Source organism: Ruegeria sp. BC1 (assembly GCF_056539305.1).
In genome coordinates this window covers 1-57,671 of the sequence record NZ_JBQFUT010000012.1, presented here as the reverse complement: position 1 = coordinate 57,671, position 57,671 = coordinate 1, and the positions used below count along the sequence as shown (strand labels likewise).

Sequence of the window (57,671 nt, the reverse complement as noted above, 5' to 3'; positions counted from 1 at the left end):
TCGCGGCCGCGCAGGATTTCGTATTTCAGGGCGGGTGCATCCATGACAACCGCATCGATGCGGTCAGTGTCCAGGCTGGTGACTACCTCGGTCAGGGTGTCATAAGTCCGCGCTGCAATGCCAGATCGTTGTAAGTATTCTGCCGACGTTGAATCCGCCAAAGTTGCAACCCGCACCTTAGCCAGATCGTCGGGCGAGCGAATTTCGGATCGGATCTGTTCCAGTGTGAATGCGCTGGCCAGAATGGCCGTGATGCTGGCAACCATGATTGTGCTGCCAACCGCCAACAAAGCGGAAAGTATCCGCGCCGTCGGCGTTTTGAACTCGTAATAGCGAATGGGACCGCGCGTCACGAACAGGAGGCCGATCACCAAAGCCTCCATCACCTTGCCGCCGCGCGATTTCATCGCGTAGAGCTTTGCGTTGATCTTGTGCTCAAGCAGGTAGAACACTCCGCCCACCAGTGCTGCTGCACCCAGCACGATGATGATTGCGGTCAGAATGCGCGGGCTCAGCAGGAACTGCCAAATAGAGCTGAGGTAGCTGGCTTTCTTGATCCCGATGGCCTTGTGCGTCTCGAAAAACGAATGAGAAAAGTCCACCCGTTCTTCACGCTCGGATGTAATCGAAAGACAAGACACGCCGACCGCTGATTGCCCTGCGGCGACACTATCGATCATGTCACCGAAGCTCATCAGCGTAACTTCATAGTCAAGCCTGAGTTCCCGAGCCACGCGATCCCACAAGAAAATGGCCAGACCATCCAGCTTATCCGCCTCTCCAATCACAAATGGAGGACAGAACGAGGCAGCTACGGGCACCGGTCCAGTACGCCCTTGTGCCCGCGACGTTTCGGGCGCAAGAAATCCGAGGATCGTCAGGATCGCGATTATGATGAGGATGGGGCTACGCTTCATATCCTTTGCATTTCAGAGATCAGAAACTTACCGATAGGAACACGGATGCGTCGGCGGCATCCAGATTGTCTTCAAACAGGCTGAGATAGCCAAAGGACGCTTCGGCAAACACTGCCTCGCCCATTCGCGCGCGCACTCCCAGGCGGGTCGTCCAGATCAGATCATCCTGATCCTGGCCCACTGAAGGTGCCACCAACCCCAGTTGGTCGTTGTCGATCCAATAGGTTGCCCCGAACGTGGCAAAGGGTGCGACCACACCATTCGACGTCAAGAATGGGCGGCTGACTTCGACCTCTGGTGTCAGAGTGCTGTATTGCGCGCTGTCCAGTTCGACAATGATGTCGCGCTGTATTCCAAGCAGTGTTCCGGACAGGTCAAAATCTTTGCCCTCATAGCGATAATAGTCAAAAGCAAGAGAGGGTCGGATCAGAAAATTTCCGGCTTCATATTCGCCAGTCGCCTGTAGATTGGCCCGCCAACGTGTCCGATCAAAATCACCGGTCAGCCCCAGAAGTGAGACATCCGAAGACAATTGCCCAACGGTTGCCAGTCCGTTCAGGGTCCAGTTCTCGGCCATCCGCCAGGCGAAATAGGGTCCAACAGCCCAGCCATTTGTATCCTGTTCGAACAAGCCGCCATAAGCGTTGGCATCCGTGTTGTCGAACTCCGCCTGTATGCCCAGAACAAGTGTCGGTGTCACAAGACGGTCGATACCCACCGCGAAATAATGATCGTTCACGTCCAAATCCCGAACGCCGCGCGTGTCGTCGACTTGCGTAAAGGTAAAGTCTGTCCAGACATTCCACGGTGTCGGCGGGGCAAAATCGCGCCCTTCGGTCAGCGGTGGGGTTACAAGTGGGTCACACAGAGCCGAGTCCAGTTTGCCATTGGGATCTGTCGTGCACGGTTTTTGTTCCGTGACTTCAGCAGAGCGGTCAAAGCGTGTGCTGCCTGCCGTTGGCAAGACACCGACAAATCCACCTCCTGGTACACTGCCGCCGGGATTACCGCCCCCTCCTCCGGGGTTGCCGCCTCCACCGCCGGGTCCACCTGGACCTCCGCCACCTCCCGGTCCGCCGGGATTTCCTCCGCCTCCACCGCCGCCCGGTGGCCGGCCCGGAAGCGACCAGTTTCTTCTTTGGTTTTGTGTATCGACAAGACAGTCCCGACCATTGGGCGCAGCACCACTTTCAAACAGCCGGTGTACGCCGCCAGATCCGTTGGAAACAAACGGCGAAAAGGACAGATGAGGGCCGCTGCGGTTTTGGCTCCAGGTGTCGACGGTTGTGTTTCCCTGCGCCGCTTCCAGCCGAAAATCGCCCCGTGCGGTTGTAGACAGCCAAACCGAGGATGTCTCACCACGCGTCCGTCCGATATAGATCAGATCGCCGGACGAGCCGCATTGTTGGGCAGCAACCTCGGATCCCAGCGCGCCGAAAATGAAAAGAGCGGCGGTTGATCCCAGAACAGGTGCCATAGTCGTGCTGGCAGCCGCTATTAGCTTGGATTTCATTCGTTTTCCTTGAAAGTCATAGTTGGTCTACTGCGAAGGTTTCGCAGCTGTTGGGGTCACCTGTCTGGTATCCGCGATGGAACCAGTTTTGCCGTTGAGCACTGGTGCCATGAGTAAAACTGTCAGGGACAACAACGCCACGCTGGGCGCGTTGCAGTGCGTCGTCACCGATTGCGGCGGCCGTGTTTAGGGCTTCTTCTATGTCGCCGGGTTCCAATACGCCAAAGCGCTTGTCAACGGCGCGGGCCCAGACGCCTGAGTAGCAGTCAGCCTGAAGCTCGACCCGAACCGACAAGGCATTTGCCTCGGCTTGGCTGGACCTGCTTTTTGCGCGGTTCACCTGTTCCAGAACGCCCAGGCTGTTCTGGACATGATGCGCGACCTCATGCGCGATGACATAGGCCTTGGCAAAATCACCACGCGCGCCCAGCCGTTGCTCCATCACCTGAAAGAACGACGTATCCAGATAGACACGCTGATCGACAGGGCAATAGAACGGGCCGGTTGCCGAAGCGGCGCTGCCGCAGGCCGATTGAGTTCTGCCTGCAAACAGGACCAGAACCGGCGGCGTGTATTGAATGCCCGAATTCGCGAAAATCTCGGACCAGATCGCTTCCGTGTCGGCAAGTATGACAGCCACAAACTCTTCGGTTTCGTCGTCAATTTGAACCGGGGCATTTGCTTGCGGAGGAGCAACCTGACCACCGCCGCCCAAAAACGGCGTGACATCGACACCAAAAAGCAGGCCGATTACGACGACCACAATCAACCCCGCGCCGCTCATACCGGCTCGAGATACCCCACGCGGCGTGTGGCGCCGGTCGTCGATGTTTTTGCTTGTACGTCGTCCTTTCCAGCGCATATGGCCTCCGGCCCATCCGGGCGTATCAAAGTTTAAATTTGTCGGTTCCCCGTCTTACGAGGTTCAAACGGGGAACCGATCCGGGCCTCCAAAAACTGGCACAGTGACTACGGTTTCTGTAGGACAATACCGGGCGTCACTTCTTCACCACTCACGATTCATCCAGTGCTTTGGAGTGCCCGAATTCCTCAACCGTCGATACCTGCGGTATCGCGCGCAGTCTCAGCTGGTGTGCATCTATTCGTGCTGACGCCAATCGTCGCTTGCTGGACCTGGCGTTTCGCAGCTTTTTCTGGTGTGCAGTCGGGGTCCACCACGTCGCAGCCGGCAATCGCAAGTATCGCGACAACCATCGCACCCCCCAGTAACTTACTCACTGTCTATTCTCCTTTTCTGTGTTGAATCAAAACCCAGCCAAACGCTCGGCCAGCCAGAAACCGGCAATGCATCCGATGGGATATCCGAGAAATTGGCGCGAGGGACCTGGCGCGAAGGACCAGCCCCAGACGATCTGCATTGTCTTTTTCAGCACCACGAACACGCCCAGCACGGCAAAGATGAACGCAAGCTGCCCCGCCTCGACCCCGAGGTTAAAGGCCAGCAAAGCCGCCGGGATGTCCTGTTCAGGCAGACCGATCTCGGCCAGCGCACCGGCAAAACCCAAGCCATGCAACAGGCCGAACCCAAACGAAATCACCCAGGGGAACCGACTCGCCAGTGTCTTTGGTTTGTCGTCAGACCGCAGAACCTCGGTTGCCAGAAAGACAATAGACAGCGCGATCACGGCCTCGACAGGAGGGCCGGGCACGTTCAGAACTCCAAAGGTGGCCAAACCCAGCGTGATCGAATGCGCGACAGTAAAGGCGGTCACGGCCCAGATCAGCTGGCGCAGGTTGCGGATCAGCACCAGCAGGGCAAAGACAAAAAGCAGGTGATCCCAGCCTTCGAGGATATGTTCGAACCCCAACACGCCGTATTGCCATAGCGTCTGAACCAACCCCTGCTGCGCGGGCAGCGTGACGGCAGGCGCATCCGGTGTCAGGCGGAATGTGGCCATGTTCTCGGTGTCCAGATACCCCACCCGCAGCAAGACGTCCGTTCGCTGCGCATCAAGCTTGTCGATCAGGATCGTGTTGCCGCGCAGGTCTTCGGTGCAGGTCATGCGCCAGACCTGTGTCCAGGCGCGACCGTCAAGGACAGGGGCATCGAAGGTGGGTGCGCTACAAACATCAGGAAGTGCAACGTCAATATCCATCGGTGCGCCCTGAACGTCCGGTTTGCGCCAAAACACATACCAATCGCTGTCGGTTTCCTGCGAAATCTCAAGATAACCGGGCTCCAACGCATGGGCGTGTACGAACGCCGGTGCCAGAAGCCCCGCCAACAGCGCAAGTAAGGGCAGAAAGTGCCTCATGATTCACTCTCTAAGATGCCTGCTACCCCAAGGTCCTGGATCGAATAAGTGGATCTCAGATTTTCTATGAAAACCTCTTTCGCGCGCTCGGCCTGCTTCTCGCGCCAATCCGCCAAAACGCGATCCCGGATCGCTCCAAAAGGCGGCAGAGTAGCGTCCCATCTGTTGTCTATCCTAACCATATGAAGCCCGAAGGACGACTGAACGGGTCCGCTCCATTCACCCAATGGCAAGGGTTGCAACTGGTCGAAGAAACCCGTTCCGAAGTTGCCATCAACTGAAGATCGGACGCTCAGATCAAACCCCGTCGGTAGCAGCGACGCCTGGCCCAACTGGCGGTGATCTTCCCCTGCAGCCAAACGCGCCCGCGTCTGGCCAACAAACGTGCCGCTGGGGTTTTGCCCCAGATAAACAAGGCTGACCGCAATCCGCGCAGTGGTCGTGAACGCCTCGGCATTGTCTGACAGATAGGTTTGCAACACCTCATCATCGGGACGGGCCGCGCCCGCTTCGGAGGTCAGAAGGAAGTTCATCTTCTGCACCAACCTGTTGCGGATGATCTCATCATTGCCATCCAGCCCAAGCGCCAAAGCCTCGCGCACAAGCACCTCGCGGTTCAGCCAGTCGGCTTTGAGTTTGTTCAGTTCTTCGTCGGTCGGAGCGCGCCGCCATGTATCCTCGAACTGGGCAGCCAGAAGATCGATTTGCCGTTGTTCGAGAACAATGACGCGCGCATCGGGCTCACCTGTCCATTCCGCGGGCTGCGCCAGCTTGAACCAGCCGAAGATTGCGATGCTGAGAATGGCAAAATGGACAAAGGGTTCCCGGATGACCCTCTGCAACACGTTCTGTTTGTTTGACACCGGATCACTTGGGCGCGGCGAATTGGTTGATTGCCAATGTTTGTTCACATCTATCTCCGATCCAATTTCATCGGCTCTTGGGGACCAGCAATTTCAGCGTGAAACTAACCGTGTCGGCAGCCACGATGGCGTCATCGTCGAAATTGTGTTCGTAGGAAAATGACCATTGCCATGGTAGCCCCCTGCTTCGGTTGAGTTTGGACACTTTCAACCCCAGCGGAACGCTGCTGAAGTCGCCAGCGTCCCAGTCGTAGACAAACACCATTTCCGACGTGCCGACCGACCAGCCGTTTCCAAGGGTGTAGTTGAACACCGGTTGCAGTGTGGACAGATTCACGTCTGGCCGATTGTCGTCACCGGCGACCGTGATGAGATTCTGGTTAAACGCCCCCCAAAGCCCCCAATTCTCTTGCTTTGCAAAACCAACAGCTGGACCCAGCGCCCATTTATCCGCGCTCAGCCCATCGCTGCCCGTGGGCAACAAGGCGACCGCGCCAACACCGAAACGCCCCCAACGCCGATCAAAAGTCATGAGGTCAAACAGGGTCGTGTCGCTCAGTCCGGCCTGCCCGGTGGGGCTGTCCGTCACGTAAGGCAGCGTAAGCCGCGCAATATGGTTTGTTTGTCCGAGAGTGAACGGGATCGCAGCACGAAACTGAAGCAGGCTGCTGTCTTCGGAAGAGTTGTGCAGGTCAAACGAATGAAAGCCTTGCAGCTGAAAAGACATGATCGACGCTGTCGGATCGTTGGCCGCCGATTGAAGCGACTCCGATTTTTCCTGTGCCAGGACAACACAAGGGACCAGAACTCCTGCAATAACCCATGACAGTGTCAGCTTCATGTTGAAAGTCCCGCAGGTCAGAACGCCAATGAAATCACGGCCGTCAGGACATTGCTTTCGAACCGCCGCTTTGCCGCAAACTCATGTGTGTATTTAAGCTTGAGGGAAGCATCGGCGCCCAACAGCGTTCCGCCCTCGTAAGTCACGAGAGGCCCAATCCCGCTGACCTGAGCCCGCAGGCTGCTGGCCCCCAGGGCGATCCGGGTAAGCTCAGCACCTGCGCCACTGTCATCCTCAAGCTGATGGTAGGTATAGCCAGCGAGGCCAACACCCCAGCCCGAGCGGAAGCGCTGCACCACCGCGCCTTCTAATTGAAACGCAGGGGCCGTCTGGTAGTCGGTCGCATCGTTTTCTTCGCTGAACAAAAGGCTGGCCGCTCCTGAAACCTCAAAACCACGTTCCGGAACGAACCACGTCGCGGCAAAGAAGGGCTGGAACGACCAGACATTCTTGCCTGCATTCAATACTTGAACTGTGCGCTCCTGCAGATTGATGGATGCCGTATTATACTCTCCAGTCGGGGCATAAACGGTCAGCCCCGTACTATAGTGCAGATTGCCCCGATGCCAACCCACCAGTCCGGTCAGGCTGATGTCACCAAAACTGGACAACGTATCGTCAATGCTGGCTCCTTGCAACGGAGGCCGTATTGCCGTGAACGTGAGTTCAGCAACAGGAAAAGGAACAGTGAGGTTTATGGCGGGTGTTCCGCCAAAGAGCTGCGCGTCGAACACCTGAGTAACACCCAGTCGCCAGAGATTAAGTTCGAGGTCTGCGTCAGCCGCAATCGGAAGACCCGCAAGCGAAACGCCGTCCACGCTGCCATCAAGATGGTCGAATGTAAGGCTTGTGTAAGTTCCCGGCTCGGGCACGAAACCGGCAAACGTATCTCTGGTTCCCAGAAAATAGGCGCCCAACCCTCCTTCAACCGCAATCGCTGGTTTTACCGGCAGAACTGTAAGGGTAGCAATGATGGCCGCGCCCATCATCGGACGCTTGTCACGCAAAAACATCTTCATTTGTCACCTCGTTTAAATCACTTCACGCGTTTGCCGCGCTTTTTTCGGGTTTTAGGATCAGGGCGTGTACCAAATGGGTGAGGTATAGGCCCGGTCCTGAATGGCCTCAGGCGCGCCTTCCGGCAGTTCGACACCAAAGAACTTGTGGTCATAGGTCGTCCAGCGCGGGGTTGGGATTTCCAGAACACGCGTGTAGTAAAAAGCACTTTGATCTGGGTCGAATTCCGGGTCTTCCCAATAGGCTCCAAGGATCGGTTGGCCTATATCGTTGGTGTAAGTGGCTTCATCGGAATCAACAGAATTCCCGACCGGAGCAGCGCATTGACCGTCGATGACCTTTCGATCACCGCATGCAATGTCAAAGACCTTTTCACTGGTCGTTCCATCCGCATTCAGCCAGCCCTTGATGATCTGAATCCGATCCAGATTGGCCCCGTCCGGATCACGCAACGCCCGCACCAAAAAGCGCGGCGCACGACCTTCACTCGTTCCCAGATCACCCCCCATAGGTACGCCATTGGCGTAACCGTGAGCCGCGAAATCTGACCGAGGGAGGTCAGAGGCATCAAAGTCGTACCCTGCGAAGACACGGACGCGCAGGCGCGTACCTGTTGTTGCATAGACCTCCTTGCGCATCATCGCGTCAAAAAGGGCTTCGCGCGTGTTTTCGCGCGCCCAGATGGCAGCCAAACCGGAGGCGCTGGTCTGCCACGCATATTGCGCAACACTTTCGTCACCTCCTATGCCCCCCACCACTTCTTCAAACCGGATCGGGTCTACTGTCGGTTCGAGGGCGACAACCTTACCGAACATGTTGTTTTCTTTAGAAGTTGAGAGTGAAGTATGTGTGTCGGTCGAGCCGATCATCCCAAACCGGAACGGGTTCACACCAAATTCAGTCTGGTAGGCCAAACCTCGCTTGAGCGCTTCGCGCGCATATTCGTTTGGGATCATCTCGGGCGTCTTGGGATTGGGACCAAGCTGGCCCTTGTCCCATGTCTCAAAATCCGCAAACGGGTCATCAGGTGACAGCATGGGATGGGCTTCACCATCCCCTTTCATTTGAGTCACTTCATATAGCGGCTCCCAACGGGCGCGGCGTGCCGCATATTCGGCATCAAGCGCCTCGTCGCTGTCAAGCTTGACAGTGTCAAACATCAGCCCGTTAGAAAGGTTTCCATTGTGTGGAATGGCCAGAAGGCGGTCGCCTGTATCGGCCTCGTATTGCGCCATCCAGTCCCATAGATCTTCTGGATCCACGCTGTCGTAGGCAGAATAGGGTAGTCGCATATCGGCATTCTCTTTTCCGCCGCGATAGATCACATTGCGATGCAGGTTCGAGCGATCAAAGGTCGAGGTCCATTCAAACCCGATAAATGCAGTGAAGGCACCGGGCTGGTTGTGGCTTTCGGCAGCCGCGGTAATCTCTTGCCAGACGCTGTCATAGACGCCGGGTACATCAGCGAGTGGGTCTTCCCCAGACGCCTTTGTCACAGAAAAAATCTCCCACGCGCCGGGTAAATCCCCCGCATCAATGGCAGCCTGAAGCGACTGCCCGTATTCTGTTTCGAGAAGCCGGGTGTCACGCGCCGCAAGCAATGGCGCCGTCCCAAGATTCTCGGCGTGATCGGCAACAACGAGAAAATCGAGCGGACGCGACAAACGGGCTGGAAGCCCGGTTGATGACGTGACCGTTTCGCCTTTGGCAAAGCGATAGGCCGCGTCCGGCCCTAATGTGTTGCCGATCAGACCGGCATCAGCGGAATAGGTCGTATGCACATGGGTGTCGCCAAAGAAAACCTGGTTGGGGAAATCCTGGCTTGGATAGGGCGAGTATTCGCCGGCAGGAGCAACCGGCGGCGTGTCCTGAGCGTGAAGCGCCCCTGCCAGAGCAAGCGTGGATACAGAAAGCGCAGCGAGCTTTTTCATCGCAACGTACTCCTCAATTTGCGGGCGTGTACCAAATGGGCGATGTGTAGGCGCGTTCTTGGATTGATGTTGGGACATCCTCCGGAATTTCTACTCCAAAGAATTTTGCGTCATACGTCGTCCAACGAGGTGTCGGAATTGCCAATACTCTGACATAGTAGAAAGCAGCCTGCGTCGGGTCGAACTCGGGATCTTGCCAGAAGCCACCAAGGATCGCCTGACCAATCTCATTGGTGTAGCTGGCATTCGCTACATCTACGGTGTTGCCGACCGGAGCCGAGCACTTCGCTGAAACAAGAGCACGTCCGCCGCAAGCAATATCGTAGATGCGCTCCGACGTTGTGCCATCGGCGTTGTTCCATCCCTTTACGATCTGCACACGGTCTAAGTTGGCACCATCCGGATCCCGCAAAGCACGAACAAGGAAACGCGGCGCACGGTCTTCACTCTTTCCCAAATCACCCCCCATAGGTACGCCATTGGCGTAGCCATGCGCCGCGAAGTCCGACCGAGGGAGATCGGATTCATCAAAATCGTAACCCGCGAAGACACGAACCCGGATACGTGTCCCTGTGGTCGCAAAGACCTCTTTTCGCATCATCGCGTTAAAGATGGCTTCGCGCGTATTCTCACGTGCCCAAACCGCAGCAAGCCCGCCAGCACTAGTGTTTCGCGTAAAGTTCTTTTGCGCGTCGTCCTCTGCAAGGCGCGCTGTTGCAGCCTCATCAAATCTGATCGGGTCGGCAGTTGGTTCCACCGCTGGAAATTTACCGAAGTAGTTATTCTCCTCGACAGTGCTAAGCGACGTGTGGCTGTCAGTCGACCCGATCACACCAAACTTAAATGGGTTCGCCCCCAACCTATCCCCTATTGAAAGACCACGCATCAAAGCGGTTCGGGCATACTCATTGGGCAGCATTTCGGGCGTTTTGGGCTCGACTCCAAAGCTACCACCGTCCCAGGTCTCGAAGTCGGCAAACTCATCATCGGGAGACAGGAACGGGTGTGCTTCACCATCGCCCTTCATTTGAGTGATCTCGTACAAAGGCTCCCAGCGCATGCGCCGCTCAGCGTAAGAGGCGTCAATCGGTTCACCACTTAGCAGACCGGTTTCCGAGAACATAAGCCCGTTCGACAGATTACCATTGTGCGGGATGGCCAGGAGTTGCCCTCCGGTCAGCTCCTCGTAAGAAGCCATCCAGTCCCAAAGGTCCTCAGGGTCCGGGGCCTCGTAAACTGAAACCGGAATAATCTGATCTGCTTTCTCCTTGTCATCCTTGAAGACCACGACGCGGTGCAGATTGTTGCCGGAGGGGTCAAGGGTATATTCAAAACCAATGAAGGCGGTGAATGCACCAGGAATATTGTGCCTGTCTGCGGCGTCTGTGACGCGTTGCCACATCGTAATCGACATGTCCTGGTTATCGGCTAGCTCGTTCACGCCGGTCTGCCGCATCGTAGCCCAGAAATTCTGAGCGTCCCGTCTAGCTTCAAACGTCCCGGGTTTGGCTATCTCATAGATCTGACGCCCCCATTCGGTCGCCAGCAGATCCTCGTTGGCTTCTTCAATCGCTACGGGTAGTCCCAAGTTTTCTGCATGATCAGCAACAACAAGAAAATCAAGGGGGCGGCTTAGTTTCGCATTCTGCCCGGTTGTGGAAACGACTGTCTCCCCTTTCGCAAAACGATAAGCCTCATCCGGGCCCAGCAAATTGCCGTTCAAACCCGAATCCGCTGAAAACGACGTGTGAAGATGTGTATCGCCAAAGAAAACCTGATTGGGGAAATCCTGACTCGGATAGGGCGAATAGTCGCCTGCAGGAGCAACAGCCGGCGTGTCCTGGGCGTGGATCGCCCCCGCGAATGCGAGCAGTGAAACGGAAATAGCGAGTTCCCTGATCATTAAAGTGCACTCCTCAATTTGTGGGCGTGTACCAAATGGGCGATGTGTAGGCGCGATCCTGTGTGGTCATCACAACGCTGTCCGCCATTTGAACATTGAACTTTACAGCGTCATAAGCCGTCCACCGTGGAGTGGGGATTTCGATGACCCGGGCATAATAGAATGCGGGTTCTGCCGGATCGAAATCCGGATCGGTCCAGACGGCACCAAGCTCGGGCGCACCGATGGTGTTTGTCCAGGACGGCACCGACAGGTCGACGGTATTGCCAACCGGCGGCAGTTTTCCGTTCTCATCCGGAGACCGGTCACCCCCCCACGCGACATCATAGACCTTTTCCATGGCCTCGCCGGACTCGGCATCGATCCAACCCTTGATGATCTGCACGCGGTCAAGATTTGCACCCGACGGATCACGCAGAGAATAGACGAGGAAGTCAGGCGCTTCGCCGTCTGCAGGCGTCGCAAGATCACCACCCATGGGGACCCCGCCATAGTAACCGACCTGAGCCAGATCACGACGGTTCATCGCGTCGGCTTCATAATCGCCACCAAAGAACCTTACGGATAGGCGCGATCCGGTCGTCGCGTAGGTTTCGCGCCGTTCCATGGCATCAAAGATCGCACCACGAGTATTTTCCGTAGCCCAGACAGCGGTCAAACCCGCGGCTGAATAGATGGACGAGTCATACGCAACATCACCGTTCGGATATGTCCTTCCGACATGCGCCGCCCGTTCACCGTTGGGTTCATAAGCAGTAAATTTGCCATAAAAGTTGTTTTCCTGCGCCGTGGTCAGGCCGGTATGCGTATCAGTAGCGCCGTCGGCACCAAACTTGTAGGGGTTGGACCCAAGTACAGCGCCCAGTTCCAGCCCACGCAACAAACCAGACCTTGCATATTCACCCGGCAGCATCTCGGGCGTTTTTCGAACTGTCGCGTCGAGATTGCCGTAATCCCAAGTCTCGAAGTTGGCAAACTCATCCTCGGGCGATAGCATGGGATGCGCTTCGCCATCCCCTTTGAATTGGGTCCATTCGTAAAGCCGTTCCCACTTTTGGCGTGCTTCGGCATATGCCGGATCGAGCGGCGCGCCATCGGCAAAATCATCAACGAGCGGGAACATCATGCCGCTTGAAAGGTTGCCGTTATGCGGAATTGCGGTAACGTCGCCACCCGTGACCGTTTCGTAGTTCTCGAGCCAAGCCCAGAGGTCACGCGGATTGCTCGACCCCATAGGTGGTGTTGTGGTGTAGGGCACGACCTGACCTGCGCGTTCGGGCCCATCTCGAAAAATGACGTTGCGGTGCAGATTGTTGCCCGAGACCAATGAGGTCCATTCAAAGGCGATGAAAGTGGTGAATACCCCGGGGTCGTTGAACTCTTCCGCCGCGGCGATGATATCATCCCAGACCCGCTTGTAGGCCGGATTGCCGGGCTGGTAGTTGAGTTCGGACGAAATTGTGCCTTGTGCAAACTGTTTTGTGAGTTCCTGAGCTGCCATACGGGCCGCTTGCCCACCTTCTGCAAAGGCTTCGTGAAATTGTCGCCCTTGTTCATCGGCCATGATGTTGGGCGCACCGGACAAAATGTCGGTAATGGCGCCCATCCCATCGGAATGATCTGTGATCATATAGAAATCCAGGGGACGGGAGAGTTTGACAGGTTGACCAGTGTTAGAAATCACCTGCTCACCACGAGCCAATCGATAGCTGTCGCGTGGCAAAAGTGTTGTTCCACCGCCTCCCGCATCAGCCGACAACGCGGTGTGGACATGCGTGTCGCCGAACAATGGCCGCGTCGGAAACGCGCGGTCGGCATAGGGGGAATAAGGGCGCCCCTTCAAAACACTATCGGACGCTTCGGGCGGAGCTTCTTGTGCAAAAACGCCCGTCGCAAAAAGTGTCGCAGCGAGAGAAGGAATGATTTTTTGCATCAGGTGTTCCTTACTGTGTGGGCAAATTGTTATGGATGATGGATCGGCGCGCTTTCGATTCCGGGCCTGTCAGAACGCCCCAATCAACTCGGTACGGTCCCCCGCAGCCTGCCAATCCGGAACCATGAGTGGTGGCAGATGTTCGCGGACCTAAGCCGGACTGGGGGCATTGAATGCCCCGGTGAAGCTGCCAATACATAGGAGGCCGCCTGAACCAGCCGAGAGAGAAAAACCGTTCCAATGAAGACATCAGTCACCCTAAAGAATCGCAAACCTATGTCTGAAATGTCAGATTCGCCCCTTGACTGTAGCCATTCGAATAAATCTATTTGTCCGAATTCGGACAGAAGGCGGAATTGAATGCACATATCAAGCGCAAATGCGAAAAAATATCTTTCACATCATGGCTGGGCTTCAACCCTATCGGGTGAATTGCTGGACGCGTTCCTGGGCATCACTCACCATGTAACGCTTGATGCCGGGCAGCCGCTTTATTCCATCGACGACCCTGCCAGTGACCTCTTTGGGTTGGCCTCGGGTGCGATTGCTATCGAGTCAGCAGGAACTGAAAACGTGATCGAAAAGAGCTTTCTGATGCACCCTGGGGTGTGGATTGGAGCAGCACGGCTGGCTGGAACAAAAAGACGTAAAATCGGCGCGTATACTACGCGCCCTTCGACCATTTTGGTTGTCAAAAGCAACGAGTTCGTGAGTTTTGCTGAGATTTACCCGGATATTTGGCGTCGACTGTTGTTGAACCAGATCCAAAACCAAGAGCGGGCGATTGGTTTTGCCCATGATCTCATGCGCCGCGGAAGCCATGAACGCCTTGTTGCCGTCCTGGCCAGAATGGCCGGGCTGTATGAACCCAACCCTCCTGTTCCAGCGATCGTCGATGCCACGCACCGAGAGATCGCTACCTTGACCAACCTATCGCGCGGTGTTGTTTCTTCTCGCCTTGCGGAACTGGAGCGCAAAAAACTGATAAGCCTCGGACGCGCCAGCATAACCATAACGGATCCCAAGGGACTGTTGGCATTGCTGTGAACTGTGTTCACGAGGTGTGAGCGATCCGCGTAAACGCGTGTAGAGGTTTAGCCGAGAATGGATGGTTCTTTTTGGCTGTGCGGCTCAAATATTGGGTTGCCGACAAGACAAGCTCAACGCCGCAACACAAAACACAAGCGCCAACGCGCCCCAAAGTGGCGCGTCTGTACCAAAACTGTAAAGTGCAGTGCCGAGAACCGGCCCGGCAGCAATTCCCATTCCGCGAAAAGCCGTATTGATGCCCGCCACTCGACCCTGATCCGTTGTACCGGCCGATAAGCTGAGCGCACCCATAGCGCCAGGAGCGACTGCCCCCAGAGAAGCACCAACGGCGATCATGCCAATCGCCAGAACCAACACATCATCCGCCAGAATCATGATCCCTATTCCGGCCAAAGCGCCAATACTGCCTGACCGCAGCAACCGACGCGCATCCCATCCCTTTCGTGTTGCCACAAACACTTGTGATATCGTCAACGACAGAGTTGCGCCTGCAAGAATAAAGCCTGTTGATTTCATTGCCTCGGTACTGTTTACTTGCAGGTCATCCATTAGTTTAAGCCCGATGATCGGAACCACCATGGTGTAGCCAGCAAAGCCTGCCATCGTGATCGCAAAGAATTTCCAGAACCGAGACAATCGAATGGGTTTTTTCGTCCTTGGCCGGATATGTAATTGCGAGGTCGGAAGAAATTTCAAAGACAGAAAAAACGCAAACAAGCCTGCTAGAAGAAGCGCAACAAAGCCGACTGCAATGCCCCGCTCGGCGGTCAACCAGAGCAGCATTGACCCTGAAAGTGCGCCCAAACTGACGGAAGCCCCCATAAGACCCATGCCTGAGACGCGCGTCTTGCTGTCTGTAGTATCGGCAATGAGCGCCTGCGTCGACGGAATGAGCGCCCCACCGAACACGCCCTTTACGGTGCGGGCAACTGCAAGCGTATAGACCGTTGCGCTGCTGGCCAGAACCAACATGTTTGAGAACACCAGCGCCATTATCAACGGGCTGAGCAAAACAAACGGAATAGCGGTCAAAACCAGGGAACGGCGGCCCACGCGCTCTGACAAAACGCCCCATAGGGGCGCTGTGGGTACAACAGCCAACGCGCCGAGACTTAGGATTATGCCGACTTGTAATTCGGTGATGCCATAGTCCCGGCTCACCGGACCAAGGCCACCGGAAAGCAGTGCGTTTGACGCAGCATAGACGTAGACACCAGATACAATTGCAAGGCGCTTAATCAGGATCAATACGTTACTTTCAGTTGCCAATATGAAATAATTAAGATGTTCTCGAGCATTAGGGCCGATTGAAGCAAGATCAAGTTCTTATGTTTGTTGAGAGGGTTCCGTTGCAATCCTTCGACCATTGACGATTTCGGAATTAGCGAGTGAATGTCTGTCGGTCGTATCAAGTCGAAAGCCAGCTCATGATTTCTTTCAAAGGTGCACAGGCACCGGAGTATGTGATCCTATTCGCAGTGTTCTTCTATGTTCGATACGGCGTTTCCTATCGCTATCTGGAAGAGATCATGGCGAAGCGAGCCAGCAAGATCTCTCCAATTTAGCCAACATCACATGTTCAGAAGCGCCCCAACGCCTCCAGGGCATGTAGGAAGAAGGCCTGATCGAATTGAACTACGGACGTATCAGAACTCTCGACCCGATCGCATTGGATAGTAACGTCGCGGAATAGAATTTTGGTTTTGTTACCAGGTTCTTTGAAGTATGAATCCAGGTTGAAAATTGCAGTGGTCAGCTGCTCTGATGCAGGTTTTTTTGCATTTAGCCGCCTCGACGGGCTCTGAAGGTATTTTCCATGGGTCGGCCCAAACCGATGTCGTCCACGCCACCCAACTGGAAATCCCCGAACTGGCGAATATCTCATTGCCGATAGCCTCGATTCAATTTGGCACCTTGACAGGCCAAGGACTTATCCGGTCGGAATACGGACGTATCGTTTTGATCGATCCAGAAGGCTTGGGGGGATTCGATAAATGCTTAAGTGGCAGCAAAATCTCAGGTCATCGCGCAGCCCTGATCGCAATCGAAGTGCGGTAAGTTTTTTGCTTTTTGTCGTCATCGTATTCGGTTTCGTTTCCACGCCAAGAATGGTAAACGCTTGCCCGGTGTGCACGACATTGCCAGAGACAACGCTCGCAGATCACCTACTTGCAGCCGAGATCGTCGTTCTGTCCGGGCCTGCTCCGGATAATCCCTTCAAATTCACTCCCGTAAGGGTCATAAAAGGCACTTCCGAAGGGCTTGAGCGGATGCCCGAAATCCCCTTCCTGATCGATAGCCGTACGCGTGCTGCATTCCGGGCCGACCCTGACAAGTTAATTTTGCTGACTTTTGGCACCACAACCAAAGATGCGGCCGGGCGTGGGCTGTCGCGCAAATGGACCAGAATTTTTTCTCTGACCCCCGACAGAGAGCAATTTCTCGAAGCTCTATGGATCGTGGGTGAGCATTGGCGACCGGGCAAAGGGAACTACGCCGAACGGGTTGAGTTTTTTGCACAGTTTCTTTCGGACAAAGACTTGGTGCTACGCGATACCGCACTGATCGAAATAGATCGTGCCCCCTACAGCAGCATCCAGATTTTGCGCAACAAGGTTCCTGTAGACATGTTGCTGCAAGAATTCGGCACCATTAACTGGCTAAGCTTTGTTCCGGTTTCGATCCGACTGATGGGGCTGCAAATTGACGATGACAGGGCGAGAAAAGCGGTTCAATCCCGGTATTCACAAGCGATGCATTCAAACTCGGCTTACGTGTACGAATGGGCTCTGTCAGGGATCGCCATGGACGGCTTGTCGGCCATTGAAGTCGTCAGCGATGCATTGAAGACGGAGACCTTGAAGCCGAACAGCAAGCGATCGCTTGTGCGTGCATTGGCCGATTGTGGCACGGTATCTCCTGCATTCAGAAACCGGATTACTGGGGTCTTCGCCGAGGTATTAAAGGACGATAGTGCATTGGCAATGGAAATTGCGATTGCGATGCGGGACTGGAACGAAACTCAGCTGGATGAACAGCTGTTGGCCTTGTTGGACAGTGAAAACCTTGACCCGGTCACGCAATTTATCATTCAAACCAAACTTGCGCCCAAAGACTGAAGTCAAAGAAGTTTGACGCAAATATCGTTTTTGATGACGTTCGTTGCGTGCGCGAGATCGACATCGCCCGGAACCATGAACGTTTTGATCAGCCGATACCTGACCTCGGCAATACCCCCAAACGCGTGGCCGTTTGCAACGTCACAGGCAAGGGCAAAATCATTGTATTAGTGAAGACAATCGAAAACCGCGGCACCCGACAGACAGATAAGGCCTGGAAGGTTCGACAAAGTGCCGTTTCAGGGCAAGGCTACGGCTTCGAGGAATACGACCGTCATACCATCGGCGGTAAGCAGCTCCATCGTCGGACCGGTCACGACCGCCTCGCTCACCGCAGCCATACCTTTGGTCCAGGCACGCTCGATTTTATCAAATGGCGGTGGGCAAGCCGTCAACGTCATGGGACCAGCAGTCAAAGACAGCGCGGAGCCTTCAAGTGCGTAACTTCCATTGATGATGTTACAGCCGACAGTCGACGTAAAAGCCCCCTCACTGGAGCGCAAAATAAAATGGGGTTCTCGCTCGGCCTCGGTATTCTCGAGCACGCGGCTTGCAATCGATAGGATACGCCAATAGGTGTTTTCAACATCCGCGTCCGCCATTGCGCGCTCACAGGTCAGTCCTGGTACGAACCCGGCAAGCCGCTCTATCACAAGCATATCGCGCTTGCCACCTTCCATGCCTTGGCGTTTCGCTATCTCGCCTTCGAGTACTACAACGACCGGCGTCATCGGCTCGGCCTGTGCATCCAGGTATCCGCGTTCGGCATCAAGGTAAGCGCCCTCGATCGCGACCGGGTAAGTGTCCTTTGTCCCGCATTCTGTAAACGTCGCGGCGTCTGCAGAATAGACGAACTCTCCGATCATTCGGCGGGGCCGTTCAACCGGGATTTGTACTTGAACCATGTTGATCTCCACATCCATGCCAGCGCCGTCCGTTAACACCGGTGTATGCGTGTCAGTGGTGAACAGTAACCGCTCGCCTAACCGCAGGCTCGCTCGGACTGTGTAACGCCGTGTATCCTGAATGACATCGGGGTTGTAGGGGATCGCGAATTCGTAGGGCGGGTTGCCCGCTTCGTTCACCGTCACTGTGCTGAGGATTTGCGCCGGGACATCCATCAATGATACATCCTCAAGCCGAACCTCGAAGGTCACTCCGGGCGGCATGGCGATCCGTTCCCGGAATGTGGCCGTTCCAGTAATTGTTTCCATCGCATTCGCTCCAAACCCGGCGAAGCAAAGAATCGTCGCCAGGAAAGACTCAAAAACTCGCATCGCCGTAATCCTCTCGATTATGTCTCGACGTCAACCTATGGCAGAAGGAAGCTAAAGGTCCATGACGAATGATCTTCTGAACCATGACCCGATCGCACGTTCAGCTACGTTCTTGAACCAATACGCTTCAAGCGCGCTATGGTGTGAGAGGCTGACTCAAATCACATTCGAATTAAGAAATTATAGTAGTGGGCATTGGCGCTACCTCAGCGTCTCATCCCATGTGCCCCGAATCGTGAATTATCACGCTTGACTGTTGTCACTGTGCCCTTAATTTCTGGACGCAGATGCATCTTGGTGCATTTACCCAGGTTTTGTGCCCTTAATTCTCGGATATCCACAGGCCACCAACCAGGGACCTCACATACATTCGGTGAAGGACCGAAGGGTCCCTGTACCGGATCACGTCTGCCTAACACACGACTTATCCCCAGAATGCACGGTCTTGGAATTTAAGGCACAGTCCGGCAATTAAGGACACAGTCCAGAAATTAAAGGCACAAATTGGAACTGATTTTACTCAATTTTTTGAAGCAAGCGTCCAGAAATTAAGGGCACCGTGACATCTGGCAAGGCAAAGACACTGTTCGTCAATCATTGGGCAGACAACACGCTGCACCCGCTGATCTTTCGCGCTGTCATTGCAGAACAATTTCCCCTGACGGCGAATTGCGACAAGGACTATTATCAGGAAAGAACCCTGCGTAAATTTGGCCACTGCGTGGAGGAAATCGGAGCCGACCCTGAATCTGCTTGTCGCGCGATCAAGCAAGCGCTGAGCCCGCTGGAGGCAACACTTGACGAAACACCATTTCTGGGCGGGGTAACGCCAGATTATTCGGACTATATCCTGTTCGGAACATTCCAGTGGGCTCGGGTTGTCAGCCTGACCGCATTCTGGCCGCCAGACAGCGCTCTGCACCGCTGGTTCGAAGACCTGCTGAACGCATTTGATGGAATGGGGCGGGCACAACCGCCGCGCAGCGCGCTTTAGGGCAGCAACTCTGATCGGTGGGTGCGAATGTAATCTGCCGTGCGAAACACCAACGCAGCCAGCGTGGCCGTCGGATTTATCGCGCCCGACGTGGGAAACAGGCTTGCGCCCGCGACAAACAGATTGTCGATCTCATGCGCTTGTCCGTACGAATTTGTGACCGATGCTGATGAATCATCACCCATGATGGTTCCGCCCATCATATGCATTGGATTTCGCGGGCCCGCCCACGCATCAGTAGTCCCCGCCGCCTTGAAGATGCGAAGACCCTCGGCCTTGGCCAATTCCAATCTGGCGGCATTTGCCTGTGGAAGGGAGTTTTGCACATGCGCCTGCGGCAACCCATATCGATCATTTTTTGACGCATCGAGCGTGATGCGGTTTTCCGGAATACTGTCTTCTTCGCACAGCACCGTCATGTTGCCATAGTGCAAACTGGCCTGACTCAGATATCCGTCCAGAGCCTCGCCATACAATTCGGGTTTGGCCAGAGCGGTCCCCAACAGATCGTTGGGTTTTGCGGCCTGCCCGACAAGCCACGCGCGGCTGCCAAAGGCACCGTTTTCCGGTTGCTTGTCCTCATAGCCATCAAGGCAAAGCGTGTTGGCACCTGACACGCCTAGTTGCGGCTCGGTTTCCTGAGTGAACAATCCGTGGATGGTTGTAAGCGCGTGAGACGTAAAATATCGCCCCAGGGTTTTGCTGCCATTGCCAAGCCCATCAGGATGCTTGTCACTGGCCGATAGCAACAGCAACCTTGTATTCCAGATTGTGTGACAGGCCGAGATGACAATGTCGGCAGGTTGCAGATGTTCGTGACCCTGTTCATCGAGATATACGACCGCGGTAGCTTTTGACCCCACAGGGTCAGTTTCAATTCGTGCAACATAGGCATTGTGGCGCAGCTCAACCCCCGCCCTTCTGGCCCGCGGCCATTGCAGAACCAGCGGGTTGGCCAATGCCCCGATCGGGCATCCGGCGTCGCACCAGCCGTCAAGCAGGCAACTCGTCCGGCCGTCATAGGGAACGGAGTTTACTGCCAACGTGTTTGTTGTGAGATTCAGCCCCTCTGCATCAAAACCGGGTTTGATGGCCTGAGACTGTTTGGATAGGGAAATGGCGGGCATGGGATACGGCTCGCCGGGCGGCGCATTTGGGTCATCATCGCCAGAAACGCCAAAATAGGACTGCGCGTGGTCGTACCATGGCCGCAGGTCATCATATCCAATGGGCCAATCCAGACTGCGCCCGTACAAGGATTTGACATGAAAATCGTCCGGATGCAGCCGATACCAGTTCGCATACCAATGCAGGCCCGCACCGCCGGTCCCCCAACCCATGGCAAAGTTCGCAGCTCCGACAAGATCACCTGTTTCCCGGACCTCCGGCCCCGCCCATCTGAGCCGTCGGGACCAGATTTGCGAGCTGATCATATCTGAAAGCTGTCGTTCCGGCCCGGCCTCCAGAACCAGCACGTTAAACCCAGCCTAACCCAGCTCGGCCGCCATCGTGCTGCCGGCAATGCCAGAGCCGATGACGACGACTTCGACCTTGTCGTGTGAGGTGTTTGTCATTGGTTCTCCGTGTTTCGGGTCTCTCCGCGGGCAGCAGAATTGCTACCAGGGTTTGGGGGGCGGAATATGCGCGAGATAGGGGATGTTCAGATCCGCAAACCCCTCCTGCGTGCCATAAACAACATCCACCGCGTCGCTGCGCGAAATGAAATAGAAGAAATTGGGGTCGGGGTCGGTCCAGACCTGCATTTTCGACGCAACTGCCGCCTTGACCATTTCCATCCGCTGATCAGCTGTTGCCTGTGCAAAGGGTAGGCCAAACCGGTGCTGGCATTCCGTTTCAATGCCCGAGATTCCACTCCGATAGAACCCCGCCATTTCGCTGGCATTGAGGTATCTGAGAAGCAGCAGCGATGCGGCCTGATCGCCTGCCAGATTCTGGTCGACAAACCTTGCGACCCCGGCCTTTTCTGCGCCGTAAACGATGGTCGCGCACCAGGCAGCCAGAGTCTCTGCCTCGGTTGTTGTGAATACCTTGTAGCTTTTGTTTTCGACGGTCTTTGCCTCCGCATTTCGGGAAAGGCTACGCACTACGATGCCTGTCCAGAACGTGGTCGGGATCACACGAGTCAAAAAGCGTCGTCTTCCCATCATTCGACCTGTCTCCGCCTTTAGCAAACAGATGACCCGATTGTCGCAGCCACGCGATCTTTGTCAAATTTGGAACAATCTCGGGTTCCGGTGTTGGATTGGACGTCCGATCCCGGCGGCAAAGACGCGTCTTAGAAAAACCCACCCACACAATGAACTATGGTTTCCAAGCGCTGCACTTATAGATTGGTACCGAGCCTTTACAGGCCCCCTCTGACAAGTCGATGCTTCCGTCATCGGATTGGGCTTTGGCCCACTGCTTTGCCTTCAATCCCTCTTCCAGGCCCGCTTACTTCCGAAACCCGAACTCGGTTACAAAGAAGCCAGGAGACATTCCGCTGAACAGGTCACGCAGTTTTTCAAGTTCAGCCGCAGGACCATGTAATTCGACCCCGGTGATCCTGACCAGGCTTTGCGTGCTTTCAAAGATGTGGCTGCCCAGTTCCATATGGCGGATTACCGCATCTACGCTGTCATAATCTTCACGGGACACCACCGTTCCGTCGGCACTGAAACTGTAGGCCGACGCCAAATGGCCAGATTCCTGACTGCGCAATTCAATCATGTCAGCACAGTTTTTTCGAAATGCATCTGCGTGAGCTTCGGGGACTGTCATATAACCGACGATGGTCACAATCTGGGGCACGGGCATAACCTTTTCTCCAATAACTCGATTTTACATATTTTCCCAGAATAGGTGCTTTCTACTCATCAGCAAAATGCCTGACGGTTGCCCCGACCAATACATCGGAAGACGGCGGGCTTTCGTTAACCTGTAACATTGCACGCCCGGAATGTTCCCTATATGTTCTAAGGCGGGACCCTCAGGAGGTATAACCAAAATGGCGAAAGTCGCATTGATACTCACAGATGATTTCGCGGACTGGGAATACGCAATGATCGGCGGAATCGGCGGCTCCTTTTATGGACTCGACGTCGCGTATTTTTCCCCAACTCCGGGGCAATTGAGTTCAATGGGGGGATTGACCGTCATTGTCTCCAAAGGACTGGAGGAACTGACCGAGTGGCAGCCGGATGTTGTGGCCGTCATTGGCGGAACGGTGTGGGACTCTGAAGCCGCTCCGGATATTTCAGATCTGCTTTCGGCTCAGTACGAAAACGGCGTTCCTGTCGGCGGAATTTGCGGTGGAACCCTGGCTCTGGCCCGATCGGGATTGCTGAATTCCGTACCCCATACTTCGAATGATGGGGAATTCTTGATCAAGAACGCTGTTGGGTATGGTGGAGCATCGAGTTACGTTCAAAGCGAAGCGGCCGTTTCCTCGCGCCGTGTCATTACCGCAGCCGGTACAGCGCCGGTCAGCTTTGCCGCCGCTGTCTTTGAAGCCGCTGGTGTTGCACAAGAAACGGTGTCTCAGTTCAAAGACATGATCACTGCCGAGCACAATTGAGGGCGGGTAATTGCATCGGTTGTTACGACAGTCGCCACAATGACACAATGAACTGGGCGTTCCTTGATGAGCCCTGCCGGAGCAATCTACTCAGATTAGATCCATGGCTTTAGGGTCAGGACCCATTGATTTCTGCGGGGTTGCGTGATTCACGGTTCGAAAAACGAGCGGTGAACATGTCTGATCTGTTTTGGCTGACCGACGCCCAGATGGCGCGTCTAGAGCCCTTCTTCCCAAAGTCTCACGGCAAACCCCGCGTAGATGACCGGCGGGTGTTGAGCGGGATAGTCTTTATTAATCGCAATGGTTTGCGCTGGCGCGATGCGCCGAAGGAATACGGCCCGCACAAGACGCTCTACAACCGCTGGAAACGTTGGAGCGACAAAGGCATCTTCGCCCGGATGATGGCCGGATTGGCCGCTGAGCACGGCGAAGATAAGACCGTGATGATAGATGCGACCTACCTGAAGGCGCATCGCACAGCGACCAGTTTGGGCGTAAAAAAGGGGGGCGTGGACGCCTGATCGGTCGGACCAAGGGCGGCATGAACACGAAGCTGCACGCTATCTGCGACAGCAAGGGGCGCCCACTCAACTTGATTGTGACGGCTGGGCAGGTCAGCGATTACATCGGCGCACGGGCGTTGTTGAGCAGCCTGCCAGATGTCGAATGGCTGCTTGGGGATCGCGGATATGACGCTGATTGGTTGCGGGAAGCGTTGAAAGACAAAGGGATACGCGCGTGCATCCCAGGCCGGAAGCAGCGGAAGAAAGCGGTGAAGTACGACAAGCGTCGCTACAAACGTCGCAATCGGATCGAGATCATGTTCGGAAGGCTGAAAGATTGGCGGCGAGTGACAACCCGATACGACAGGTGCCCAAAGGTCTTCCTCTCAGCCATCGCACTGGCGGCTACCGTCATCTATTGGCTATGAATCCTGACCCTAGGGAATTCTCGCGACTTAAAAACTTTCACGAAAATGGTTCAATTTGGGGAGACATCACAAAACAACCACTGAGTTCGAGAATGTGAGCCCCGCCATTATGGCAAATGGCACGATATGACCGGAATTTTTCCTCCCGATTGGTACTCTTGAACCGCCTTGGACGCTTTTTTGAGCTCTTGATCCAGGAGGAGACTAATATCCGCTGTTTAACAGGATGCCGAAAGATGAATGTTCAAAATACGCAATATGATTTGATGTTGGCGGGAAGCCGAATATCTGCGGCCACCTGCTACAAATGGCCGGTCGCATTGCCATCCTTTCGGCTGAAAGACCAGGGGGGAGGCCAAGTCAGAAGCGCGAGTTGGTTTCTCAGAACTATTCCTTTCCACATCTCATCGGCGGTTTGACAGCATTTTCAGTCTTCCAAGCCCTATCCAGAGGATGACCAAATGATACGTACTGCAATGTTGTTGACTTTCGCCCTCGGCCTTCCGGCAATTGTCGTAGCGCAGGAAGAAAAGAGTTCATCCGGTGGTAGTGGAAGCGCCGATCTTGCGAAGAAGCTCTCGAATCCTATCGCCGACCTCATTAGCGTGCCATTTCAATTCAATTACGACGATGGGTTCGGTGATGGCACAGGCAAAAAGAGTTTTGTCAATATCCAGCCTGTAATTCCGATTTCTATCAGCCCAAACTGGAATGTCATATCACGTACAATTATCCCGCTGGTCGATCAGGACGACATCAGGCCGGGTTCAGGCTCGCAAATCGGCATTGGCAATATCGTGCAGAGCTTCTTCTTTTCCCCCAAAAAGCCAACCGCGAATGGAATCGTCTGGGGGATAGGCCCGGTGATTCAGCTGCCGACCGCCTCTGACGATATAGCGCCGGACCAATGGGGTATTGGTCCGACTGGCGTCGTGCTAAAGCAGTCAGGGCCTTGGACTGTTGGAGGTCTTGCCAATCACATTTGGTCAGTTAGTGACGATTCGGAATACGGAAAGCAGTCGGCAACATTCCTTCAGCCGTTTCTGGCGTACACAACACCCAAGGCCACAACATTCACTCTCGATACCGAGAGCACCTATGATTGGGAAGCCGAGGAGTGGTCGGTTCCGATCAATTTTTCCGTTGCCCACATCGTGAAATTCGGCAAACAACCAGTCCAACTAGAGCTTGGAGCTCGATATTGGGCTGATGCGCCTGATAATGGGCCCGACGGGTGGGGTGCTCGGTTCCAAATCAATTTTTTGTTTCCAGAACGATAGAGGCGGATTGTGGGATAGGTATTGTGTTCTGTTGCAAACTTTTGACCATTGACGCTTTCGGAATTAGCGCGTGAATGACTGCCGGTCATATAAAGTCGAAAGCCAGTTCATGATTTCCTTTAAAGGCGCGCAATATCCGAAGGATGTAATCCTGTTCGCAGTGTTCTTTTACGTCCGCTACGGTGTCTCATATCGTGATCTTGAAGAAATCATGGCAGAGCGCGGGGTTTCAGTCGACCACACCACGCTGAACCGGTGGGTCACACGATATTGCGGCGCTATTGCTGATGCAGCGCGCAGACGCAAAGCGCCATGCGACCGCTCTTGGCGAATGGATGAAACTCTGAGTAATTGAGCGACAGCTCTCTTGGCCGGTGCATGATGGCATCGGAACAGCGAAAGGAGAGCAACATGGAACAGTGTTTTATCGGACTGGATGTCTCGAAAGCAGAGACGTCAATTTGTGTCTGCGACGAGAACGGCGACCCTGTATTTGCCGTTAAGAAAGTCACTGACCCGGATGTCATTTACCGGGCGTTGCGGGAATACGTTGGCACCATCCGCTGCGTCGTTCTCGAAACCGGCCGGATGGCGAACTGGCTTTACACTGAGCTGGCGGATCGGGGATTGCCAATGGTTTGCATAGACTCTCGACAAGCTCATGCAGTTCTCAGCCAGATGCACAACAAGACCGATGCCAATGATGCTGCCATGCTGGCTGAACTGGCGCGCACGGGTTTCTACCGGAAGGTAGAGGTGAAGAGCCGGCTCGCCCAGGAGCGGCGGGCGTTGCTGAAAGCTCGGGAAGTGGCGTTGAAATCTCGCGTTAATGTCGAAAACACAATCCGCGGTCTTTTGGCCAGTTTCGGGCTACGGTTGCCGAGGCATCTACACACATACGAGGAGCGGATCCAAGCGATCCTGAAAGACCGGCCGATCCTGTCCAGTATCATTCTGCCGTTGCTCAACCTGCGCACAACTGCCCTGCGGCAAGCGGCGGCCCTGAGTAAAGAAATGGCGCGCCATGCAAAAACCGATGAGGCCTGCCAACGATTGATGACGATCCCAGGCGTCGGGCCTGTAAGTGCCCTGACCTTTGTGGCGACGATCGACAATCCGAGCCGATTTATGAAATCCAGATCGGTCGGTGCCTATCTCGGGCTGACTTCCAGGCGTTACCAATCGGGGGACATCGACTATGGCGGCAGAATATCGAAACGCGGCGATCCGATGCTGCGCTCACCGCTCTACGAGGCGGCTAGCAGTTTGTTGAACCGGGTGAAACCGGGCAAAGGATCGGAATTGCAGAGATGGGCTCGAGCCCTCAAAGCCCGCACCAGTCACAAGAAGGCGGTCGTTGCCTTGGCTCGAAAACTTGCGGTCCTTATGCACGCCATCTGGACAAATGGATCAACCTTTCAAACCAAGGAGGCATAGTCAGAATACCAGCGGATCAACCGAACACGAGTTGCCGTATCGACCAACACGGCAGGCTGTCGACCGAGCCCGTTTGATGTACATGCGGCTGCCTAGAAAAGACCGCGCATGAGACCTTTGGGGGTTGATGCCTTGAACGCCGAGATGAAGCGCCAACAGGATGACTTCGTAAAGAACTTTGCAGGTGGTCGATACCGGTTTAATCTCATCGAGAGCTACCGCTCAATTAAAGAACTTACATTAAAGTGAAAGGCAGTTGGGTCTATCTCTACCGAGCCGTCGACAAACGCGGCAAGACCCTTGATGGATCTGTCGCAAACTTTTGGCTGTTGACGAGGTCAGATGCTGCGGGTGAATGACTTTCGGTAAAATCAGTCGAAAGTCAGTTCATGATTTCCTTCAAAGGCGCGCAATATCCGAAGGATGTGATCCTGTTCGCGGTGTTTTTCTATGTCCGATACGGTGTGTCTTACCGGGATTTGGAAGAAATCATGGCCGAGCGCGGTGTTTCAGTGGATCACACCACGCTAAACCGATGGGTAACACGGTATTCTGGTGCAATCGCTGAGGCAGCACGTCGCCGCAAAGAGCCATGTGACCGTTCGTGGAGAATGGACGAAACTTACATCAAAGTTAAAGGCGCGTGGGTCTACCTCTATCGAGCGGTCGATAGACACGGCAAGACCCTTGATTTCATGCTTTCACGGCGTCGCAACAAACCAGCAGCCACCAAGTTCTTCGCCAGGATGTTGGAGATCAATGGATTGCCGAGGAAGATTGTGATCGACAAAAGCGGGGCCAACACTGCTGGCATTAAGGCGATCAACAAGATGTTGAAAAGCTTTGGCTGCCCGATCCCAATTGAGATGGTAAGGCGGAAATACTTGAACAACATCGTGGAACAGGACCACCGTTTCATCAAGAGACGCACGCGGCCAATGCTGGGGTTCAAGGCCTTTGCTTCAGCGGCGGCAACGCTCGACGGAATAGAAGTGGCGCACATGATCCGCAAAGGTCAAATCACTCCCGGACTCTGCCCATTTCAGCAGTTCGCTGAGCTCGCCACCTGACGCACAAGCGGTTGCTGAAACAACTCAACGGGCTCAAATCTTTGCAACAAAACCCCCGTCAGGAAACGCTGATCGCCGGGCGTGGGTTGACAGATCGGACAATCCACAACCATGAACGCGAACTGGAAGCCATTGGATTGATCGAACGCAGGCTTGGGGCAAATGGAGCGCGGTGTAAGCGCAAGGGGCTTGGCCTGTTCCTGACCCCTGCCCTGAACCTCATTCCCGAGATGCTCGACGCGGACGTGCGAAGCAAGGCCGAAAAGAAAGAACATGATGAGCTGCGCGGTGATCGATCACGGCTTTATCGATATGTGAAGCACAGCCTGGCGGTTCTTGTCTCACTCCCCTGCCCTCCTGTCGGTGCTGACGATTTGTTGGCTAAATTTGAAACCTGGCCGCGTTCTGACAAGCTGAAATATATGACGTTGGATGGGCTCAGGGCACATGTTCAGGCAGCTCATGACCTTTGGAAAAGGATCGAAGGGCATGTCGCTAAACGTGGTGAAATTTCGGGTGAACCCGAAGCCTGTTTCGGGTCTCATATACAAGACCAAATTGAAGAAGAAATTCTGTCCTGTAACGCCGATGGCGATGAGACAATGTCCTCGGCTGAAGCCGAGGAACCAAATTGTTCGGGCTCCGGGCCTGACGGCCCTCCGCATTGCTTAGAAAGCAATCATCCGACGGATTCGGTATCACACAAGGCCCAAAAGCTACCGCGGGTGAACAACCATATCCTGTATGAACTGGCATCCCCCGAACTGCGCATGCATATCGATATCGCCGGAGGTGGAGATCAGAATTCCAATCCAAGCCTCTATGCAATCGAGACCGGCACTTGGTCCCGGCTGTCTGAGATCGGCACCAATATCTCCGCCTGGCATGCGGCGATTGATCGATTGACCGTGATGGGTGCAATCCTGGCCGGGTTGATCACAGACGCGAGACTGAGCGATCCACGGTTGCCGCCAGTGGTAAATCCGGGCGGATATCTGCGGGGCATGGTGAAAGCTGAAGAACGTGGTGAATTGAATCTGATTTCCAGTTTCATGGGACTGTTGGCGCGAGGGAGTGGAAAGAATGTGGGGATCAAGCCGCTCGGAGTAGACCTTCGCCAAGCCTTCCATCCAAAACTGCGGCCCTTACCGTTGCCACCCGATGCGCGCCTTGCGGGGACCAACGCATTCGGCGCTTCTTGCCCATCCGGGCGTTCGCGACATCATTGACCAGTCCTTCTGCTCGTGATGTCGAGATTGCCTTCTCGTTACGACGCCGACGACCATAATCGACGAGTGCAGCACGATTGTATTCCAGGTAGGTGCGCAGCTCCATTGCTCGTGCAACCGCTGAAAAGGCCGCTTCATTCGTTCGGCCAATTGTTTCGCGGCGCACGCGCATACCAAATCTGAGCAGGGTTTCAATCGCATCAAGTGCCCGATCCGCTTGCCCGTGCCATATGCGCCATCGAAGGCTTTGTGCCAATGGCTCAAGTCCTGGAACCTCGACCTCTTCCAGCAAAGAAAGCAGAGTTTGAAATGTTGTTTCCACATGCCTGATGCGGATCGAAACATGCCACCAGTCCAGGATGTGACTGACATTCGCACCTGTGGCGTCCCTCACCAATCGGGGCAATGCGGGGTCACCATCAGACAGTACCGTTACGGTGGTGCCATCACGCCATCCTGCCGCTTCCAGATTTCGTCGCAGATATTCGCGCGCATTGTTCGAACCAATCACGCTCAATCCAAATCGGCGTTTCTCGCATCCTTTGCTCTCGATGGAACCAACAATGACTTCAAAATTCCGGCGTTGATACTCCGGTCTTGATCGGACATATGCGCTATCCAGAAATACCGTAATCTCAGATGACTCAGTGCGTTGATTGGCTTTTGTGGCCAAAAGAAGTTCGCTGCCGGAAAGGTCATCAGCGATGGTCGCGACTCGGTTTCGGATCGTTACGTGGTTCTGTTTAGCACAAGGTGTTAGTTCATTCAGAAGCCTCGCAGCTTCCCGAAAGCTATGGCGCGCTCCCAGTTCTGCCTGCAGTCGTCGAAGCTCTGGCGTAGCATTGTCCGGCAAAAGGTGCGTCAGAGGAGAATGCGCTGCTTTCAACGTTGGAAATCCCGGGAGACCGCACATGCATATTCGAACCCGTGGCGCTTCGACGATGACCCGACCGAAAAGCGTGTCAATGCGGCGTCGGCGGCGGTCATGAACCGGTAGATAGGTGCCACAAAAACGGCAGACACGAGCGATTTCGCCGATCTCTTCAACCTGATCCTGCAGCAGCGCGCGCTGGATCTCATTAAGTACTGATTTCGCCTCGACCAGACACAGTCCAAGGTCTTCCTCGGACGCATCAACCGACCGGCGTTCCAGGGTGCAAATCTCGTGTGATCGCTTCTTGCCCCAACCAAACTCAGTCTCTAACCTGATCTTGAATTTCATCGCTATGCCTCCTGCAAAACAACAAGACATTAGATCAGAATCTTCAGGTATCCCCACATTCTTTCCACTCCCCAGTCCGGCAATTAATGATACAGTCCAGAAATTAAAGGCACAATCAAGCACTGATTTTACTCAACTTTCTTAAGCTAGCGTCCAGTAATTAAGGGCACAGTGACACTGCAACAGCAGTTTTGAACTTTGCTGGGCTAAAAAGGTGATTGGTTGACTAACTCATCACGTCACCACCGTTGACATGGATTGTGGCGCCAACTCGGCGGGCATTCGAGAAGTAAACAAGATCCTTAATCGGTTTGGCTGCCCAGCCAAAATCCAAACGGTCAGGTCCAAATATATGAATAACCTGATCGAGCAGGATCATCGATTTTTCAAGCGTCGCGTACGGCACATGTGTGGGTTCAAATCGTTCAGATCTGCCTCGGCTACTCTGGACGGCATCGAGGTCGCCAACATGATCCAGAAGCGGCAATTCCCCAGCAATACGACGTCTGGCTTTCAGCTATTCGCCGAGATCGCAGGATAGGTGTATCCAGTAAGTCGCTGACTTTGGCCGTTCCAATTTTTTGCGACTCATCCAGGGGGGATCGCGATTGCTTCTATTATCGCAAACACGTAAATTCTGTATATGGTTACAGTCGTAGTTCCACATGATCCCAATTGGAAAGAAGCCTTTTCCCAAGAAAAGACTGCAATATGCGCTGCACTTTGTGGCTCTTCTATAGAGCTTCACCACATTGGAAGCACCGCCATCCCCGGAATTCTGGCGAAGCCGATAATTGATCTTCTGGGCGTCGTTCGCGATCTTGGTGAGATCGACAAGCGGACTCCAGCGCTCGTGAACCTTGGATATGAAGCAATGGGCGCCTACGGCATTGAAAGTCGAAGATATTTTCGCAAGTTCAATGACGAAGGGCGACGAACCCATCACTTGCACATCTTCGAGTCAGGAGCGGCACACATTGAGCGGCACATCGCTTTCCGAGACTACCTGACCGCAAATTCGACAGTAGCCGCCGAGTACTCGGCGCTCAAAGAAAGTCTAACGAATGGCAACAATCCATCGTGGGATAGGTATCTAGACGGAAAAGATCCATTTGTTCGCGCAACGGAGCAAGATGCCATAATATGGTATAAACGAAATCAACAAAGTTGAGCTCCTCGTTCACTATCGTTGTTGACCGTCATGCACATAAAAAACCCCGCAAAGCGGGGCATCAGTGGGGCTCCTTCTAAAAAACGTTTGTTCACATGAGTTTCATGAAGTTCCCAATGCTCTGACAAGAACAAACGCACTTGTTCGAATGATTTTTCCTTGTCTTTTTGCTGAAGTCCGACCCGCCTTACTTCCCCATTGAGAAGCAGGCCGCGAGGCCGTTGAACCATTCCGAATACTCTACCCCGCGAACCAGCGACGATAATTATGCCCTTTGCTAAGTGCGTCCAAAGCCACTTGCTTTAGACAGATCGCATCCGCCCATCAAACGACAAAACGCACTTCCATAACGGTCTTCCTGAGGGATTGAGCGCGACCCAAGCTGATAAGTTGCGCCTCTGTTTCTTTCCTGCTCGACCAGCAGGTCTTGTGCGTCAATCTGGCCACCTGGCTAGACTTAGGCTTAACATACTTACGACCAGAAGCATTTAAAAACTCGATTAAGCTCCAATTGCCATCACGGCCCTTGGCTGGTTTTCGAAGTCCGGTAGTCCTTAACCAGTTCTTGCTGCCGTACAGGCCCTGTGACCTTCAGATCGTCTGGGAGGAGACAAACAGTGAAAGAGGCGGCACCGCCGAAAGCAGTGCCGCCAAGTGTTCGCCCACGGGGAGAATGTCAAGGACGAACTAGGTGAATGTTAATCAGTCAAATAAAAGGCTTTTACAGCTCTCATCTCCCTTTTGAGGCTACTTTGTCATACAGTGTTGGCTTCCAAACTGCGTCAGGTCGAAACTGGCACAGACTGCATCTAATCCAGAAGAATCACACAGACTCAGAGGCCCATCGCGCTATAAGCCGTAGCGACTCTATCAATCGCCAGGGAATACGCAGATGACCTAAGATCATATGAATGATGATTAGGATCGGCCCACAGTTTCGAAATCTCTGCGTATGTTGCAAACATCATTTCTTCAAGTCCAGACCGAACTAGATCGATTTCTCTGCGCGATCTGGGTAGGAGGTCCGTGTTAACCGGTGAGAATTGCTTGCCCGTCATAGCTTCGACTGACTTCACTAGCGCATCCTGAGCTTTTCGATCATATCGTCTTTCCATAAGTCCAAAGGGTATGTGGGTCAGATTCTTGACCCATTCGAAGTACGACACTACAACGCCGCCGGCGTTAGCAAATAAATCAGGAACGACGATTGTGCCTTTTTCACGAAGCATCATGTCAGCTCGAAAAGTTACTGGTCCATTAGCCGCCTCGACTATTATTGGAGCTCTAATTCTTGGCGCATTCTCGACGTCAATCACGCTTTCTGTTGCAGCCGGAATGAGGATGTCACATTCGTCCTCGAGAGCAGCTAACCCGTTGGGATTATACTCACCGCAAGAATAACCGGATACTCCACTGTTTTTCCGAATGTACTCAGCAATGTGCGGAATATTTATCCCATCAGGATTGCGAATTACGCCATCTTTTTCAATAACAGCGCAGATCACACAACCGTTTTCCGCCGAAAGGAAATCCGCTGCGTGATAACCAACGTTTCCTAAACCTTGGACAATCACTCTTTTGCCAACTAGTTTATCGTCCCTCAATCGGCTCTGCCTAATATCTCTTTCCGTGCTGAAGAGCGCTTGAATTGCAAACTGCACACCACGACCAGTGGCTTCAATTCTTCCCTCGATCCCATTGGCACCAAGCGGCTTGCCAGTCACACAAGCAAAACCATTAATGTCCTCGGGCTTTTGCCTTCGGTATTCATCTGCCATCCAGGCCATTGTCAGCTCGTTTGTACCCATGTCTGGAGCGGGCACGTTAATTCCGGAATTCATAAAGTTGTGCCGAGTCATCTCTTGAGTGAACCGTCGCGTGATTTTTTCGAGTTCTGGTTCACTCCATTCACCTGGCTCGATTTTTAGTCCGCCTTTGGACCCACCAAAGGGAAGACCGAGTAAGGCACATTTATAGGTCATCAATGCTGCTAATGCTTCCACCTCACTTTGATTAACCGTCGCCGCGTAGCGAATTCCTCCTTTTGCCGGAGTGAAGTGTGACGAGTGAACCGCCCGCCAACCTTCAAAAGTGTACATTCGGCCTCTTAACTTAACCCCAAATCGTGTGACAAAAGTTGCATTACAAACCTTGATCTTTTCAGCGAGCCCCACTGGAAGATTCATCTTACTGGAAACCGATTCAAAGGTGTCGTTTACGTCTGCGAGAAATCCTTGACTCATATGTTCGCTCTTTCGGGGTTTTATTGAAAACCCAATCGTTCAGTTTGGCACAACCAGCTCAATAGAATTCACTTGTGTGAATAAGTGGTCTCATAGACTCCACAAAATCGAGCGGTTTGGTTTTGTTTCGAAGTAAAGCCTGCTTCAGATGGTTCAGAGAGCAAGAACTTGGAAATTCGCACTCGATGGCCTTATGTTCTTGGGCCTGATTCAGCGAGGTCGCCCGCTACACGGAAACGAACACGTCGTGAATTTCCTGGCAGATAAGCGATTGGAATATCTTCAACTTCGACGGTTTTTATTGTCTCAGGGACAGCTCCGGCATCGCACGCTCTTGATATCGCCAACTCCTTGGCTTCGGAAAGGGCCGCGTCTCGCGACATACCGCCGAAGACTTGATCGACCTCGCCAGAAATCTGCGCCATTGCTGCTCCGATAGCATTTGCGACCCCGGCGTGTTCCACCCTGTGTACTTTCTTGATGCCAGACAAGGTGTCTGGAATTAAGAACGCACCACCACCGACGGCCACTAACTCCACATCGGCACCGGAAGTTTTCATTCTGTCAATGCTAACTTCTATCCTTTCTTCCATTTGCTTCAGCAATGCTGAGACCATAGATCCGTCAAGATTTTTAACGAGGGACTTGTCGCCGATGTTTACTCGGCCCATAGCTACTGCCAGATCTGTGGCCGTAAGAGTGCTGCCACCAAACACCAAAGCCTTTTCAGAAATACGAAATCCAACGCTCTTTGGACCAATCACCCCATTTTGAGGTTGCACGATACTACCACCGCCAATTCCTATCGGCAGCAAGTCGGGCATCCGGAAAAGCGTGCGAACGCCACCGACCTCAACAGTACTATTTGCCTCGCGAGGAAATCCATTAACAAGACATCCAATGTCTGTTGTCGTGCCTCCTACATCGGCCACCATCGCATTCGGCAACCCTGTCAGAAATGCAGCGCCTCGCATTGAGTTGGTCGGACCCGACGCGAATGAATACACAGGGTATTGTGCCGCAACTTCTGCGGTCACTACCGTGCCATCATTTTGAGTAAGATAAACTGGTGACTTTACGCCGGCTGCTTGCAGAGCTTTGCCAAAAGCATCAACTACTTTAGTTCCAAGGCCTTGCAACGCGGCATTGAGCATTGTGACGTTTTCACGTTCGAGTAATCCTATGCGGCCAAGAGTATGTGATAGCGTGATTTTGGCATCTGGCATAACAGAACAGATAATCTCCGCCGCTTCGTTCTCACACTCTGCTGTCAAAGGTGAAAACAGTGCCGTAATGGCGATCGATTTGATGCCGGAATCGAGTATTTTGCGTGCAGCATCTCGGATAGCGTCACGGTCTATTGGAACCAACGGACGACCGTCGTATTCATGGCCGCCTTCGATCATGAAAACCATTGGATCTACGGCACGGTAGATGTCGCTTGGCCAGTCTGAACCTGGTTGCAACGGCGAGGTCGCTGGAGAGGCAATTCTCAAAGCAGCAATTCGCTCAAGCTTTGTTCTCTCGACTACGGCATTAGTGAAATGCGTAGTTCCAATCATTACCGCGTCGATTTTGGCCGATTGCTGGCAATGTTGAGTTGCTTGAGAATTGATTACAGCTTGAATTGCGGACACCACTCCTGACATTACATCTGGAGTTGTTGGTATCTTTGCTGCCTTAACAACTTTGTCATTCTCGATTAGAACTGCATCGGTGTTTGTTCCGCCGACATCTATACCAATTCGCTTCATGATTCAAAAACCGATCTATAGTCGAAATTGTATCCAAACTGCCCTGGGCCGACGAATGCTAAGCCTCTCGGAGACTTAAGAATTTCTGGCGCAGGCAAAGCAATAACAGTAACCCGCTGACCATACCTCACAGTTTCAGTGCCAATTGCGGCACCACTATCTGTGTCCAAAAGACAAATGAGGTCCGGCGTCATCGCGATGGGGTCATCGTCTTGCATAGCAACTAGCCATTCGTTTTGAAATTCCAGTACAAGTTTGTGATCACGAAAGTCACCGAGGCCACTCAATGTTGCTTTTCCCCTCAAAAAGCCGCCTGTAGCATGTCGATCTACGTCGCTAACTTTTCCAACAAAAAGACTCTTGCCACCCTCTAACTTAAGCAAAGCGGCAATTGGATCCCTGTGGTCGCGACGAGCAGCAAACACTGCTTCCCCTATCGCAACAGCCTTAGAAACAGACCCCTGTATTGCATATTGTTTTACTTCCGCGCCACTGCGGGGCGCTTTGCAGGTGGCCGCAACGGAACCGAACTCCGTACAAACATTGCGAGACACTCTTTCCATCCATTTCCATGAAGCTGACTTAGTAATCATTGCTTCATTGTCCCGGCAATCTATGAGACAAAGTGGATGAACCTGAAGATCTGCAATCGCGAAACTAGTGTGTTGTTGCTCCGGATAGGCTCGACCCATTGAGTCAGCATCCACCACTGGCAAATCTAGAAATGCGCCAGCCAAAAATGGTGATAGGGAGTTACCGCCTCCAATCTCTACAGGCATCACCGCCGTGAATGGCCGCCCAGTATGTTCTTCCATTGCCCGGACCGCCCGCGCCAAGTGCCTTGGGTCGACAAGACGTTCCTGAACGACGAGCGGCGCCCCAATATTGGAGACAACGGCAACTCTATCGTCATCAGCCAAATCCTTTGGCTGCACGATTTTGCAAGTCTTGCCTTCCTCATAAAGCCGTTTGAGATTCAATTGACCAATGTAGGGGTTACCGCCCCCACCTGTTCCAAGAATCCACGCTCCGATTGCTAGCGCGTCAATGCTTGACGCTGGGAATTGCGTTGATAACATAACTACCTCCTTGTGCTAAGTTACGCTCGCAAGAAATTTGTGGGTATAGGGGTTTGCACCTAGTGGGGCTTGAGGTGTGGAGTCTGGACGTCTCCAAAACTAGCGGTAGGAAGTTGGCACAAAGACAAAATGTGCGACTGTGTGGCCAAACCTTGCATCTGTAAGTGTTTCGCCGGTTAGAAGGAGGGGTGTTTGGCTAGGCGGCACGCAAATTCGCGGATACTTTTTGTTACCATTGGACAGTCGCCAAGACCCGATCTATTGGAGCACTTAAAGTTTCAACTCCCTGATAATGTTTCCATCTCTGAAACAGGACTGCTCGATGGCCTTAGTGGGACTGAAATCAGTTCACTTATCCCCGAGCCTGATCATCGTGTTCTTTTGGCAACCCTATCAAATGGGTCTGAAATACAGCTTTCTCACAAGAAAATAGAACGTTTAGCCAGCGACAGATTCTCACTGATTTCGGCGCGTGAATTCGACCTTGTCGTGTTACTATCAACAGGTTATTTTCGCGACCTTGAAAGTAACTGTCCCACTGTAAACACGCAGAGAGCGATGGAAGCTGCAATCATTTCTTTGGCATCTTCAGGTGACAGAATTGGCTTGATCTACCCTTTAGAACGCCAAATTTACGAAAACGACAACTTAGCACTTTCGCTGTTTGATATTAGGTACAGCTACGCTGACCACGGTTGCGAGAAGGACCTTAAGAGGGCAAGTGCAGAATTATCTGACTGCGACTATCTAGTATTAAACTCAGTCGGTTATGGGGAACCTGATCGACAGCTGGTTTCTCTTTTAACCAACAAGCCCGTAATTTTACCGCTTCGAATTATTGCGAGTTCAGTCCACTTGATCCTAAATTCCTCAAAAAGCTACGACTCCCAAATAGTGCCGGAAGGAATCAAGAAGAGGATTGAAGCCCTCACAACTCGCGAGCGGCAGGTAATGTCTCTTGTATGCGAGGGACTGTCCAATAAAGCAATCGGAAGACAGCTAGATATTAGTTATAAGACCGTGGAAATTCACCGATCAAACGTGCTGAAAAAAATGGAAACTTCATCGTCAATTGACCTCATTCGAATGATGATTAGAAACGGGCTCGTCTAGCGTCACGGTGAATCTTTTGCCGCCGCGCCGCGTGATTCACGGCTCAAAAAAAGCGGCGACAAGATCGGTGTCTTCTGGCTGACTGACACGCAGATGGCGCGTCTAAAACCTTTCTTTACAGGGTCTCGTATTAAGTCTCGCGATGTGCTGTCACCCATTTGTTTAGCGTTGAAACTCCAACACCCAAATCCGATGCAACTTGCTTGCGTGCCAGCCCAATGGTCAGTTCGAACCGCACCGCATCAGCGCGGATTCGTCCTTCTATTTCAGTCCCATAGTTCGTCTCCTTTGCTGCAATAAATGCTCACAAAGGAGCGACATCAAACCGCCACACGTCTAAGTTAAGCACTTACACTCTCGCAATACGATGAGGATGTAAGAGTGCTAAACGCCATTAGGCACGATCAGTCCGCATCGTCAAAAAAAACGAAACTCATCTTGTTGCCATCGAGGTCGCGAACATAGGCTCCGTAAAAATCAGGCCCATATTGCGGGCGCGGCCCCGGCCCCCCCTCGTTAGTACCGCCAGCAGAGAGTGCTGCTGCATGGGCCGCACGCACCTCGGCCTCATTTTCGCATAACAAACCTACCATATTGCCGTTACCCGGCGTTGCTGCTTCTTTATTAAACGGTGGTGTTACCCAAATCTGTCCTCCGCCGCGCAGACCATAGCCAAACCCATGGGGCATGAAATCCATGACCACTGTTCCACCAATAATGGGCAAGACGGCATCAAAATAAGCCCTTGCCTTTGTTACATCATTGGAACCGATCATCACATAATTTAAGGACATTGTTCACCTCGTTCAGAATATTTGACCATTTCTGCCACCGCGCTCGGGGCAACCGCAATCTACTGGTTAGTAAACCTGAGCCTAAGTCTACAAACGGCATTCTCCCTTTATGGGCGCACCGTCTGGAACAGCGACCAATTCATTGTGGAAGATACCTTCTCAAGGGCTCTGGTTCCGACCAAAGAATTTCCGTAGACGTCAAGTCCCGGAGACCAGACAGCTATGCTGGCAATTCCTGGCACTATCGCTAAAATTCCTCCCCCGACCCCGCTCTTTGCAGGAACTCCTACACGAAAGGCAAAGTTGCCGGAGCCGTCATAGTGACCACAAGTCATCATAAGCGAAAGAATTCCAGCGGTATTTCTATTAGAAATTAGGTTGGGCTTCTGTTTGTCGCCTACCAAGATGCGTCCGGCCGCTGCTAACTGCCGTACCGTCATCTCAATCGCACATTGTTCAAAGTAAGTTTGCGTTGTTTTGCTAGGGTGGTTGTTTAGATTCCCGAATTTAGCCAGAAGTTCTGCAATTGCAAAATTCGACCCTCCATTGTCTAGTTCAGATTGGGCTACCGCAGAGCTAACGAAGATATTATCGTCGTTAGCCGCGGCACGAATAAATCTGATGATCTCACTGATAGCCTGCCTACGTGTTCTATTGGACAGGAGTTCGTCTGTAACAACCAGTGCTCCAGCATTTATGAAGGGGTTTCGCGGTCGACCTTTCTCGTTTTCTAAGTAGGCGACTGAGTTAAAAGCTCTCCCGGTTGGCTCTTTTCCGACACGTTTCCATAGATTTTCTCCGCTTCTACCCAAAGCTACAGCCAATGAAAAAACTTTCGAGATGCTTTGGATCGAAAAAGGAGTATCAGCAAAACCAACAGAATACTCTTGGCCATCAGACAACGATATGCACATACCGAATTGATTAGGATCAACCTTTGCCAGTTCCGGTATGTAACTTGCAGTCTCTCCTTTGTCTTGAATCCCTTGTGCGAACGATAGTGTCTCGTTTAAGAGCTCCTGAATATCAGTCATCACTGATTTCTTCCGGTCATTAAACTCCGTTTCACCGCGATTTGCGCATGGCTTGAAGCTGTTTTGCAAATTAGTGTGGCCATAAGGGCGGAAAGAATTTCGTTGAAGTATCACGACGAAGACATTCTCGCGTTTTGATGTACTGTTGCGCTGTTTATTGCGTGGAGCTTTTTTCGCGGATAACGAACAGTATTTCGAACCAACAATTTTGGGCAACTCTCACAAATTGGTGCTCTGAGGCCGTTTTAGTGGCGTCCACCGAGATATTCCGCAATTAGCAGTTACCTACTTTCGGTGAAAGGCAAATTCGAAGGCAATTTTTCTTTGACGCCACTAGATGATGTTGAGCCAATCGAGTTGGTGAACGACACTTCTAGTAAAGACTACTAGGCTAACAATTCATCCATAACCCTTCCGACCGCCGACACCGCTAAGACAACTGGACCATCAAAGATAGATCTCACGTATTCTTTTTCTGCGGCAGTGTAGGCCATACAGTCCATCACGATGACTTGGGCGCCCTTCATCTTTAAATCTCTTGTTGCTTTTGTAAACGCGGCTTCGAAACCACCTGGGGCCACGGATGAGGCTACAACGTTAACACTTTCCCGTTTCCATTTTGCCTGCATGTTGGGTATTTGCTCTGGTAGTGGAGCCAACACCCCAAGCCGACCTTCCGGCAAGATGGCATCAACTAATCCGGCAAGTATGCGCGAGGCCTCAATAAGCGGAATACTGCCCTCAAAACGAGGAAACGTTCCAGTGCAACAGAGTAAAGCCAAAGATGTTCCCTCAGATTCAAGTAACTTGAGGCAGTGATCCACTCTTTCGGAAACCAATTGTTTCGACAACGACACCTCAACTCCATCAGGTAAGCGCGCAAAAAGTGCGTCGCCACCATCCTTCGGCTCGGCGGCGGATATCTCCCTTCGTGATAAGCCATCCAAGACGCCAACTTGGCGGATTACTTGACCATTTGGGCTATTTCGAAAAAGTTCGTCCATCAATACAGGACGCGGGGATTGTCCGATGACAATTACACCTGCTGCATGCTTGCTCATCACTTGTTGTCCTTCAAAACCACGAGATCCGAAGATGCCCAATTCAGCGAGATTTCAGCTCCCACCTTTAGACCCGTTGAATCCGTGCGATTTGGTGCTTGCGCCAAAATGGGCTGACCTGATACTCCCATTTGAACTTTATAAAGAATTGAACCGCCTAAGAAATTCACGCTCTCAATGCGGCCGGTGATACTGGACTTTGCATCACTCAATGGCCTTATCTCTACTCTCTCAGGGCGAAGAGCCACCGTACAGGCTTTGGAAGCGCCTTCCGGACGATTAATAGGAGTACCGTCCTCGAGAACCCAGCTTCCGTTACCACCCACCGGTCTACATTGAAGCAGATTTGCATCACCGATAAAGTCAGCAACAAAGGAAGTTTTTGGAGAATCATATATCTCGGCCGGTTTTCCGATTTGCTCGACCTTTCCTTTACTCATCACAGCAATGCGATCAGACATTGCCATTGCTTCTTCTTGATCGTGAGTTACAAATACAGTTGTGAGCCCGAGGTTGCGTTGCAGTTCTTTGAGTTCAAACTGCATTTGTTGCCGCAACTTTTTGTCCAGCGCACCAAGCGGTTCGTCACACAACAGGACAGTAGGCTCGACGACGATAGCCCGAGCCAACGCAACTCTTTGCTGTTGGCCACCGGAAAGCTGACTAGGTCGTCGAGCTCCATACCCGTCCAGCGACACCATTTCTAGAGCTCGATCCACTTTTCGTGCAATTTCAGATTTTTCCATTCCTCGCATTCGAAGCCCAAATCCGACATTCTCGCTTACAGTACGATGGGGAAACAAAGCATAGTTTTGAAACACCATCCCCATATCACGCTTGTGAGCAGGAACTTGGGTAATATCGAGATCGCCCAACAGCAGTCGTCCGCTCGTTGGTGTTTCAAAACCTGCAATCATTCGAAGCGTAGTAGTTTTTCCACAACCTGATGGTCCCAGTAGTGAAAAAAACTCTCCAGCCTCTATATTGATGTCGATTGTGTCGACGGCGCGAACGCCGCCGTCGTATGTTTTTGACGCTTGTTGAATAGTGATGCTAGCTGTCATGCGCGAAAAATCCTTGCCACTCGCGCGTCGATAGCGTCCTTGTTCGCATTGTACCAACGCCAGTCAACTTGTACCAAACTTTCTACCCGCTCCGGTGTTGTTATTAGTCTTTCTTGAAAACGTTCATCCAAAACTACTTCTTTGTTGGCGGGTGAGAACCAAACTGTTTCCGCCATTAGTTTTTGAACGTCTGGGCGGAGCATAAAATCGAGGTACTCATAAGCTAGCTCCTTTTTCTTACTTCCAGTCGTAACACTAAGTACTTGCTCTAGGGCAATAAGGCCTTCGCTAGGTGCAGAGAACTCAAGCACAGGATTTGTTTCTACGTACTTTAGAATCCCGCTGTCATGAATGACGCCAAGTGATACTTCTCCACTGAGGAGCATTTGCTCCATTGATCCTGTAAAATCTACGAGCTTGATGGGCTTAAGGTTCTCCAACGCCGCGTAAGCGGCGTCCAGGTCGTCAAAACCAGAACCATATATGGAAGCAACCATTGTCAAGAAAGACTGACCAAGGCTATTGATTGGAATCACATAACTTCCACGACGTCCAGCGTACTCTTCCAACCATAAGTCCTGCCAAGAAGTCGGCGTCGATGACACTAAGTCTGTTCGATAACCAAGGCCAATACCAGACGTGAACATAACTACACCTGCCACTTTGTCGCTGGTCGCATAGTCGTACAGATTTGCAATGTTTGGCACTTGATTTTCAGATACTTCAGGTTCAATCAAACCCATCTCTGCAGCGGCCCACTGCACGTTGTTATTGTTATGCATGACGTCATAGACAGGGTTGTTCCGCGGGCTAGCTTGAAGCTTCGGAAGGAACGGGAAGCCCGTGTCCCGCTCCAGACGTCCGCCAGTCTCTTTTTCAAATAGGGCATCCAAGGTTGAATCAAACACTTCACCCCAGTTACCGCCCCAACCGGTTATTTTAAGCGTAACCGCTTCTGCGTTCGCGATGTGAGGCGATGCAAGAGCCATTGCTCCCGCTGCGGCCCCCGTCGCCAACAACTGTCGCCTTGTAACTTTAGAAATTGTCATTGCGTTGCTCCTCTGTCAGGTGAATTATAGTTTCGTGTACGTTCGCAGGCCGACTGTTCGATCAAGTCCAAGTACCATTAGGAAGGCCAGAAGAATTGATATGATCGAAGCAGCAGCGATGGTTCCGTCTAGTGAGAACCGCAGGTAGTTGAAAAGTGTAATGGGAAGCGTCTCATTCCCTGGGCCAACGAGGAAGAGCGATACGGCGAATTCGTCAAAAGACACAATGAATGCGAACAAACCGCCTGCGATCATTCCGGGCTTAATGAGCGGCAATGTGACTTCAAAGAACACACGCATATGGGATGCTCCCAAATTTGTCGCCGCCTCTTCCAGACGTCGGTCGAAATTTGCTAGAACCGCGAGCGTAGTGCGCACGACGTAAGGCGTCGTTACAATTGTATGCCCCATTACCAGACCCCAAAGAGGTCTACCGACGTCAAGAAAAACATAAGTTTGAAACAAGGCCAAACCCGTCAAGATGGCTGGTAGCATTAGTGGAGACAACACAAATGCTGTTATGGCTTCTGAGCCCGGCAATTCGCCACGGGCAAGTGCAAGAGCTGCAGTTGCTCCAAAGAAGATTGCAAGCACCGTGGTAAACACCGCAACTTTTAGACTTAGCAGCAGAGATTCCATGAATTCCGCTGACGTAAAAAACTCCTTGAACCAAATGAGCGAAATGCCTTCGGGTGGGAAGCTGATGTATGGCGTCGGGTTGAGAGCAAATACGAAGATTATTGCTATCGGAGCCAACATGAAAAAGACGATCAGAAGATTGATGCCGATGTAAACTAGACGTGCCATGTGTCAGTTTTTCCCCATTACCGAGGTGAGCGCTCGATTGTAGGCAGCCACGAGAACTAGCGAAATCACCAACAGGATCATTCCGAGTGCGGCCGCGAAATTGATGTTGAAGGAAGAGGAGACCTGCTGATATATCAGCAGTGGTAGTGTAGTTACTTGAAACCCGCCCATAAGGATGGGAGTGACGTAGCTAGAAATTGCGAGTGAAAAAACTAGCAAAGAACCCGCAACAACACCGGGTAAAGAAAGCGGAAGTGTTGTCTCGAGAAAAGCCCGGAACGGGTGCGCGCCCAAGCTGACGGCAGCTTGCTCCAGCCCAACATCAATCCGACCAATGACACCAGTTAGAGTCAACACCATGTAGGGAACTAATATATGTGTTAAGCCGACAACAACGCCAAACTCATTGTACATCAGCGCTAACGGCCCATCGATCCACCCAAGCCTAATTAGGGTTTGATTGATCACGCCGTTGTCAGCCAAAATCGTCATCCATGCGAATGTCCGTACTACTAGACCCGTTAGCATTGGAGCGATTATGGATATGAGAAGAAGAGCATGAACAGTTCGGTTACGTACTCTAGCCATCAGGTGAGCCATTGGGTAACCAAGAAATAAACACGCAGCGGTTGTCCAGAAGCCAATTCGCAAAGTGGACCAAAGCACATTCCAGTGGTAGGGGTCGCTGGCAAACCGCAGATAGTGTTCAAACGTGAATGAAACCCTATCTTCGACTATAGGGTTTCCGGTCAACAAGCTCATAACTGCCATTAGTCCGATTGGAAGAATAAAGAAGACAGCGAATAAAACGGCGCAAGGCAGCAACAAAAACCCGACTAAATTGCGGCCAGAAAAATTCGAAGCCCCAAGGGGTTTTCCACTCGACAGTTTACCCTTCATGGCTATCTCTTGAGGCATCACTTGCCTCCCCCGACTAAGTTCGCTTGCTTTGGGTTAAGTGCCCAACTAGAACCAGCACCGTCGCAGCCCACTTCCGTCACGGGAAGAATTGAAACACTGGCAGCTGATTTGAACAGATGACGCTGCGCTCTGTGCGTTTCGCTTATGAAGGATCTCCTACATCGCTCTAACGTTTCACCAAAGAATCGTGATCGCAGTCCCGAACGAGCATTTTTTTTGTGGACAATCAACAATATTACCTCCCGAGTTAGGTGATCTTAGAAAGCGACCCGAAAGCGTACAATAAGGGTCTACCCCTAGGTTCTGGACACACAGATTTGGTCGCGGCCATCTCAGTTGCACTTTTCAAGCAGCTGAGTTTGAGGTCTTTGTTGCAAACTTTTTGCCATTGACGCTCGAGAACGCAGAGAATGAGTAGCTGCCGGCGTAGTTCAGCCGAAAGTCAGTTCATGATTTCTTTCAAGGGCGCGCAATATCCGAAGAATGTGATCCTATTCGCGGTCTTCTTCTGGCTCTGATGGAGTGGGCATCCCCTGATCTCTCATCTGATAGGTTTTGGAGATGGAAACCATCAGGAGGTTAGCAAAGGTCCATGCCAAGTGTCCCTCTCCTGGATAGCGGGGCATCGACTCAATTAAGATATCCTATCCATATCATTTTCCAACCTATCCGAGGGCACACTTGCTCCAAACGGACCTTTCCTAGATGCCTTTTCAAGGAACAATCGTGATCTTCGGGAGGAACAATGGGCCAGTCGAACCCCCTATCTGCATCCCTATTCAAACTGGGTAAAACAAAGCGCAGCCTTTTGATGGCAACTCCAGGGATCGCGTTCTTCATAGTGTTTTTTGCGATCCCACTCGCGGCTTTGTTTTTGATTTCTTTCGACTCCCCGACGCCGGGCGTTGTCGATGTGCAATGGATGTTTGAACTGGAGAACTATGTTCGGTTCTTCACGCGCTCACTATACTACGAAGCTGCAGTTCGATCAGCTGGTTTGGCATTCCTCGTATCGGTAGTAGCACTATTGCTCGGCTACCCCTTGGCATATCTCATTGCCAAGGTGCGAAATCCTTCGGTGAACACATTTCTCATCATTCTTGTCCTTTGCGCGATGCAACTCGACATGGTGATCCGCCTCTTTGGCCTTATGGTTCTAATGGGCGACAATGGGATAATTAATGAGTTCCTCAGGTGGATGGGTTGGCTCGGTGAAGAACCGGTTCCACTCATGTATAATTTCTTTGGCGTTGTCGTCGGATTGGTGCAGTTCTCTCTACCGTTCATGATCCTCTCCCTGGTTGGGGTCATTCAAGCAATAAACCCGTCGCTGGACGAAGCCGCTCGTAGCCTAGGTGCTACGCGTTGGCAGAGTTTTTGGAAGATTACCATTCCGATGAGCATGCCGGGAGTCCTGGCTGGAATGCTGCTCGTCTTTGCCATTTCATTTTCGTCTTATGTCGTTCCGACCTTAATGGGTGGCTGGAAAGTAGTCGTGCTGCCAATTCACATTTTTCAACAAATTGCTGAGCTCGGCAAATGGCAGTTCGGCGCTACAGTGGCCGTCGTGATGTTCTCCATCAGCGTTTTCTCCATGCTGGTCTATCAACGCGCCGCTGCTCGTGTTTCAGGAGGAAGAACATGACCCTTGCGCAAACACAAACCAAAATCCAAATTTCACGCCGTTCGAAGCGACAAAAAACAGCCGTACCTGGACCTCTCAAGTTAGTTGCGGGTCTTGCCATCTTCGTCCTTGTTGTGCCGATGATCATCGTCATCTTAGCCGGGTTGAATTCGGGAGATCACCTGAGTTTTCCTCCGGACGGGCTTTCATTGAGATGGATCGGGGCATTCTTTCAGTCTGATATCTTCCTGCCAGCCTACGGCTACAGCTTGATGGTGGCGATAATAACGGCGTTCTTTTCCACTATACTTGGAACTTCCGTGAGCCTGTTTCTTGTTCGCACCCGGTTCGTCGGCCGCGAGGTAACCAGGGCTTTCTTCATGTCTCCGCTGATGCTGCCAGGAATAGTCATGGGCCTGTCGCTCTACCTGTTCTACGTCTCAACCGATATAGGACTGAATGGTACGCTTGCAGGGCTTGTGATCGGCCACGTTCTAGTTACCTGCCCCTATGTCATTGGGACAGTTAGTGCTGCTCTTTCTGGCTTTGATGTTTCGTTGGAAGAGGCGTCACGAAGCCTCGGCGCAAATCAATGGCAGACCTTTCGAAAAGTTACTCTACCAGTCATTTCTCCTGGCATCGTCGCAGGTGCAACATTCGCCTTCATCGTATCGTTTGGCCAGTTTGACGTGTCACTGTTTCTTGCGCCGCCTGATGCTACACCGCTTCCGATGGCTCTCTACGTATCGCTAAGATACACGTTCGAGCCGACTGCAGCTGCCGCAGGCATTTTCGCAATCTTTTTGGTCGCGGTGTCGATGCTGTTTGCTGCGCGCATGGCCAACCTCAAGCGCATGGCCAACGTCAACTTCTCTTAAACTCAAAGAACCAACAGAAAGGGTACGCATCATGTCAAAGACTACACAGAACACGTCGAACATATCGCGTCGCAGTTTGCTGAAGTCAGCTGCAAGTTCAGTTGCTTTAGCTGGGCCGGTGAGCTTGTTCAACATCAACCACGCTTGGGCGCAAGATGTAGTGTGGGATGGGGAGCCCTTTGACGCGGGCGGTGCAACAATCAGGATCAATGAATGGGGCGGGTTTTGGCAAGAAATCATGACCCGCGAAGTCATCGAACCATTTGAGAAGACTTACAATTGCAATGTAGCATATGACTCGTCGTATCCATGGTTCCCAAAATATGTTGCTAATGGTCCTAAAAACCCTGCCTTCCATATTGGAAATTGGAATCTGAATGAAATTATCAAACTTAGCAGGGTCGGCGACTTCTTCCTTACGTCGGAAGAGTTAATTCCAAATCTGCCAAATGCCAAGAATTGTTGGGATTTTGCTTTCCAAAGCGGCCTTGGAGCGACTTGGGGCTTTGGTCAATATGCTTACGCCTATAGGACAGATTTGCTAAATCCAGCGCCAGAAGGCTTCAAGTCTTTCTGGGATGAGCGTCTTGCGGGTCGCCGCGGCTCCTACATTACCTCGAGCGGACTGCAGCAGGTTTTCTTCATGACAGCTGCCGCAGAGTGGGGTTCTGACCAAATGGACTTGGACGCTGGTTTCGATGCCATGCGCCGCGCCATGCCGATGAAGATCAGCGACTTTACAGGGAATATGCAGACACTCATCGAACGTGGTGAGGTCGAAATGGGAGTGCAGTGGGAGGGAGAAATCTTTCTCATGATGGACAAAAATATACCAGTTGCGCCACTAGTTTGGGAGCGTAAGCCCGTACTAACACAAACACACACGGTGTCGCGCTACTCCGATCCAATCGAGAAAAAGCTAGCGTTGGCTTTGGTAAACGCAAAGCTCGACCCGGAATTTCAGACAAAAGCAGCAGAGGCTTTTTACCTGCGCCCTTCGAATAAACTGGCGGTACTGCCGGAGAGGTTGAGCAACAAAGGCGTGACCAATACGGCCGATGCAATGGAAGGTCTCTGGATCCCTGACTGGAACTGGTACCTCGACAACGAAGACGAGATTACTGAGACCGTAAACGAGATCTTCTCAGCATAACTTCCCAAATACTCGCTCCGGCACTGGGCTGGCGCCGGAGCGCAATCAGCAAAGTAAGGTCCCAAAATGGCAAATGTGAAAATAGACGCACTAAGCAAGTATTACGGCGCGCATTTGGCGGTGGATGACGTCTCCTTGGATATTCAAGAAGGTGAGTTCTTCTCGTTTCTTGGGCCCTCGGGTTGCGGTAAATCCACAACCCTTAGGATGATCGCTGGATTCGAGGAAACGGAAATCGGCCACATCGAAGTGGGCGGAGAAGACGTATCTGCGCTACCACCGGAGTGCCGGGATATAGGATTTGTTTTTCAGAATTATGCAATCTTTCCGCATATGAACGTTTATGACAACATCGCTTTTGGACTTCGCTTGCGAAAAATATCTGAGGACGAGATTGACCGGCGCGTGCGTGTTGCCCTCGATCAAGTTGGAATGAAGGGATACGAGAACCGCTACCAAAGAGAAATGTCCGGTGGGCAGCAACAAAGAGTCGCGTTGGCGCGCGTACTAGTGACAGAACCAAGGATATTGCTTCTGGACGAACCACTATCTGCATTGGACAAAAATCTTCGCGAGGAAATGAAGTTCTGGATTAAGAACCTTCAGGAGACTTTGGGAATAACGACGATATACGTTACGCACGATCAAGGCGAAGCTCTGACAATGTCAGATCGCATTGCTGTAATGAACGCGGGTACAATCTCACAGGTAGGCACGCCTAGAGAAATTTATGAGCGGCCGAAAAACAGGTTTGTAACGGAGTTCATCGGAGAGTCTAATATTATTCCCTGTTCGATAATCGAGAGAGATGATGACAAAGTGGTCGTCGAAGTCGGCGACAGACATTTCCAGGCACTTCTTGCGGATGAGGCCGCATTGGAAGCTGAAGCATTCCTCGCGTTGCGGCCAGAAGCGATAATGGTTGATCTGAATGAGGCGGGAAGCGAATGGAACTCGATCAAGCTCGCCATCAAATCCGTGACATTTCAAGGGGCCTTGGTTCGGTTTGAGTTTTCTCTTGGAAGTTCTTCACTAATTGCTGAAGTTCCAAACTGTCATCGCACCCCGAAGGCCAAACCTGGTGACGAGCTTTTTGTATCATGGAGATACGACGCGGGACGGGTTCTAACAGACTAGTCTCCCAATCCTCCACTTTGGCAAACATTGGAAGCGACTAGGTCGCCCATTGTGATAAAACATTGGCGCGAAGCGGAAACTTGCTCGTGTCGAACTGACGATTTAGACTTGCTGTATGTTGCCTGAAACTGACAAAGGTGTTTCAAAGCAATTTGATCCGGGAGCTGAACAAGCCGCCAGGCAGATTCCTCGTAGTCATCTGGCGCGTCGTTTCATGGATGGCCTGGCTAAAAAATTGACGCTTATTGAAGCCCCGGCGGGGTACGGTAAGACCACTTTGATGCGCATCTGGTCAGAGCAACTGAGAGATCAGGGTCACGTGGTTCTCTGGTTGCAAGGAGGTATAGACTCAGCTGAAACAAGTGTCTTAGAAGAGCAAATTCTGTCTGAATTGAAGAGAGACTCGAATTCGGAGAGTGGACCAATATCACCATCGAGTGGCGCTGCGATGGATGAGACTTCCCTTCAACATGTAATTTTGGAAGGTCTTTCCGACTATAAGCGGCAAGTCACGCTATTTGTGGATGATTTCCACGACTGCAGTGCACGTGAAATTCGATTCATTAACCGGATCATCTCAAATACCGCTAAATCGGTCCATGTCGTTATTGGCACTCGAGAAGCACAGGGGATTCCATTAACTAAGCTACGGTTGGACGGATTGGTGTCTGACTTTGGGGTTGAGGAGTTGCGTCTAGACAGGTCGGAAGTCGCCGAACTTCTTGGTTCGTCTGCCCAGTCGGAAAAAATTGATTTCTACCTAGCCTACTCAGAGGGGTGGATCGCAGCAATTCAACTTCTTCGACAAGCAAATATCGTCGACTTATCGGAACGGAAAGGCGTAGGTGGAGAAGCACGCGTAGCGCAATATCTCAACGAGCACTTCTTTAACCAACTGTCTGAAGCGCAACAAGCCTTTCTTATAGACACAGCACACATGCGGACAATAGATGGCGACTTGGCTAACTTCGTTCGCCAGAAAGAGGATGCGTGGAGACTTCTTGATGAACTCTCTGACGTTCATGGTTTGGTTTTTGAAGTTCCAAATAAAGTACCACGCTATCGATATCATCAACTGCTAAGAGACTTCTTGTTAAAGAGGCAAGTGCTTCAGGGAGAAGGGGCAGTCAAAAACCTACATCGACGAACGGCTGAGTGGCTTTTTAGACATGGGAGATTGTTACCGGCAATTCGACACGCAATCGAGGCCAAAGACGCGGATCGGGCGGTTGAGATGCTTTTGGACAGCGGAGGTGTACAAATTGGTATGCGTCACGGCGCTCCGCGTCTGGCTGCCTGCCTCGACATGCTTCCAATTAGCAAAGTCCACAGCAATCCAAGGCTTTTGATTGCCCGCGCCTACCTTCTGCTCAAGTCTGCTAGGATGGATGAGGCTCGTTTGTATCTAGATGAAATCAAACAATCGGCCGACTCCGCAGACGAATTGACATGGCGCGAGTTTGTGATGGTTGAAGCACATCGGCGCGTTTATGAGGATCGCCACTTGAGCGAGGCGCAGCTGGCGTCTCTTGAGCATGCGGCGAACACAACACCTGTTGAAGACGTCATTATGAGGGGTCTCTTTTCCAACTTTCTTTGTATTTTTTATATTCAAGCCGGCGACTTCAAGAAGGCACAGGAACATGCCGACGCTGCAATGTCGATCTTCATTGATCTCGATGCGGTTCATTTGCAGTTTTTCATGCACCTGCATCTAAGCGTTATCGATTTAGACAAAGGGCGTTTTTCATCGGCTCAATCAAGACGGCGACTCGCAACAAAGCTAATTGAAAGCAACTTTCAACACGACCCGGCCTTATGCGCGTTGGCGGACATCTATTTGTGTGAGATTCAACACGAACAAAGCTTACGTTCAGGCGTCGAAGAGAAACTTGTGATTGCTTTGGATCGAGCTGGACGGGCCGAAGGTTGGAGTGAGGCATTCCTTTCGGGGTATGAAACTGTGTTGGGAGCGTGCATCGAGGATGGGCGGTATAAAGCGGCAGTTTCGTACGTCGCACGGGCCGAGGAAATGGCATCCCGCCGCGCGTCAGATCGATTCGAACGACATCTTCGGATTCTACAGCTCGAACTGGCGGTGGCTTCCGAAGATCAGGTCGAAGCAAATCGACTTTCAATTCAAGTTCGGTCTCTCCAGAGTCTCCAAGGTCAAAACATGCTTCGCTGGCGCGGTCAAATTCTGGCAACTCTTGCGTTAGCACGCTTTGAGCAGTGGAAAGGCAAAACGATTCAAGCGCTGTCGCTATTGGACGATGTTACAAAGGAGTGCTGCAAACTCGGTCTGGGAAGATACCAGATTCGGGCGGAGTCTCTAAGATTGGTTGTTCTTGCAACCGCTGAAAACTGGGAAAGTGCAGACCGTTGTCTTCGAGAGCTACTAAGCATCGTCGACCCTAAATTCCCGGGGCCGTGTGTTCGCCTTGGCGATTCATTTCCGCAAGCTGTGCGGGATTGTATTCATTCAAATGGCTTGGGCTCTTACTCCGAAACAGAGACGCAAAGATTGGCGGAGTTACTCTGGGCCTGCTCCCGTCAAAAGAACCGGAATTCAGGATCTATATTTGAAGAAATCCTCACGGAACGCGAGTATTCGGTCCTCAGACTTGTCGCCGACAATGCAGCAAACAAAGTTATCGCAAGAGAACTCGACCTTAGCGAAGCGACCGTCAAGTTCCATATGAAGAATATCTTTGCAAAACTTGGGGTTAACTCGAGAAAACTTGTGGCTGAGATTGCCCACGCTCACGGCCTTTAAAAATTGAATCTGACTACCATCACCTCACGCTCTTTGTCGTAGCTATCCATATTACTCGGACAACTAGCCATTCCTTGCCTTGTTTCTAAAGCGCGCGACCAGCGATAGTTGTCGAGACGTTTAACGTAAGGGAGAAGCGTATGCACATCGGCGTAGACGTGGGTGGAACCAACACTGACGCAGCATTGCTAAATGGTAGCAACGTTCTCGCGTCGATCAAATCCCCAACGACCGCGGATATCGGGTCTGGCGTGGTCAACGCTATCCGTTCGGTTCTTAAACAATCTGGATCGAACGCATCTGAAATCACATCAGTGATGATTGGGACAACTCAGTTCACAAATGCCTTTGTAGAGGGCAAAAAACTTGTTCCTGTTGCGACATTTCGGGCCGCGCTTCCAGCAACTGGAAGTCTTCTGCCCATGGTGGAATTTCCCAAACACCTTTCAGATCCTATCGGTAAAGTGAGCTACCTTGTTGCAGGTGGTTACGAGTTTGACGGTAGGGAAATCTCGCCTCTAGACGAAAATGCAGTGGCTGAGGCTGCCAGGGATATGAAGAAACGCGGTATTTCTTCCGCCGCCGTATCTTGTGTATTCACGCCGATCAATGACACGATGGAGCGGAGGATGGCCGAAATCATCCTCAATGAAGCACCGGACACCCACTTGACCCTATCAAGTGAGTTAGGACGCGTAGGCCTCATCGAGCGCGAAAACGCGACTATTATGAATGCATCGCTTTGTGATTTAGCCATAACAGTGGTGAACGCGTTTCGCTCTGCGCTCGATAAGCTGCAGATAACTTGCCCGTTCTACATTTCGCAAAACGATGGTACTTTGATGTCCGCTGAATTCGCGGAGAAATACCCTGTTCTCACATTTGCGTCGGGGCCTACCAACTCAATGCGAGGAGCAGCGTTTCTGTCCGGCATCAAGGACGGAATTGTAGTAGACATTGGTGGTACGACTTCTGATATCGGTGTCCTAAAGGATGGATTTCCACGCGAGTCTGCAATCTCTGTCGACATTGGGGGCGTTCGTACGAACTTTCGCATGCCTGACGTGTTGGCTGCGGGTCTCGGTGGCGGCAGCATTGTCCGCACAGAACGTGACGGGCTGAGGATTGGACCAGACTCAGTTGCTCTCGAATTACTTTCAAAGGCAAAAGTATTCGGAGGCGACACCCTGACAACCACTGATATTGCTGTTGCCGCTGGCTATGCTGATATCGGCGACAAGTCTTTAGTAGGCGATTTAGACGATCGGTTGGTACATGACGCTGTCGATTTGATGCACCTCATGATTGAGGAGGCCGTTGACCGCATGAAATCCGGTAAAGGGAACGTACCGGTGATCTTGGTGGGCGGTGGTAGTGTGCTGGTGAATAGGGACCTCAAAGGTGCAAGCGAAGTCATTAAACCAGAGTTGAGCGGTACAGCGAACGCAATTGGTGCGGGCTTAGCCCAGGTCGGTGGTGAAGTCGACAAAGTCTATTCTTATGCCTCAATCGGCCGAGATGCAGGGATCACGCAAGCCAAAGCGGAAGCAATAGACCGGGCAGTTGAGGCAGGTGCCGACCGAGATACAGTTTCAATTGTGAACCTTGAGGAGTTGCCACTAGCCTATCTGCCAGCTGGCGCTGTCCGAATAAAGACGAAAGCAATTGGTGATTTGGCGGATCAGAGGGCAGCCCAATGACAGAGATCAATCTTGAAAACCTTGAGGACTTTATCCGCGGAACTGCCGTTCTGGGAACCGGTGGCGGAGGCGATCCATACATCGGCGGCTTGATGCTGAAGCAGGAACTTGAAAATTGCAACAGCGTTAAGCTGATTGATCCGGAAGAGGCAGATGATGACCTTTTTGCGGTGTCAGTAGCCTGCATGGGTGCGCCGACGGTTTTTGTAGAAAAAATCCCAAACACAAAAACAGCGATTGAAGGTTTGCGGCGATCGGAGCAAGTATTGGGACGTAAATTCAATGCCATAATTCCTCTAGAAGCCGGTGGAATCAACGCAACGCTTCCATTGGCGGTCGCTGCGAGATTGGGACTTCCCGTCATAGATGGTGACGGTATGGGACGAGCATTTCCTGAGTATCAGATGACCACGTTCAATTTTTCAGGCATCCGTTGTGCCCCATTCATTATGTCGGATGATTTCGGGAATACGGTTCTAATCGACTCTGACGAGGCTGCGTGCGCGGAGGAATATGGTCGCCCTGTCTGTGTCAAGATGGGTGGTATTGCGCAGGTAGCAAGCTACGCTATGACCGGTGCGCAAATTCGAACCGGCACAGTCCCGAGAACCGTTAGTCTGGCTTTAGATATAGGTCGAACCATCCGTGAAGCCCGAGTGAAGGGTGAACAGGATATTTCGGATGCGCTAATACAGTACTTCAAAACGTCTAACCCTCCTCGATTTTCGAGGCTTCTATTTGATGGAAAAGTTGAGGACGTTGTTCGCGAGTCAGCCGATGGTTGGGTTAAGGGTCAAGTCCGGTTGGTGGATGATGACAGACATGTGCTAGAGATTCCCTTCCAGAATGAATTTTCTCGTGCGATTTTGGATGGCAGTACCGTAGTCACCACACCGGATCTCGTCTTGGTATTGGATCGGGAAACGGGAGAAGCTATTACCACCGAAACGCTGCGGTATGGGCAACGTGTCAAAGTCCTTGGAGTAGCCGCAGTTCCAATTATGCGAACGCCGAAAGCACTGGAAATCATCGGTCCTCGCGCGTTTGGTATCGACGAAGATGCAACCCCAATCGAAGCGATCGCTTGGAACGGTAGCCACTAAGACAACTCCTTTTGTTCCGGAAAAGTACATGCGAACGGCGAACGTTCGCATGTCCGGCAGCTGAGTTTGCATCTTGAGCTTGGACTTGCGCGTTTTCGTTCAATTTGAGCTGTTTCACGCAAACAACTAAGAACTCTTTTCGTTAGAATGAAAAACCCTACATACGTGACCGACTTCAACAAGATCCTGATTGCCAATCGCGGCGAGATTGCCATACGCGTGATGCGCGCAGCCAACGAGATGGGCAAACGCACCGTCGCAGTGTTCGCCGAGGAAGATAAGCTGGGCCTGCACCGTTTCAAGGCTGACGAGGCGTATCGCATTGGCGAAGGAATGGGGCCGGTTGCGGCTTATCTGTCGATTGATGAGATCATTCGGGTTGCTAAGGAATGCGGTGCCGACGCGATCCATCCCGGTTATGGCCTTCTGTCCGAGAACCCGGACTTTGTGGATGCCTGTGTACAAAACGGCATCACCTTTATCGGCCCCAAGGCCGAGACCATGCGCGCGCTTGGCGACAAGGCCAGCGCCCGGCGTGTTGCCATCGCGGCCGGAGTGCCGGTGATCCCGGCGACCGAGGTTCTGGGCGATGACATGGACGCGATCCGGGCCGAGGCCAAGGAAATCGGCTATCCGCTGATGCTGAAAGCCAGCTGGGGCGGCGGTGGGCGTGGCATGCGCCCGATCAATTCTGAAGACGAGCTGGAAGAGAAAGTCCTTGAAGGTCGGCGCGAGGCCGAGGCCGCGTTCGGCAATGGCGAGGGGTATCTGGAAAAGATGATCACCCGCGCCCGCCATGTCGAGGTGCAGATCCTGGGCGACAAACACGGTGAGATCTATCACCTTTACGAGCGCGACTGCTCGGTCCAGCGCCGCAACCAGAAGGTCGTTGAACGCGCCCCTGCCCCGTATCTGAGCGACAAACAGCGCGCGGAAATCTGCGAACTGGGCCGCAAGATCTGCGCCCATGTGAACTATGAATGCGCCGGCACCGTCGAATTCCTGATGGATATGGAGACAGGCAAGTTCTACTTCATCGAGGTGAACCCCCGCGTGCAGGTGGAACACACTGTCACCGAGGAAGTCACCGGCATCGACATCGTTCAGGCCCAGATCCTGATCGCCGAGGGCAAGACCCTTGCCGAAGCGACCGGCGCTGCCAGTCAGGCCGACGTGCATCTGACCGGTCACGCGCTGCAGACCCGGATCACCACCGAGGACCCGCAGAACAACTTCATCCCCGATTATGGCCGCATCTCCGCCTATCGCTCGGCCACCGGCATGGGCATCCGTCTGGATGGTGGCACGGCCTATGCGGGTGGCGTGATTACGCGGTACTATGACTCGTTGCTGACAAAGGTGACCGCCAAGGCCCCAACGCCCGACGCGGCGATTGCCCGGATGGACCGGGCCCTGCGCGAGTTCCGTATTCGCGGCGTCAGCACCAATATCGACTTTGTCATCAACCTGCTGAAACACCCGACCTTCCTGTCGAATGAATACACCACCAAGTTCATCGATACGACGCCGGACCTGTTCACCTTCAAGCGTCGCCGCGACCGGGGTACTAAGGTTCTGACCTATATCGCGGACATCTCCGTAAACGGTCACCCGGAAACCAAAGACCGCCCGGAACCGCGCGCCGATTTGAAAGAGGCCAAGCCCCCCGCCTCGAAAGCCGAGCCGCAGATGGGCACTCGCAACCTGCTGGAGCAGAAAGGCCCGCAGGCCGTGGCCGACTGGATGAAGGCCCAGCGTCAGTTGCTGATCACCGACACCACCATGCGTGACGGGCATCAGTCGCTGCTGGCCACCCGGATGCGGTCGATCGACATGATCAAGGTGGCGCCGACCTACGCGGCCAACCTGCCGCAACTGTTCAGTGTCGAATGCTGGGGCGGCGCGACGTTTGATGTGGCTTACCGCTTCCTGCAGGAATGCCCGTGGCAGCGTCTGCGTGATCTGCGCGAGGCGATGCCGAACCTGATGACCCAGATGTTGCTGCGCGGTGCCAACGGGGTTGGCTACACCAATTACCCTGACAACGTGGTGCAGGAATTCGTGCGCCAGGCCGCCAAAGGCGTCGACGTGTTCCGCGTCTTCGACTCGCTGAACTGGGTCGAGAACATGCGCGTGGCCATGGATGCCGTTATCGAGAACGACAAGGTCTGTGAAGGCACCGTCTGTTATACCGGTGATATTCTGGACCCGGATCGCGCCAAGTATGACCTGAAATACTATGTCGGCATGGCCAAGGAACTGCGCGATGCAGGGGCCCATGTTCTGGGTCTGAAGGACATGGCGGGTCTGCTGAAACCGGCCTCGGCCAAGATCCTGATCCGGGCGCTGAAAGAAGAGGTCGGCCTGCCGATCCACTTCCACACCCACGACACCGCCGGTATCGCCAGCGCCACCATTCTGGCCGCGTCCGAGGCGGGCGTGGACGCGGTGGACTGCGCGATGGACAGCTTCAGCGGCAACACTTCTCAGGCGACGCTGGGCACCGTGGTCGAAGCGCTGCGCCATACCGAGCGCGACACCGGTCTGGACATCAAGGCAATCCGCGAGATCAGCGACTATTTCGAAGCGGTGCGCGGCCAGTATGCGGCCTTCGAATCCAGCCTTCGGGCCCCCGCGTCCGAGGTCTATCTGCACGAGATGCCCGGTGGTCAGTTCACCAACCTCAAGGCGCAGGCGCGTTCCCTGGGTCTGGAAGAACGCTGGCACGAGGTCGCCCAGATGTATGCCGACGTGAACCAGATGTTCGGTGACATCGTGAAGGTGACCCCGTCGTCGAAGGTGGTTGGTGACATGGCCCTGATGATGG

47 protein-coding genes and 4 pseudogenes (1 of these 51 running past the window's edge) are annotated in these 57,671 nt (G+C 52.8%); 23 read left to right on the top strand and 28 right to left on the bottom strand.

All coding sequences use genetic code 11. The annotated features are described in order from the left end of the window. The 11 genes from ACR0IY_RS20305 to ACR0IY_RS20255 all read right to left on the bottom strand — a co-directional run. Positions 1-917: the 5' portion of a transporter substrate-binding domain-containing protein gene (locus ACR0IY_RS20305; protein WP_480676580.1), read on the bottom strand. The gene continues 172 nt to the left of window position 1, outside the view; the window shows 917 of its 1,089 coding nt (coding positions 1-917); the start codon lies at positions 915-917; its stop codon lies beyond the left edge, outside the window. 19 nt (positions 918-936) lie between these two features. Continuing rightward, positions 937-2,430 carry an autotransporter outer membrane beta-barrel domain-containing protein gene (locus tag ACR0IY_RS20300; RefSeq protein WP_480581785.1) on the bottom strand — a complete coding sequence of 498 codons (1,494 nt, stop codon included), beginning with the start codon at positions 2,428-2,430 and terminating at the stop codon, positions 937-939. A 16-nt stretch (positions 2,431-2,446) separates the two neighbouring features. Further along, positions 2,447-3,292: a KPN_02809 family neutral zinc metallopeptidase gene (ypfJ, locus tag ACR0IY_RS20295; protein WP_171212900.1), complete on the bottom strand. Its 846-nt coding sequence runs from the start codon at positions 3,290-3,292 to the stop codon at positions 2,447-2,449. Positions 3,293-3,480: 188 nt separating this feature from the next. Next, the gene (locus tag ACR0IY_RS20290) at positions 3,481-3,669 is read right to left on the bottom strand and encodes a hypothetical protein (RefSeq protein WP_170825395.1); all 189 of its coding nucleotides are present in this window, start codon (positions 3,667-3,669) and stop codon (positions 3,481-3,483) included. A gap of 26 nt (positions 3,670-3,695) precedes the next feature. Then, on the bottom strand, positions 3,696-4,706 hold the full coding sequence (locus ACR0IY_RS20285) for a HupE/UreJ family protein (protein WP_480676577.1): 1,011 nt from the start codon (positions 4,704-4,706) through the stop codon (positions 3,696-3,698). After that, positions 4,703-5,617, bottom strand: coding sequence for a peptidyl-prolyl cis-trans isomerase (locus ACR0IY_RS20280; RefSeq protein ID WP_480676575.1), 915 nt, complete (start codon positions 5,615-5,617; stop codon positions 4,703-4,705). Before ACR0IY_RS20280 ends, ACR0IY_RS20285 begins: the two co-directional genes overlap by 4 nt. 19 nt (positions 5,618-5,636) lie before the next feature. After that, positions 5,637-6,410 carry a hypothetical protein gene (locus tag ACR0IY_RS20275; protein WP_170825398.1) on the bottom strand — a complete coding sequence of 258 codons (774 nt, stop codon included), beginning with the start codon at positions 6,408-6,410 and terminating at the stop codon, positions 5,637-5,639. 17 nt (positions 6,411-6,427) lie between these two features. Further along, positions 6,428-7,429, bottom strand: a complete 1,002-nt coding sequence (locus tag ACR0IY_RS20270) for a SphA family protein (protein ID WP_170744547.1) — start codon at positions 7,427-7,429, stop codon at positions 6,428-6,430. Positions 7,430-7,486: 57 nt separating this feature from the next. Continuing rightward, the gene (locus tag ACR0IY_RS20265) at positions 7,487-9,358 is read right to left on the bottom strand and encodes a DUF3604 domain-containing protein (RefSeq protein WP_170744548.1); all 1,872 of its coding nucleotides are present in this window, start codon (positions 9,356-9,358) and stop codon (positions 7,487-7,489) included. Between the two features lie 13 nt (positions 9,359-9,371). After that, on the bottom strand, positions 9,372-11,261 hold the full coding sequence (locus ACR0IY_RS20260) for a DUF3604 domain-containing protein (protein WP_170825399.1): 1,890 nt from the start codon (positions 11,259-11,261) through the stop codon (positions 9,372-9,374). 13 nt (positions 11,262-11,274) lie between these two features. Continuing rightward, positions 11,275-13,194, bottom strand: a complete 1,920-nt coding sequence (locus ACR0IY_RS20255; protein ID WP_170744550.1) for a DUF3604 domain-containing protein — start codon at positions 13,192-13,194, stop codon at positions 11,275-11,277. Between the two features lie 360 nt (positions 13,195-13,554). Between ACR0IY_RS20255 and ACR0IY_RS20250 the strand changes: the two genes are divergently transcribed. Beyond that, the gene (locus ACR0IY_RS20250) at positions 13,555-14,241 is read left to right on the top strand and encodes a Crp/Fnr family transcriptional regulator (protein WP_170744551.1); all 687 of its coding nucleotides are present in this window, start codon (positions 13,555-13,557) and stop codon (positions 14,239-14,241) included. Positions 14,242-14,325: 84 nt separating this feature from the next. Here the strand turns inward: ACR0IY_RS20250 and ACR0IY_RS20245 are convergent, their stop codons facing one another. Next, the gene (locus ACR0IY_RS20245) at positions 14,326-15,492 is read right to left on the bottom strand and encodes an MFS transporter (protein ID WP_480676571.1); all 1,167 of its coding nucleotides are present in this window, start codon (positions 15,490-15,492) and stop codon (positions 14,326-14,328) included. Between the two features lie 179 nt (positions 15,493-15,671). On the opposite strand from ACR0IY_RS20245, the pseudogene ACR0IY_RS20240 reads away from it, so the two are divergent. The 3 genes and pseudogenes from ACR0IY_RS20240 to ACR0IY_RS20230 all read left to right on the top strand — a co-directional run. Next, positions 15,672-15,785, top strand: a pseudogene (locus tag ACR0IY_RS20240) (IS6 family transposase); the annotation flags it as partial. Positions 15,786-16,008: 223 nt separating this feature from the next. Continuing rightward, the gene (locus ACR0IY_RS20235; protein ID WP_480676569.1) at positions 16,009-16,302 is read left to right on the top strand and encodes a hypothetical protein; all 294 of its coding nucleotides are present in this window, start codon (positions 16,009-16,011) and stop codon (positions 16,300-16,302) included. Between the two features lie 80 nt (positions 16,303-16,382). Continuing rightward, positions 16,383-17,363, top strand: coding sequence for a hypothetical protein (locus ACR0IY_RS20230; RefSeq protein ID WP_480676567.1), 981 nt, complete (start codon positions 16,383-16,385; stop codon positions 17,361-17,363). 239 nt (positions 17,364-17,602) lie between these two features. On the opposite strand, the gene ACR0IY_RS20225 is transcribed toward ACR0IY_RS20230, so the two are convergent. Beyond that, entirely contained in the window at positions 17,603-18,577 is a 975-nt protein-coding gene (locus ACR0IY_RS20225; protein ID WP_480581802.1) for a YbaY family lipoprotein, read from the bottom strand. A 622-nt stretch (positions 18,578-19,199) separates the two neighbouring features. On the opposite strand from ACR0IY_RS20225, the gene ACR0IY_RS20220 reads away from it, so the two are divergent. Further along, a complete protein-coding gene (locus ACR0IY_RS20220; protein ID WP_480676565.1) occupies positions 19,200-19,634 on the top strand; it encodes a glutathione S-transferase C-terminal domain-containing protein in 435 nt (144 codons plus the stop codon). Here ACR0IY_RS20220 and ACR0IY_RS20215 read toward each other — a convergent pair. From ACR0IY_RS20215 to ACR0IY_RS20205, 3 genes are all read right to left on the bottom strand, one after another. Beyond that, the gene (locus ACR0IY_RS20215; protein ID WP_480676563.1) at positions 19,631-21,109 is read right to left on the bottom strand and encodes a GMC oxidoreductase; all 1,479 of its coding nucleotides are present in this window, start codon (positions 21,107-21,109) and stop codon (positions 19,631-19,633) included. The two genes, ACR0IY_RS20220 and ACR0IY_RS20215, sit on opposite strands and share 4 nt — an antisense overlap. A gap of 141 nt (positions 21,110-21,250) precedes the next feature. Then, positions 21,251-21,802, bottom strand: coding sequence for a gluconate 2-dehydrogenase subunit 3 family protein (locus tag ACR0IY_RS20210; protein ID WP_480676561.1), 552 nt, complete (start codon positions 21,800-21,802; stop codon positions 21,251-21,253). A 286-nt stretch (positions 21,803-22,088) separates the two neighbouring features. Further along, positions 22,089-22,451, bottom strand: coding sequence for a putative quinol monooxygenase (locus ACR0IY_RS20205; RefSeq protein ID WP_170432327.1), 363 nt, complete (start codon positions 22,449-22,451; stop codon positions 22,089-22,091). Positions 22,452-22,641: 190 nt separating this feature from the next. On the opposite strand from ACR0IY_RS20205, the gene ACR0IY_RS20200 reads away from it, so the two are divergent. From ACR0IY_RS20200 to ACR0IY_RS20170, 7 genes and pseudogenes are all read left to right on the top strand, one after another. Then, positions 22,642-23,211: a DJ-1/PfpI family protein gene (locus tag ACR0IY_RS20200; RefSeq protein ID WP_480676559.1), complete on the top strand. Its 570-nt coding sequence runs from the start codon at positions 22,642-22,644 to the stop codon at positions 23,209-23,211. Between the two features lie 176 nt (positions 23,212-23,387). After that, a protein-coding gene (locus tag ACR0IY_RS20195; RefSeq protein ID WP_480676557.1) for an IS5 family transposase occupies positions 23,388-24,145 on the top strand; the annotation gives its coding sequence in 2 pieces (ribosomal slippage) (positions 23,388-23,709 and positions 23,709-24,145; 759 coding nt in all). A 461-nt stretch (positions 24,146-24,606) separates the two neighbouring features. After that, on the top strand, positions 24,607-25,425 hold the full coding sequence (locus ACR0IY_RS20190; RefSeq protein ID WP_480676555.1) for a transporter: 819 nt from the start codon (positions 24,607-24,609) through the stop codon (positions 25,423-25,425). Between the two features lie 109 nt (positions 25,426-25,534). Then, positions 25,535-25,768 (top strand): annotated as a pseudogene (locus ACR0IY_RS20185) (IS6 family transposase); the annotation flags it as partial. Between the two features lie 8 nt (positions 25,769-25,776). Then, the gene (locus ACR0IY_RS20180) at positions 25,777-26,862 is read left to right on the top strand and encodes an IS110 family RNA-guided transposase (protein ID WP_480676553.1); all 1,086 of its coding nucleotides are present in this window, start codon (positions 25,777-25,779) and stop codon (positions 26,860-26,862) included. A 245-nt stretch (positions 26,863-27,107) separates the two neighbouring features. Next, positions 27,108-27,221 carry a hypothetical protein gene (locus ACR0IY_RS20175; protein WP_480676551.1) on the top strand — a complete coding sequence of 38 codons (114 nt, stop codon included), beginning with the start codon at positions 27,108-27,110 and terminating at the stop codon, positions 27,219-27,221. A 30-nt stretch (positions 27,222-27,251) separates the two neighbouring features. After that, entirely contained in the window at positions 27,252-27,932 is a 681-nt protein-coding gene (locus ACR0IY_RS20170) for an IS6 family transposase (protein WP_480676549.1), read from the top strand. 1,092 nt (positions 27,933-29,024) lie between these two features. Here the strand turns inward: ACR0IY_RS20170 and ACR0IY_RS20165 are convergent. Further along, a complete protein-coding gene (locus ACR0IY_RS20165) occupies positions 29,025-30,383 on the bottom strand; it encodes an ISKra4 family transposase (RefSeq protein ID WP_480676547.1) in 1,359 nt (452 codons plus the stop codon). A gap of 262 nt (positions 30,384-30,645) precedes the next feature. Between ACR0IY_RS20165 and ACR0IY_RS20160 the strand changes: the two are divergent. Together ACR0IY_RS20160 and ACR0IY_RS20155 are read left to right on the top strand one after the other, a co-directional pair. Beyond that, positions 30,646-30,924, top strand: a pseudogene (locus ACR0IY_RS20160) (DDE-type integrase/transposase/recombinase); the annotation flags it as partial. Between the two features lie 102 nt (positions 30,925-31,026). Beyond that, entirely contained in the window at positions 31,027-31,554 is a 528-nt protein-coding gene (locus ACR0IY_RS20155; protein WP_480676545.1) for a GrpB family protein, read from the top strand. Between the two features lie 833 nt (positions 31,555-32,387). Here the strand turns inward: ACR0IY_RS20155 and ACR0IY_RS20150 are convergent. The 3 genes from ACR0IY_RS20150 to ACR0IY_RS20140 form a co-directional block, all read right to left on the bottom strand. Further along, positions 32,388-33,797 (bottom strand): Glu/Leu/Phe/Val family dehydrogenase, encoded by a 1,410-nt coding sequence (locus tag ACR0IY_RS20150; protein WP_480676543.1) that lies wholly within the window; start codon positions 33,795-33,797, stop codon positions 32,388-32,390. A gap of 191 nt (positions 33,798-33,988) precedes the next feature. Next, positions 33,989-35,551, bottom strand: a complete 1,563-nt coding sequence (locus ACR0IY_RS20145) for a hydantoinase/oxoprolinase N-terminal domain-containing protein (RefSeq protein WP_480676541.1) — start codon at positions 35,549-35,551, stop codon at positions 33,989-33,991. Next, positions 35,548-36,630, bottom strand: coding sequence for a DUF917 domain-containing protein (locus ACR0IY_RS20140; protein WP_480676539.1), 1,083 nt, complete (start codon positions 36,628-36,630; stop codon positions 35,548-35,550). The genes ACR0IY_RS20145 and ACR0IY_RS20140 overlap by 4 nt, the downstream gene beginning before the upstream one ends. Positions 36,631-36,822: 192 nt before the next feature. On the opposite strand from ACR0IY_RS20140, the gene ACR0IY_RS20135 reads away from it, so the two are divergent. After that, positions 36,823-37,743 (top strand): AroM family protein, encoded by a 921-nt coding sequence (locus tag ACR0IY_RS20135; protein ID WP_480676537.1) that lies wholly within the window; start codon positions 36,823-36,825, stop codon positions 37,741-37,743. 133 nt (positions 37,744-37,876) lie between these two features. On the opposite strand, the pseudogene ACR0IY_RS20130 reads toward ACR0IY_RS20135, so the two are convergent. From ACR0IY_RS20130 to ACR0IY_RS20095, 8 genes and pseudogenes are all read right to left on the bottom strand, one after another. Then, positions 37,877-38,008, bottom strand: a pseudogene (locus tag ACR0IY_RS20130) (transposase); the annotation flags it as partial. A gap of 139 nt (positions 38,009-38,147) precedes the next feature. Further along, the gene (locus tag ACR0IY_RS20125; protein ID WP_480676535.1) at positions 38,148-38,537 is read right to left on the bottom strand and encodes a VOC family protein; all 390 of its coding nucleotides are present in this window, start codon (positions 38,535-38,537) and stop codon (positions 38,148-38,150) included. A 107-nt stretch (positions 38,538-38,644) separates the two neighbouring features. Continuing rightward, positions 38,645-39,571, bottom strand: coding sequence for a glutaminase (locus tag ACR0IY_RS20120; protein WP_480676533.1), 927 nt, complete (start codon positions 39,569-39,571; stop codon positions 38,645-38,647). Positions 39,572-39,957: 386 nt separating this feature from the next. Next, complete coding sequence (locus ACR0IY_RS20115; protein ID WP_480676530.1) at positions 39,958-40,632, bottom strand: AroM family protein; 675 nt, start codon at positions 40,630-40,632, stop codon at positions 39,958-39,960. Then, positions 40,632-41,696, bottom strand: a complete 1,065-nt coding sequence (locus tag ACR0IY_RS20110; RefSeq protein WP_480676528.1) for an ABC transporter ATP-binding protein — start codon at positions 41,694-41,696, stop codon at positions 40,632-40,634. Before ACR0IY_RS20110 ends, ACR0IY_RS20115 begins: the two co-directional genes overlap by 1 nt. Further along, entirely contained in the window at positions 41,693-42,745 is a 1,053-nt protein-coding gene (locus ACR0IY_RS20105; RefSeq protein ID WP_480676526.1) for an extracellular solute-binding protein, read from the bottom strand. Before ACR0IY_RS20105 ends, ACR0IY_RS20110 begins: the two co-directional genes overlap by 4 nt. 24 nt (positions 42,746-42,769) lie before the next feature. Then, positions 42,770-43,552 (bottom strand): ABC transporter permease, encoded by a 783-nt coding sequence (locus tag ACR0IY_RS20100; protein WP_480676524.1) that lies wholly within the window; start codon positions 43,550-43,552, stop codon positions 42,770-42,772. A 3-nt stretch (positions 43,553-43,555) separates the two neighbouring features. Beyond that, positions 43,556-44,452, bottom strand: a complete 897-nt coding sequence (locus tag ACR0IY_RS20095) for an ABC transporter permease (RefSeq protein ID WP_480676522.1) — start codon at positions 44,450-44,452, stop codon at positions 43,556-43,558. Positions 44,453-45,218: 766 nt separating this feature from the next. Here ACR0IY_RS20095 and ACR0IY_RS20090 point away from each other — a divergent pair. The 8 genes from ACR0IY_RS20090 to ACR0IY_RS20055 form a co-directional block, all read left to right on the top strand. Further along, a complete protein-coding gene (locus ACR0IY_RS20090) occupies positions 45,219-46,118 on the top strand; it encodes an ABC transporter permease (protein ID WP_480676520.1) in 900 nt (299 codons plus the stop codon). Then, complete coding sequence (locus ACR0IY_RS20085) at positions 46,115-46,975, top strand: ABC transporter permease (protein WP_480676518.1); 861 nt, start codon at positions 46,115-46,117, stop codon at positions 46,973-46,975. Before ACR0IY_RS20090 ends, ACR0IY_RS20085 begins: the two co-directional genes overlap by 4 nt. 31 nt (positions 46,976-47,006) lie before the next feature. After that, positions 47,007-48,128: a type 2 periplasmic-binding domain-containing protein gene (locus ACR0IY_RS20080; RefSeq protein ID WP_480676516.1), complete on the top strand. Its 1,122-nt coding sequence runs from the start codon at positions 47,007-47,009 to the stop codon at positions 48,126-48,128. Positions 48,129-48,194: 66 nt separating this feature from the next. After that, a complete protein-coding gene (locus ACR0IY_RS20075) occupies positions 48,195-49,265 on the top strand; it encodes an ABC transporter ATP-binding protein (protein WP_480676514.1) in 1,071 nt (356 codons plus the stop codon). Positions 49,266-49,380: 115 nt separating this feature from the next. Beyond that, positions 49,381-52,041: a LuxR C-terminal-related transcriptional regulator gene (locus ACR0IY_RS20070; protein WP_480676512.1), complete on the top strand. Its 2,661-nt coding sequence runs from the start codon at positions 49,381-49,383 to the stop codon at positions 52,039-52,041. A 140-nt stretch (positions 52,042-52,181) separates the two neighbouring features. Beyond that, positions 52,182-53,741, top strand: coding sequence for a hydantoinase/oxoprolinase N-terminal domain-containing protein (locus ACR0IY_RS20065; RefSeq protein WP_480676510.1), 1,560 nt, complete (start codon positions 52,182-52,184; stop codon positions 53,739-53,741). Next, positions 53,738-54,844, top strand: a complete 1,107-nt coding sequence (locus ACR0IY_RS20060) for a DUF917 domain-containing protein (RefSeq protein ID WP_480676508.1) — start codon at positions 53,738-53,740, stop codon at positions 54,842-54,844. Before ACR0IY_RS20065 ends, ACR0IY_RS20060 begins: the two co-directional genes overlap by 4 nt. Positions 54,845-55,009: 165 nt before the next feature. Next, on the top strand, positions 55,010-57,671 hold a 2,662-nt coding region (locus tag ACR0IY_RS20055), incomplete at its 3' end, for a pyruvate carboxylase (protein ID WP_480676638.1).

Bases quoted from the DNA above. Each gene is read 5' to 3' on its own strand.
- ACR0IY_RS20070 (WP_480676512.1), top strand. From the start codon at position 49,381: ATGTTGCCTGAAACTGACAAAGGTGTTTCAAAGCAATTTGATCCGGGA.
- ACR0IY_RS20095 (WP_480676522.1), bottom strand. From the start codon at position 44,452: ATGAAGGGTAAACTGTCGAGTGGAAAACCCCTTGGGGCTTCGAATTTT.
- ACR0IY_RS20080 (WP_480676516.1), top strand. From the start codon at position 47,007: ATGTCAAAGACTACACAGAACACGTCGAACATATCGCGTCGCAGTTTG.
- ACR0IY_RS20265 (WP_170744548.1), bottom strand. From the start codon at position 9,358: ATGAAAAAGCTCGCTGCGCTTTCTGTATCCACGCTTGCTCTGGCAGGG.
- ACR0IY_RS20275 (WP_170825398.1), bottom strand. From the start codon at position 6,410: ATGAAGCTGACACTGTCATGGGTTATTGCAGGAGTTCTGGTCCCTTGT.
- ACR0IY_RS20235 (WP_480676569.1), top strand. From the start codon at position 16,009: ATGCAGGTTTTTTTGCATTTAGCCGCCTCGACGGGCTCTGAAGGTATT.
- ACR0IY_RS20120 (WP_480676533.1), bottom strand. From the start codon at position 39,571: ATGACTGATATTCAGGAGCTCTTAAACGAGACACTATCGTTCGCACAA.
- ACR0IY_RS20260 (WP_170825399.1), bottom strand. From the start codon at position 11,261: ATGATCAGGGAACTCGCTATTTCCGTTTCACTGCTCGCATTCGCGGGG.
- ypfJ (WP_171212900.1), bottom strand. From the start codon at position 3,292: ATGCGCTGGAAAGGACGACGTACAAGCAAAAACATCGACGACCGGCGC.
- ACR0IY_RS20125 (WP_480676535.1), bottom strand. From the start codon at position 38,537: ATGTCCTTAAATTATGTGATGATCGGTTCCAATGATGTAACAAAGGCA.
- ACR0IY_RS20300 (WP_480581785.1), bottom strand. From the start codon at position 2,430: ATGAAATCCAAGCTAATAGCGGCTGCCAGCACGACTATGGCACCTGTT.
- ACR0IY_RS20190 (WP_480676555.1), top strand. From the start codon at position 24,607: ATGATACGTACTGCAATGTTGTTGACTTTCGCCCTCGGCCTTCCGGCA.
- ACR0IY_RS20225 (WP_480581802.1), bottom strand. From the start codon at position 18,577: ATGGAAACAATTACTGGAACGGCCACATTCCGGGAACGGATCGCCATG.
- ACR0IY_RS20115 (WP_480676530.1), bottom strand. From the start codon at position 40,632: ATGAGCAAGCATGCAGCAGGTGTAATTGTCATCGGACAATCCCCGCGT.
- ACR0IY_RS20205 (WP_170432327.1), bottom strand. From the start codon at position 22,451: ATGCCCGTGCCCCAGATTGTGACCATCGTCGGTTATATGACAGTCCCC.
- ACR0IY_RS20285 (WP_480676577.1), bottom strand. From the start codon at position 4,706: ATGAGGCACTTTCTGCCCTTACTTGCGCTGTTGGCGGGGCTTCTGGCA.
- ACR0IY_RS20060 (WP_480676508.1), top strand. From the start codon at position 53,738: ATGACAGAGATCAATCTTGAAAACCTTGAGGACTTTATCCGCGGAACT.
- ACR0IY_RS20105 (WP_480676526.1), bottom strand. From the start codon at position 42,745: ATGACAATTTCTAAAGTTACAAGGCGACAGTTGTTGGCGACGGGGGCC.
- ACR0IY_RS20250 (WP_170744551.1), top strand. From the start codon at position 13,555: ATGCACATATCAAGCGCAAATGCGAAAAAATATCTTTCACATCATGGC.
- ACR0IY_RS20255 (WP_170744550.1), bottom strand. From the start codon at position 13,194: ATGCAAAAAATCATTCCTTCTCTCGCTGCGACACTTTTTGCGACGGGC.
- ACR0IY_RS20170 (WP_480676549.1), top strand. From the start codon at position 27,252: ATGATTTCCTTCAAAGGCGCGCAATATCCGAAGGATGTGATCCTGTTC.
- ACR0IY_RS20150 (WP_480676543.1), bottom strand. From the start codon at position 33,797: ATGAGTCAAGGATTTCTCGCAGACGTAAACGACACCTTTGAATCGGTT.
- ACR0IY_RS20155 (WP_480676545.1), top strand. From the start codon at position 31,027: ATGGTTACAGTCGTAGTTCCACATGATCCCAATTGGAAAGAAGCCTTT.
- ACR0IY_RS20110 (WP_480676528.1), bottom strand. From the start codon at position 41,696: ATGACAGCTAGCATCACTATTCAACAAGCGTCAAAAACATACGACGGC.
- ACR0IY_RS20065 (WP_480676510.1), top strand. From the start codon at position 52,182: ATGCACATCGGCGTAGACGTGGGTGGAACCAACACTGACGCAGCATTG.
- ACR0IY_RS20075 (WP_480676514.1), top strand. From the start codon at position 48,195: ATGGCAAATGTGAAAATAGACGCACTAAGCAAGTATTACGGCGCGCAT.
- ACR0IY_RS20085 (WP_480676518.1), top strand. From the start codon at position 46,115: ATGACCCTTGCGCAAACACAAACCAAAATCCAAATTTCACGCCGTTCG.
- ACR0IY_RS20200 (WP_480676559.1), top strand. From the start codon at position 22,642: ATGGCGAAAGTCGCATTGATACTCACAGATGATTTCGCGGACTGGGAA.
- ACR0IY_RS20145 (WP_480676541.1), bottom strand. From the start codon at position 35,551: ATGAAGCGAATTGGTATAGATGTCGGCGGAACAAACACCGATGCAGTT.
- ACR0IY_RS20100 (WP_480676524.1), bottom strand. From the start codon at position 43,552: ATGGCACGTCTAGTTTACATCGGCATCAATCTTCTGATCGTCTTTTTC.
- ACR0IY_RS20165 (WP_480676547.1), bottom strand. From the start codon at position 30,383: ATGAAATTCAAGATCAGGTTAGAGACTGAGTTTGGTTGGGGCAAGAAG.
- ACR0IY_RS20140 (WP_480676539.1), bottom strand. From the start codon at position 36,630: ATGTTATCAACGCAATTCCCAGCGTCAAGCATTGACGCGCTAGCAATC.
- ACR0IY_RS20090 (WP_480676520.1), top strand. From the start codon at position 45,219: ATGGGCCAGTCGAACCCCCTATCTGCATCCCTATTCAAACTGGGTAAA.
- ACR0IY_RS20210 (WP_480676561.1), bottom strand. From the start codon at position 21,802: ATGATGGGAAGACGACGCTTTTTGACTCGTGTGATCCCGACCACGTTC.
- ACR0IY_RS20270 (WP_170744547.1), bottom strand. From the start codon at position 7,429: ATGAAGATGTTTTTGCGTGACAAGCGTCCGATGATGGGCGCGGCCATC.